Annotated in this window: 58 protein-coding genes and 2 tRNA genes (2 of these 60 only partly in view); 24 read left to right on the forward strand and 36 right to left on the reverse strand. The window is 43.3% G+C overall.

Annotation, left to right across the window (positions count from 1 at the left end; genetic code table 11):
- The 6 genes from ACRRS0_RS11415 to ttcA form a co-directional block, all read left to right on the forward strand.
- Nucleotides 1–941 carry the final stretch of a heavy metal translocating P-type ATPase gene (locus tag ACRRS0_RS11415; protein WP_432453090.1) on the forward strand. Its footprint begins 1,444 nt before the window's first position, so only the last 941 of its 2,385 coding nucleotides appear in the window; its start codon lies beyond the left edge, outside the window; it ends in the stop codon at nt 939–941.
- Nucleotides 941–1,123: a cbb3-type cytochrome oxidase assembly protein CcoS gene (gene ccoS / locus ACRRS0_RS11420; protein WP_432453089.1), complete on the forward strand. Its 183-nt coding sequence runs from the start codon at nt 941–943 to the stop codon at nt 1,121–1,123. Before ACRRS0_RS11415 ends, ccoS begins: the two co-directional genes overlap by 1 nt.
- A complete protein-coding gene (locus tag ACRRS0_RS11425) occupies nt 1,104–1,772 on the forward strand; it encodes a sulfite exporter TauE/SafE family protein (protein WP_432453087.1) in 669 nt (222 codons plus the stop codon). Before ccoS ends, ACRRS0_RS11425 begins: the two co-directional genes overlap by 20 nt.
- 68 nt (nt 1,773–1,840) lie before the next feature.
- Nucleotides 1,841–2,587, forward strand: coding sequence for an FNR family transcription factor (locus ACRRS0_RS11430; RefSeq protein ID WP_432453086.1), 747 nt, complete (start codon nt 1,841–1,843; stop codon nt 2,585–2,587).
- Between the two features lie 136 nt (nt 2,588–2,723).
- Complete coding sequence (gene uspE / locus ACRRS0_RS11435; protein WP_432453085.1) at nt 2,724–3,656, forward strand: universal stress protein UspE; 933 nt, start codon at nt 2,724–2,726, stop codon at nt 3,654–3,656.
- Between the two features lie 82 nt (nt 3,657–3,738).
- On the forward strand, nt 3,739–4,635 hold the full coding sequence (gene ttcA / locus ACRRS0_RS11440) for a tRNA 2-thiocytidine(32) synthetase TtcA (RefSeq protein ID WP_432453084.1): 897 nt from the start codon (nt 3,739–3,741) through the stop codon (nt 4,633–4,635).
- Between the two features lies 1 nt (nt 4,636).
- On the opposite strand, the gene ACRRS0_RS11445 is transcribed toward ttcA, so the two are convergent.
- The gene (locus tag ACRRS0_RS11445; RefSeq protein WP_432453083.1) at nt 4,637–5,401 is read right to left on the reverse strand and encodes a glucosaminidase domain-containing protein; all 765 of its coding nucleotides are present in this window, start codon (nt 5,399–5,401) and stop codon (nt 4,637–4,639) included.
- A gap of 11 nt (nt 5,402–5,412) precedes the next feature.
- The gene (cobB, locus tag ACRRS0_RS11450) at nt 5,413–6,114 is read right to left on the reverse strand and encodes a Sir2 family NAD+-dependent deacetylase (protein WP_432453081.1); all 702 of its coding nucleotides are present in this window, start codon (nt 6,112–6,114) and stop codon (nt 5,413–5,415) included.
- A 516-nt stretch (nt 6,115–6,630) separates the two neighbouring features.
- Here cobB and ACRRS0_RS11455 point away from each other — a divergent pair.
- From ACRRS0_RS11455 to ACRRS0_RS11470, 4 genes are all read left to right on the forward strand, one after another.
- On the forward strand, nt 6,631–7,656 hold the full coding sequence (locus tag ACRRS0_RS11455) for an amino acid ABC transporter substrate-binding protein (protein WP_432453080.1): 1,026 nt from the start codon (nt 6,631–6,633) through the stop codon (nt 7,654–7,656).
- A gap of 72 nt (nt 7,657–7,728) precedes the next feature.
- The gene (locus ACRRS0_RS11460) at nt 7,729–8,925 is read left to right on the forward strand and encodes an amino acid ABC transporter permease (RefSeq protein ID WP_432453079.1); all 1,197 of its coding nucleotides are present in this window, start codon (nt 7,729–7,731) and stop codon (nt 8,923–8,925) included.
- 1 nt (nt 8,926) lies between these two features.
- Entirely contained in the window at nt 8,927–10,018 is a 1,092-nt protein-coding gene (locus tag ACRRS0_RS11465) for an amino acid ABC transporter permease (RefSeq protein ID WP_432453078.1), read from the forward strand.
- A 14-nt stretch (nt 10,019–10,032) separates the two neighbouring features.
- Entirely contained in the window at nt 10,033–10,791 is a 759-nt protein-coding gene (locus ACRRS0_RS11470; protein WP_432453077.1) for an amino acid ABC transporter ATP-binding protein, read from the forward strand.
- 67 nt (nt 10,792–10,858) lie between these two features.
- Here ACRRS0_RS11470 and ihfA read toward each other — a convergent pair whose 3' ends face one another.
- The 7 genes from ihfA to thrS form a co-directional block, all read right to left on the reverse strand.
- A complete protein-coding gene (ihfA, locus tag ACRRS0_RS11475) occupies nt 10,859–11,152 on the reverse strand; it encodes an integration host factor subunit alpha (protein WP_432453075.1) in 294 nt (97 codons plus the stop codon).
- 2 nt (nt 11,153–11,154) lie between these two features.
- The gene (gene pheT, locus ACRRS0_RS11480; RefSeq protein ID WP_432453074.1) at nt 11,155–13,542 is read right to left on the reverse strand and encodes a phenylalanine--tRNA ligase subunit beta; all 2,388 of its coding nucleotides are present in this window, start codon (nt 13,540–13,542) and stop codon (nt 11,155–11,157) included.
- A gap of 12 nt (nt 13,543–13,554) precedes the next feature.
- Nucleotides 13,555–14,535 (reverse strand): phenylalanine--tRNA ligase subunit alpha, encoded by a 981-nt coding sequence (gene pheS, locus ACRRS0_RS11485; RefSeq protein WP_432453073.1) that lies wholly within the window; start codon nt 14,533–14,535, stop codon nt 13,555–13,557.
- A gap of 176 nt (nt 14,536–14,711) precedes the next feature.
- Nucleotides 14,712–15,065, reverse strand: coding sequence for a 50S ribosomal protein L20 (rplT, locus tag ACRRS0_RS11490; protein ID WP_432453072.1), 354 nt, complete (start codon nt 15,063–15,065; stop codon nt 14,712–14,714).
- An 18-nt stretch (nt 15,066–15,083) separates the two neighbouring features.
- Nucleotides 15,084–15,281: a 50S ribosomal protein L35 gene (rpmI, locus tag ACRRS0_RS11495; RefSeq protein ID WP_016401507.1), complete on the reverse strand. Its 198-nt coding sequence runs from the start codon at nt 15,279–15,281 to the stop codon at nt 15,084–15,086.
- Between the two features lie 99 nt (nt 15,282–15,380).
- On the reverse strand, nt 15,381–15,923 hold the full coding sequence (gene infC, locus ACRRS0_RS11500; protein ID WP_432456180.1) for a translation initiation factor IF-3: 543 nt from the start codon (nt 15,921–15,923) through the stop codon (nt 15,381–15,383).
- 3 nt (nt 15,924–15,926) lie between these two features.
- Nucleotides 15,927–17,852 (reverse strand): threonine--tRNA ligase, encoded by a 1,926-nt coding sequence (thrS, locus tag ACRRS0_RS11505; protein WP_432453071.1) that lies wholly within the window; start codon nt 17,850–17,852, stop codon nt 15,927–15,929.
- Nucleotides 17,853–18,055: 203 nt separating this feature from the next.
- Here thrS and ACRRS0_RS11510 point away from each other — a divergent pair, with 203 nt between their 5' ends.
- Nucleotides 18,056–18,259: a CPXCG motif-containing cysteine-rich protein gene (locus tag ACRRS0_RS11510; protein ID WP_432453070.1), complete on the forward strand. Its 204-nt coding sequence runs from the start codon at nt 18,056–18,058 to the stop codon at nt 18,257–18,259.
- Here ACRRS0_RS11510 and ACRRS0_RS11515 read toward each other — a convergent pair.
- Nucleotides 18,256–18,876, reverse strand: a complete 621-nt coding sequence (locus ACRRS0_RS11515; RefSeq protein ID WP_432453069.1) for a riboflavin synthase subunit alpha — start codon at nt 18,874–18,876, stop codon at nt 18,256–18,258. The genes ACRRS0_RS11510 and ACRRS0_RS11515 overlap by 4 nt on opposite strands.
- Between ACRRS0_RS11515 and ACRRS0_RS11520 the strand changes: the two genes are divergently transcribed.
- The 5 genes from ACRRS0_RS11520 (at nt 18,875) to ACRRS0_RS11540 (ending at nt 21,622) form a co-directional block, all read left to right on the forward strand.
- A complete protein-coding gene (locus ACRRS0_RS11520; RefSeq protein WP_432453068.1) occupies nt 18,875–20,272 on the forward strand; it encodes an MATE family efflux transporter in 1,398 nt (465 codons plus the stop codon). The two genes, ACRRS0_RS11515 and ACRRS0_RS11520, sit on opposite strands and share 2 nt — an antisense overlap.
- Entirely contained in the window at nt 20,269–20,721 is a 453-nt protein-coding gene (locus ACRRS0_RS11525) for a DUF3080 family protein (protein WP_432453067.1), read from the forward strand. The genes ACRRS0_RS11520 and ACRRS0_RS11525 overlap by 4 nt, the downstream gene beginning before the upstream one ends.
- Nucleotides 20,722–20,746: 25 nt before the next feature.
- On the forward strand, nt 20,747–21,283 hold the full coding sequence (locus ACRRS0_RS11530; RefSeq protein ID WP_432453066.1) for a DUF3080 family protein: 537 nt from the start codon (nt 20,747–20,749) through the stop codon (nt 21,281–21,283).
- Nucleotides 21,284–21,464: 181 nt separating this feature from the next.
- Nucleotides 21,465–21,541, forward strand: a tRNA-Val gene (locus tag ACRRS0_RS11535).
- A gap of 4 nt (nt 21,542–21,545) precedes the next feature.
- Nucleotides 21,546–21,622, forward strand: a tRNA-Val gene (locus tag ACRRS0_RS11540).
- Nucleotides 21,623–21,832: 210 nt separating this feature from the next.
- Here the strand turns inward: ACRRS0_RS11540 and ACRRS0_RS11545 are convergent.
- From ACRRS0_RS11545 to ACRRS0_RS11560, 4 genes are all read right to left on the reverse strand, one after another.
- On the reverse strand, nt 21,833–22,198 hold the full coding sequence (locus ACRRS0_RS11545; RefSeq protein ID WP_432453065.1) for a hypothetical protein: 366 nt from the start codon (nt 22,196–22,198) through the stop codon (nt 21,833–21,835).
- Between the two features lies 1 nt (nt 22,199).
- A complete protein-coding gene (locus ACRRS0_RS11550) occupies nt 22,200–23,558 on the reverse strand; it encodes a voltage-gated chloride channel family protein (RefSeq protein WP_432453064.1) in 1,359 nt (452 codons plus the stop codon).
- A 307-nt stretch (nt 23,559–23,865) separates the two neighbouring features.
- Nucleotides 23,866–25,146 carry a 4-aminobutyrate--2-oxoglutarate transaminase gene (gene gabT / locus ACRRS0_RS11555; RefSeq protein ID WP_432453062.1) on the reverse strand — a complete coding sequence of 427 codons (1,281 nt, stop codon included), beginning with the start codon at nt 25,144–25,146 and terminating at the stop codon, nt 23,866–23,868.
- A 17-nt stretch (nt 25,147–25,163) separates the two neighbouring features.
- Nucleotides 25,164–26,621 carry an NAD-dependent succinate-semialdehyde dehydrogenase gene (locus ACRRS0_RS11560; protein ID WP_432453061.1) on the reverse strand — a complete coding sequence of 486 codons (1,458 nt, stop codon included), beginning with the start codon at nt 26,619–26,621 and terminating at the stop codon, nt 25,164–25,166.
- A gap of 111 nt (nt 26,622–26,732) precedes the next feature.
- Between ACRRS0_RS11560 and ACRRS0_RS11565 the strand changes: the two genes are divergently transcribed.
- Nucleotides 26,733–27,650, forward strand: a complete 918-nt coding sequence (locus ACRRS0_RS11565) for a LysR family transcriptional regulator (RefSeq protein WP_432453060.1) — start codon at nt 26,733–26,735, stop codon at nt 27,648–27,650.
- Here the strand turns inward: ACRRS0_RS11565 and ACRRS0_RS11570 are convergent.
- Together ACRRS0_RS11570 and cobO are read right to left on the reverse strand one after the other, a co-directional pair.
- The gene (locus ACRRS0_RS11570; protein ID WP_432453059.1) at nt 27,647–28,930 is read right to left on the reverse strand and encodes a serine dehydratase subunit alpha family protein; all 1,284 of its coding nucleotides are present in this window, start codon (nt 28,928–28,930) and stop codon (nt 27,647–27,649) included. The genes ACRRS0_RS11565 and ACRRS0_RS11570 overlap by 4 nt on opposite strands.
- A gap of 188 nt (nt 28,931–29,118) precedes the next feature.
- Nucleotides 29,119–29,715, reverse strand: a complete 597-nt coding sequence (gene cobO, locus ACRRS0_RS11575; RefSeq protein WP_432453058.1) for a cob(I)yrinic acid a,c-diamide adenosyltransferase — start codon at nt 29,713–29,715, stop codon at nt 29,119–29,121.
- Between the two features lie 131 nt (nt 29,716–29,846).
- Here cobO and ACRRS0_RS11580 point away from each other — a divergent pair, with 131 nt between their 5' ends.
- Entirely contained in the window at nt 29,847–31,781 is a 1,935-nt protein-coding gene (locus tag ACRRS0_RS11580; RefSeq protein WP_432453057.1) for an exoribonuclease II, read from the forward strand.
- A 62-nt stretch (nt 31,782–31,843) separates the two neighbouring features.
- Here the strand turns inward: ACRRS0_RS11580 and prc are convergent, their stop codons facing one another.
- The 4 genes from prc to ACRRS0_RS11600 form a co-directional block, all read right to left on the reverse strand.
- Nucleotides 31,844–33,856, reverse strand: a complete 2,013-nt coding sequence (prc, locus tag ACRRS0_RS11585) for a carboxy terminal-processing peptidase (RefSeq protein WP_432453056.1) — start codon at nt 33,854–33,856, stop codon at nt 31,844–31,846.
- 27 nt (nt 33,857–33,883) lie between these two features.
- The gene (proQ, locus tag ACRRS0_RS11590; protein WP_432453055.1) at nt 33,884–34,513 is read right to left on the reverse strand and encodes an RNA chaperone ProQ; all 630 of its coding nucleotides are present in this window, start codon (nt 34,511–34,513) and stop codon (nt 33,884–33,886) included.
- Between the two features lie 81 nt (nt 34,514–34,594).
- Nucleotides 34,595–35,074, reverse strand: a complete 480-nt coding sequence (locus ACRRS0_RS11595) for a GAF domain-containing protein (protein WP_432453054.1) — start codon at nt 35,072–35,074, stop codon at nt 34,595–34,597.
- Between the two features lie 3 nt (nt 35,075–35,077).
- Complete coding sequence (locus ACRRS0_RS11600; protein ID WP_432453053.1) at nt 35,078–35,341, reverse strand: YebG family protein; 264 nt, start codon at nt 35,339–35,341, stop codon at nt 35,078–35,080.
- Between the two features lie 203 nt (nt 35,342–35,544).
- Here ACRRS0_RS11600 and ACRRS0_RS11605 point away from each other — a divergent pair, with 203 nt between their 5' ends.
- The 4 genes from ACRRS0_RS11605 to rsmF are packed head-to-tail and all read left to right on the forward strand — an operon-like array spanning nt 35,545 to nt 40,710.
- A complete protein-coding gene (locus tag ACRRS0_RS11605; RefSeq protein ID WP_432453051.1) occupies nt 35,545–36,078 on the forward strand; it encodes a paraquat-inducible protein A in 534 nt (177 codons plus the stop codon).
- Nucleotides 36,062–36,664 (forward strand): paraquat-inducible protein A, encoded by a 603-nt coding sequence (locus tag ACRRS0_RS11610; RefSeq protein WP_432453050.1) that lies wholly within the window; start codon nt 36,062–36,064, stop codon nt 36,662–36,664. The genes ACRRS0_RS11605 and ACRRS0_RS11610 overlap by 17 nt, the downstream gene beginning before the upstream one ends.
- Entirely contained in the window at nt 36,657–39,266 is a 2,610-nt protein-coding gene (locus ACRRS0_RS11615; RefSeq protein ID WP_432453049.1) for an MlaD family protein, read from the forward strand. Before ACRRS0_RS11610 ends, ACRRS0_RS11615 begins: the two co-directional genes overlap by 8 nt.
- A 16-nt stretch (nt 39,267–39,282) precedes the next feature.
- The gene (rsmF, locus tag ACRRS0_RS11620; RefSeq protein WP_432453047.1) at nt 39,283–40,710 is read left to right on the forward strand and encodes a 16S rRNA (cytosine(1407)-C(5))-methyltransferase RsmF; all 1,428 of its coding nucleotides are present in this window, start codon (nt 39,283–39,285) and stop codon (nt 40,708–40,710) included.
- A 272-nt stretch (nt 40,711–40,982) separates the two neighbouring features.
- Here rsmF and ACRRS0_RS11625 read toward each other — a convergent pair whose 3' ends face one another.
- The 13 genes from ACRRS0_RS11625 to yceD form a co-directional block, all read right to left on the reverse strand.
- On the reverse strand, nt 40,983–41,762 hold the full coding sequence (locus ACRRS0_RS11625; protein WP_432453046.1) for a TatD family hydrolase: 780 nt from the start codon (nt 41,760–41,762) through the stop codon (nt 40,983–40,985).
- Nucleotides 41,756–42,691: a DNA polymerase III subunit gene (locus tag ACRRS0_RS11630; protein ID WP_432453045.1), complete on the reverse strand. Its 936-nt coding sequence runs from the start codon at nt 42,689–42,691 to the stop codon at nt 41,756–41,758. The genes ACRRS0_RS11625 and ACRRS0_RS11630 overlap by 7 nt, the downstream gene beginning before the upstream one ends.
- A 13-nt stretch (nt 42,692–42,704) precedes the next feature.
- Complete coding sequence (tmk, locus tag ACRRS0_RS11635; RefSeq protein ID WP_432453044.1) at nt 42,705–43,337, reverse strand: dTMP kinase; 633 nt, start codon at nt 43,335–43,337, stop codon at nt 42,705–42,707.
- The gene (gene mltG / locus ACRRS0_RS11640; RefSeq protein WP_432453043.1) at nt 43,338–44,327 is read right to left on the reverse strand and encodes an endolytic transglycosylase MltG; all 990 of its coding nucleotides are present in this window, start codon (nt 44,325–44,327) and stop codon (nt 43,338–43,340) included.
- Nucleotides 44,320–45,102 (reverse strand): aminodeoxychorismate lyase, encoded by a 783-nt coding sequence (pabC, locus tag ACRRS0_RS11645; RefSeq protein ID WP_432456179.1) that lies wholly within the window; start codon nt 45,100–45,102, stop codon nt 44,320–44,322. The genes mltG and pabC overlap by 8 nt, the downstream gene beginning before the upstream one ends.
- 80 nt (nt 45,103–45,182) lie before the next feature.
- The gene (gene fabF / locus ACRRS0_RS11650) at nt 45,183–46,427 is read right to left on the reverse strand and encodes a beta-ketoacyl-ACP synthase II (RefSeq protein WP_432453042.1); all 1,245 of its coding nucleotides are present in this window, start codon (nt 46,425–46,427) and stop codon (nt 45,183–45,185) included.
- Nucleotides 46,428–46,502: 75 nt separating this feature from the next.
- Nucleotides 46,503–46,739 carry an acyl carrier protein gene (gene acpP, locus ACRRS0_RS11655; protein ID WP_016403339.1) on the reverse strand — a complete coding sequence of 79 codons (237 nt, stop codon included), beginning with the start codon at nt 46,737–46,739 and terminating at the stop codon, nt 46,503–46,505.
- Between the two features lie 164 nt (nt 46,740–46,903).
- The gene (fabG, locus tag ACRRS0_RS11660; RefSeq protein ID WP_432453041.1) at nt 46,904–47,638 is read right to left on the reverse strand and encodes a 3-oxoacyl-ACP reductase FabG; all 735 of its coding nucleotides are present in this window, start codon (nt 47,636–47,638) and stop codon (nt 46,904–46,906) included.
- A gap of 12 nt (nt 47,639–47,650) precedes the next feature.
- On the reverse strand, nt 47,651–48,580 hold the full coding sequence (gene fabD / locus ACRRS0_RS11665) for an ACP S-malonyltransferase (protein WP_432453039.1): 930 nt from the start codon (nt 48,578–48,580) through the stop codon (nt 47,651–47,653).
- A gap of 15 nt (nt 48,581–48,595) precedes the next feature.
- Nucleotides 48,596–49,555, reverse strand: coding sequence for a beta-ketoacyl-ACP synthase III (locus tag ACRRS0_RS11670; RefSeq protein ID WP_432453037.1), 960 nt, complete (start codon nt 49,553–49,555; stop codon nt 48,596–48,598).
- A 7-nt stretch (nt 49,556–49,562) separates the two neighbouring features.
- Nucleotides 49,563–50,588 (reverse strand): phosphate acyltransferase PlsX, encoded by a 1,026-nt coding sequence (plsX, locus tag ACRRS0_RS11675; protein ID WP_432453036.1) that lies wholly within the window; start codon nt 50,586–50,588, stop codon nt 49,563–49,565.
- A gap of 11 nt (nt 50,589–50,599) precedes the next feature.
- The gene (gene rpmF, locus ACRRS0_RS11680) at nt 50,600–50,773 is read right to left on the reverse strand and encodes a 50S ribosomal protein L32 (RefSeq protein WP_432453035.1); all 174 of its coding nucleotides are present in this window, start codon (nt 50,771–50,773) and stop codon (nt 50,600–50,602) included.
- Between the two features lie 12 nt (nt 50,774–50,785).
- Entirely contained in the window at nt 50,786–51,316 is a 531-nt protein-coding gene (gene yceD / locus ACRRS0_RS11685; protein WP_432453034.1) for a 23S rRNA accumulation protein YceD, read from the reverse strand.
- Nucleotides 51,317–51,446: 130 nt separating this feature from the next.
- Here yceD and ACRRS0_RS11690 point away from each other — a divergent pair, with 130 nt between their 5' ends.
- Nucleotides 51,447–52,031, forward strand: a complete 585-nt coding sequence (locus ACRRS0_RS11690) for a Maf family protein (RefSeq protein WP_432453033.1) — start codon at nt 51,447–51,449, stop codon at nt 52,029–52,031.
- 50 nt (nt 52,032–52,081) lie between these two features.
- On the opposite strand, the gene rluC is transcribed toward ACRRS0_RS11690, so the two are convergent.
- The gene (rluC, locus tag ACRRS0_RS11695) at nt 52,082–53,032 is read right to left on the reverse strand and encodes a 23S rRNA pseudouridine(955/2504/2580) synthase RluC (RefSeq protein ID WP_432453032.1); all 951 of its coding nucleotides are present in this window, start codon (nt 53,030–53,032) and stop codon (nt 52,082–52,084) included.
- Nucleotides 53,033–53,446: 414 nt separating this feature from the next.
- Between rluC and rne the strand changes: the two genes are divergently transcribed.
- Nucleotides 53,447–56,695 carry a ribonuclease E gene (gene rne, locus ACRRS0_RS11700; RefSeq protein WP_432453031.1) on the forward strand — a complete coding sequence of 1,083 codons (3,249 nt, stop codon included), beginning with the start codon at nt 53,447–53,449 and terminating at the stop codon, nt 56,693–56,695.
- 76 nt (nt 56,696–56,771) lie between these two features.
- Here the strand turns inward: rne and ACRRS0_RS11705 are convergent, their stop codons facing one another.
- On the reverse strand, nt 56,772–57,203 hold the full coding sequence (locus ACRRS0_RS11705) for a low molecular weight protein-tyrosine-phosphatase (protein WP_432456178.1): 432 nt from the start codon (nt 57,201–57,203) through the stop codon (nt 56,772–56,774).
- Between the two features lie 110 nt (nt 57,204–57,313).
- A protein-coding gene (locus ACRRS0_RS11710; protein ID WP_432453030.1) for an AsmA family protein crosses the window boundary here: on the reverse strand, nt 57,314–57,463 show its 3' portion. Its footprint extends 1,731 nt past the window's final position; the window shows 150 of its 1,881 coding nt (coding positions 1,732–1,881); the start codon falls outside the window, past its right edge; its stop codon occupies nt 57,314–57,316.

Below are 57,463 nucleotides of genomic sequence, written 5' to 3' on the forward strand. Positions count from 1 at the left end.
CGACGCATCAGTTGTCAAAGAATGGTCTATTGGTCAAGCGAGGACACGTATTAGAAACTTTAGCCAAACTGACCACCGTCGTCTCAGATAAAACTGGGACTCTGACCGAAGGCAATTTAACCATCTCTCAAGTTATTTGTGAGCCTAGTTTTACAAAACTGCAGGTGTTGAACTTCGCTGGTGCTTTAGAAAGACAAAGCTCTCACCCAATTGCCCAAGCTTTTGCACATTTCAACGATTTGAATGCTACTCAACTTATACACCATACAGGCTTGGGATTAGAAGGAAGCATTGAGGGTCGCCATTTCACGCTTGGCAAAGCGTCTTTCTGCAAGCAAAGGTCCATTCATCAACCCGGAATGTTAGAGTTAGTTTTGTGCTGTGACAATCAGCTTGCGGCACGCATTTATTTGTCCGACGTAATAAAGGCAGATGCTAAACTATTTTCAGAAGGTCTTCGTAAACGAGGCATTAGCTTAACCATGTTAACTGGTGATGACTCAGGACAAGTTGCGTTTGTAGCAGAGCAACTTGCCATCGATGATGTGATGAGCGGTGCCCTGCCTCAAGATAAGTTGAAATTGGTGCAGCAAAAATGTATGCATTATCCCCACTTACTGATGTTGGGCGATGGCGTGAATGATGGCCCCGTGTTAGCTGCGTCACCGCTATCGATTGCCATGGGTTTGGGGACGGATGTTGCAAAATCTAGTGCCGATGCAGTTCTACTGGGCAGTAAGCTGTGCACTTTATTAACGGCAATTGACCTTGCCAAGCGAACAAAAACAATTATTACTCAAAACCTCGCTTGGGCGCTGGGATATAATGCTCTTATCTTGCCTTTAGCCGCCGCTGGTTGGGTGACGCCATACATGGCCGCTATTGGGATGTCTTTATCTTCGCTGGCAGTTTTAACTAACTCCTTAAGGCTAAATAAATAATGTCTATCATTTTTGTATTAATTCCTATCGCCTTAATTTTTATAGCAGCAGGGATCGGCGCTTTTTTTTGGGCGGTTAAAAGTGAGCAGTTTGAAGATTTGGATCGTCAGGGCGTAAATATATTGTTTGATGAAAAAAGCTCTGACAAGAGCAAGAAACAGCATGACAACGATGCAATCTGATTACTTGGCTGCTTTTATTACCGGCTTACTTGGAGCAAGCCACTGTGTTGCGATGTGTGGTGGTATCGCTTGTATACTCGGTAGCCGAGTGAGCGACAATAGCTCAAAATTTTTGCTTAGCCTAGGTTTTAACTTTGGGCGAATTATAAGTTATTCAATAGCAGGCGCCTTTGTTGCTGGTTCTTTTCAGGCTATAAGTCTGGTTCATTCTTCATTCCAGTTACTTTTCTTATTGCAATGGCTCGCTGCCATTATGTTGATCCTACTGGGGATCCATCTCACCCGTTGGTTTTCTGTACTTTCGCCGATTGAAGCCTTAGGCCGGGGATTGTGGGGTAAAATTCAACCAACAGCGAGTAAGGTAATGGCGATTAAACATCCTTTGGCCAGCTTACCTTTGGGCATGTTATGGGGATGGCTACCTTGTGGTTTGGTTTATTCCAATTTGACTTTAAGTGCTAGCCAGGCAAATTGGTTTAATGGGGCGATTGTGATGTTCTGTTTTGGTTTAGGAACCTTCAGTGTGATGTTGCTCGCCGTGATGTTGGGCCAAAAACTCACTCGAATATTAGCCAACCGCTATCTACAGATTTGTTCCGGCTTAATGGTATTTAGTTTAGGACTATATCAAGTTGTTACATTGTTGTAGCAATAACTATAGAAAATGACTTACAGAAAGAGTAGAATTGCCTCGAACTCCAGTAGCATAGTTTGAGTATGAGCATTAACCCAAAAGCCAATCAAAGAATCCAAACCGGTGGATGTGAGATCCATTGCCAAGATTGTAGTATTGCACAATTGTGTATCCCGTTTTCATTAAATGAAACTGAGCTCGATCGCTTAGACAGCATTATTGAAAGAAAAAAACCAATTCAAAAAGGCGAAGAAATTTTTGCTGCTGGTGACAAATTGAAAAGCTTGTATGCTATTCGCTCGGGCACAATTAAGTCTTATACAATCACCGAGCAAGGCGACGAACAAATCACCGGTTTTCATCTAGCGGGAGATTTAGTAGGTTTTGATGCCATTAATAATCAAGTCCATCCCAGTTTCGCTCAAGCCCTTGAAACATCAATGGTTTGTGAAATACCATTTGATACCATGGATGAACTTTCTGCAAGCATGCCCAAATTGCGTCGGCAAATGATGCGTTTAATGAGCAACGAAATTGTCGCTGATCAAGAAATGATTTTGTTGCTTAGTAAAAAGAATGCAGAAGAGCGTTTAGCTGCTTTTATTTATGGCTTATCACAACGTTTTTCAGAACGTGGTTTTTCTCCGCGCGAATTTCGTTTAACCATGACTCGAGGCGATATCGGAAACTACTTGGGCTTAACTGTAGAGACTATTTCTCGACTCCTAGGTCGTTTCCAAAAAGCGGACATGATCGCTGTAAAGGGTAAATATATTTCAATTACCGATCGTGACGCGCTTCGTCATTTGGCCGGCACGAAACCAAGCTAAGCTATTAAAAACACTGACCTGATTTATATCAATCAACTGCATAATAATGAGGTCAGTGTTAACCACCTCTAATATATTTTCAACAATATGAGCTAAAGTTAAGTAGCTATTCCAGACAAATTCTAGGAGCTGCTTTATGATTAAGTATCGTAATATATTGGTGGTAATTGATCCCCTACACGACTCTCAAGCGGCATTGTCTCGTGCTGTTTTCTTAGCAAACAAAGAAGATAAAGCCAAGATCAAAGCGCTACTCACTATCTATGATTTCTCTTATGAGATGACTTCAATGCTCTCGATTGAAGAACGTGAAGCGATGCGTTCTGGGGTGATCGAAGAGCGTAACGTTTGGCTTCAAGATATCGTGGCTAATACCCAGACTCATGGTATTGAAGTTGAAACCAAAGTGATATGGAACAATCGCCTGTACGAAAGCGTGATTCAAGAGGTGTTAGATTTTGGTCACGATTTAGTGGTTAAAGCGACTCATCCGCACCCAACTTTACAGTCAATTATTTTCACGCCAAATGATTGGCATATTTTACGAAAATGCCCCACTCCAGTATTAATGGTGAAAGAACATCAATGGCCCACCAAAGGTAAAATTTTGGCGGCGATTCATGCTGGTTCTGAAAACGAAGATCATCATAAACTTAATCTCAATATCGCCAACGAAACTAAAGATCTGTGTCATCTATTAGATGCTTCAGCTCATGTCGTAACGGCCTATCCTTCAGCACCAGTGAATATCGCTATAGAGTTACCCGATTTTGATCCTTTAAAATACAACCAAAATGTGAAAGAGTTTCACGAAAAAGCCTTGGCTGATTTTGTAAAACAAAACTTTGAACATGAAGTGAAAACACACCTTGAAGAAGGCTTACCAGATGATGTTATTCCAGAAGTCGCTAACAATATTGATGCTGAAATTGTTATTTTGGGTACTTCTGGTCGAAGTGGATTTAGCGCAGCTTTGATCGGCAACACCGCTGAGCACGTAATTGATCAATTAGATTGTGATCTTTTGGCACTTAAACCAGATAATTTTGTGAGTCCATTTCAAAAATAACGCCAAATAAGGCGTCGTTTAAATAGTTGCGTCGTGTTAGCGGGGATATATAATAGCCCCGCTTTTTCATTGGGAACACGACATGTCATTTACAGCAAAACAACAGTACAACCATAACAAACTACAAAAACGGATCCGTCGTCATGTTGGACAAGCGATTGCCGATTACAACATGATAGAAGCGGGAGACAAAGTGATGGTTTGTCTATCTGGTGGTAAAGACAGTTACGCCATGTTAGATATTTTGCTGAACCTTCGGGCCCATGCTCCGATCGATTTTGATGTGATTGCGGTGAATTTAGACCAAAAGCAACCGGGATTTCCAGAACATATCTTGCCAGAATATCTTTCAAGTTTAGGTATTGAATATAAAATCGTTGAAGAAGATACCTACTCCATCGTAAAAGACAAAATACCTGAAGGAAAGACAACATGTTCCTTATGTTCACGCTTACGTCGTGGCATTTTATACCGTACTGCAACTGAACTAGGCGCGTCAAAAATCGCCTTAGGCCATCATCGCGACGACATCTTAGAAACCCTTTTTCTAAATATGTTTCATGGCGGGAAGCTTAAAACAATGCCGCCCAAATTAGTGAGTGATGATGGTAAACATGTGGTCATTAGACCGATGGCTTATTGCAAAGAAAGTGATATGCAACGTTATGCGGAATTAAAAAACTTTCCAATTATTCCATGTAATTTATGCGGATCTCAGGAAAATTTGCAGCGCCAAGCGATAAAACAGATGCTCAATGATTGGGAAAAGAGGTTCCCTGGACGAGTAGAATCTATGTTTAGATCGGTGCAAAATATCGTCCCTTCTCATCTACTTGACCATCAACAATTTGATTTTAAATCGATTGACCGTAATAGTGGCATTATTGATGGAGGGGATATTGGATTTGATCAGCCTGAGCTGGACACCAGTCCAGCAGTCCAACCATCTTCAAGTCTTGTTCAGATCGTCGAATTGTAATCTAGCTTGAAGTGACAGCGATAGAAGATGGCCATAATTTTTGATTAATTTGTATCATCTTCTTTAGTTCTTCGACATAAGCTTCGCCACGTTCCGAGTAATTTGTAAGGTGTGAAGCAAGATCGATGGCATTAAGCGCACCGGTTTGTCGCGCTTGCTGTCGATACTGCTGAAAATCCGAATAGGCAGGGTTACTGTTGAGGTTCAACATATATGCGCTCACCGATTGATACACCGAAGTAAATTTTCGGACCTCATGGCTGGCTCCACTAACCCGGCTTAATGGAACCAAACCGCAGCCTTTTGTATAACACCACTGACCAAACAGATTATTACCTTCTCGAGCAAATCGAGACGTTCCCCAAGCCGATTCATTTGCTGCCTGCGCCAAAACCAAAGCAGACGGGATCACATCAACCTTCATTAATAGTTGCTGTAAAACACGATTGATATCAGAATCAAACGCTACCCGATATGTTTTGGCCAGTTGCTCAACACGCTTAAGTTTAGTCTTATTTAATTTGTGGTTTGAAGCAGACTCTTGATACCCAATTAGTTGTTGGCGAAGCTCTCGTAATTGTTGGTTGTTGACATCAACTAATGGCAAAATAAAATCAGTAAAAGCCTGCTTTTTCTCTGTAACATCACTTATTGATTGGAAATTAGGCAATTTAGCCTTAGCGAAGGCGGAAGGATCTTGTTGCGGTGTTTTGTCACAGCCAACTAAGGCGCACAGTAACAACGCCGTTAATATTTTATTTTTCAAGCAGTTTCTCTTTAAGGTGATAATTGCCCCAAAAACTGAGGTACCAAGTCGCTAGCGGGACCATAATAGCGTTCAGCGAATTCACTCTGCATTTCCGATGGGGCCAAGTTTAATTCTATAGTTCTTGCATCGTGACTAGCCGCTTCATGAACGAAGCCTCCTGCTGGAAAAACGTGTCCAGAGGTACCAATCGCAATAAATATATCACAATGGCTAAGTCGGTGGTAAATCTTGTCAAGGCCGATGGGCATTTCTCCAAACCACACGACATGAGGCCTAAGTCGTGCTGGGAACTGACAGCAAGTACACAATGCATTTTTACCAAGATCCCCTTTCCATTCGGTGGTTTGATTGGAGACTGGGCAACGAGCCTTTAATAACTCGCCATGCATATGTAAAACATTTTTGCTGCCTGCTCGTTCGTGCAGGTCATCGATGTTCTGAGTAATCAGCAGCAATTCTATATTTTCTTGTTGCTCTAATTCCGCCAACGCAAAGTGAGCCGCGTTGGGGTGAACTATTTTATTCTGCAATTGCTGACGGCGTAAGTTATAAAACTGATCAACAAAGTCCGGATCTCGAATGTAAGCTTCAGGTGTTGCAACATCTTCTACTCGATGTTTCTCCCATAAACCGTCGGCATCGCGAAACGTTTGGATCCCCGATTCAGCAGATACTCCGGCACCAGTCAACACCACGATATTTTTTCTCATATTCATCTTCTATTAATCCGAGAACCAAATAATAATTCATAAATATATAATATCGCCGCGCCCTTCCCCATCAGACTTAAGTTGTAATGTGACATAGGATGGTGAAAAGTTACCAAGCCTTAACATAATTTGTAGTATTATTCTCGACAGTCCTTTAAATATCTAGTTACTCTAACTAAGTTAAGAAAGCAATTGTGCTTTATGCAACATTTCTCGCTTTTAGCAAGTTAGTAACAGTTAAATCAGAGTATTAAAGGGACTTGTGCTAAAATTGACTTAGCGCAAATAAAATATGGATTTTTGAGCAAAATATGTAGGTGAGACTATATTCATTTATAGTGAATAATTTTTCGCTTATGGTCACTTATTCGGCATAAGCATCGAATTTCAGTGTTACAATTTTGTTGACAGCGAATATTTGAATGTTTATGTTGTTATTGGCTCTGGATATATCTCTTTTAAATCTTGAGATTTGTACATACATAAACAAATGACAAACTGTACAGGGAAGAAAACATGTTAAAAAACACACATATTAAAGCCGCTGTGGCAGCTGTTGCTTTAGCATTCGCTGCTAATGCGAGTGCTGCTGATAGCATATTAGACAGTGTTAAAAGTAAAGGATTTTTGCAGTGTGGTGTAAGCACCGGCTTACCTGGATTCTCTAATCCAGATGCAACTGGTAATTGGCAAGGCTTGGATGTAGACGTTTGTCGTGCAGTTGCTGCCGCAGTACTAGGCGACGCATCTAAAGTGAAGTACACACCTTTAACTGCGAAAGAACGTTTTACTGCGCTTCAATCCGGCGAAATCGATATCCTTTCACGAAACACAACTTGGACTCTGACTCGTGATAGTTCTCTAGGTCTTAACTTTGCTGGTGTGAACTACTATGATGGTCAAGGCTTCATGGTCAGTAAGCAACTAGGTGTATCAAGTGCGAAAGAGCTTGATGGCGCCGCGGTTTGTATCCAATCTGGTACAACGACTGAATTGAACTTAGCGGATTACTTCCGCGAGCATGGCATGAAATACACTCCTGTTGTATTTGATACTTCTGACCAAACCGTTAAAGGGTTTGAAGCTGGCCGCTGTGACGTATTAACTTCTGACCAATCACAATTATATGCATTACGTATTAAATTAGCTAAACCTGATAGCGCAATGGTACTACCTGAGATCATTTCTAAAGAGCCTTTAGGCCCAGTGGTTCGTCAAGGTGATGACCAATGGTTGAATATTGTTAAGTGGTCATTATTTGCAATGGTCAATGCCGAAGAGTATGGATTAACTTCAACCAACGCTGATGACATGCTGAAATCAACTAATCCTAACGTTCGTCGTATCTTAGGACTAGAAGGTCCAAAAGGTAAAGGCTTGGGTTTAGATGACAAATGGGGTTATAACATCGTCAAGCAAGTAGGTAGCTACGGTGAGTCATTTGAAAGAAACGTAGGTTCAGGTTCTCCATTAGGCATCGCTCGTGGCGTGAACGCGCTATGGAGCAAAGGTGGTTTCCAATACGCGCCGCCAATTCGTTAATATCATCGTAATAACTTAGAGCAGGCCTAGCCTGCTCTCTTTTCATTTAACTTCCACACTAGGTTGATTTATATGGCTGCTCATCCTTCTACCAAGGATAACTCAGCAAACAGTCTTCGTAAGATCTGGTTTGATCCCAACGTAAGAGCGCTAGTTTTCCAAATTATTGTTGTAATTGGTGTAATCGGATTTTTTTATTACATTATTAGCAATGCTCTTTTTAATTTAGAGCAACGTGGTATTACAACCGGTTTTGGTTTTCTAAACCAAACCGCTGGTTTTGGTATTATTCAAACCCTAATTGAATACGACGAAAGCCACTCTTTTGGTGATACTTTCATTGTTGGTTTGCTCAATACTATTCTTATTTCAGTTCTCGGGATAATTTTTGCAACGATATTGGGCTTTATTATGGGGGTCGCTCGACTTTCGAATAATTGGCTCATCGCAAAAGTTGCGACTGTTTATATTGAGACACTACGTAACATTCCTTTATTACTTCAGATCTTTTTTTGGTATTTTGCGGTTTTACGTGCATTACCAAGTCCGAAACAGAGTATTAACGTCGGCGACGCTCTATTTTTAAATGTCCGTGGTTTATATTTACCCTCGCCAATAATGGAAGCTGGATCCAATGTTGTTGTCATCAGCTTCATGATTGCTGTGATTGGATGTTTCTTGATGGCCCGATGGGCTAAAAAGCGTCAGGTGTTAACCGGACAACCCTTTCCTACCCTATTGGTATCTTTAGCCGTTATCGTATTGGTTCCTTTAGTGGTTTTCTTTGCGATGGGGGCCCCCATAGGCTTGGATTACCCCGCATTAAAAGGTTTTAACTTCCGCGGTGGGATGGTCGTGATTCCTGAGCTGGCGGCCTTATTAGTGGCACTTACATTTTACACAGCTACTTTTATCGCAGAGATCGTTCGCTCCGGTATATCAGCGGTCAGCAAAGGGCAAAGTGAGGCAGCAGAGTCTTTGGGGCTCACTAGAACTCAGGCGCTTAAGTTGGTTATTATCCCGCAAGCCATGCGGGTGATTATCCCACCCTTAACCAGTCAATATCTAAACTTAGCCAAGAACTCCTCTTTGGCAACGGCAATTGGTTATCCGGATTTAGTATCGGTTTTTATGGGAACGACTCTCAACCAAACAGGTCAAGCGATTGAAGTAATTGCGTTAACGATGGCAGTATATTTAACCATCAGTATTACCACGTCTTTTCTCATGAATCTGTACAATAAAAAAATGGCTTTAGTGGAGCGTTAATATGTCAGAACATCAATTTAAACCTGATCTTGCTCCACCAAATATGAGTGTTGGATTTATCGGTTGGTTCAAGAAAAATCTATTCTCTTCTTGGGGTAATACGATATTAACCTTGCTTATTGCTTACATCATCATACCGCCGATTATATCCGCATTTCAGTGGGTGGTTATCGATGCGGATTGGATAGGTAATAGTCGTGAAGCTTGTACCAGTGATGGCGCGTGCTGGGTATTCGTAGCAGATCGCTTTTCACAGTTAATCTACGGTTTTTATCCGCATGCCGAACGCTGGCGGGTAAATATTGTTTTCGTTAGCTTTTTACTATTAATCGCCGCATTGGTTTATGAAAAAACGCCACATAAGCCTAAAATTGCTATTTTTACTTTAGTGATTTATCCGGTGATCGTGTTTTTCTTACTTATCGGTGATTCATTTGGTTTACCTAAAGTAGAAACCCATCAATGGGGTGGCTTAATGCTAACTTTAGTATTAGCCATTACTGGTATCGTTGCTGCGTTACCCTTTGGTATTTTGCTGGCCTTGGGGCGTCGATCTCATATGCCGATTGTTCGTAGCTTTTGCACCATCTATATCGAGTTTTGGCGAGCCGTTCCGTTAATTACTGTGCTGTTCATGGCTTCGGTTATGTTGCCGCTATTTGTTGGTTCAGAAGTTGACTTCAACAAGTTGTTAAGAGCAATTATCGGTATTATTTTGTTCCAATCTGCTTATATGGCAGAGGTTATTCGTGGTGGCTTACAAGCAATTCCGAAAGGTCAGTATGAAGCGGGAGAAGCACTTTGCTTAACTTATTGGCAGTCAATGGGCTTGGTGATTTTGCCGCAAGCGCTAAAAATTACAATTCCTTCGATTGTGAATACCTTTATTTCCTTATTCAAAGACACTAGCTTAGTGTTAATTGTTGGTTTATTCGATTTACTAGCCATTGGGCAGTCAGCATTAGCCGATCCGGCTTGGTTAGGCTTCTCAAGCGAAATGTATGTATTTATAGCGTTTGTATTTTGGGTGTTCTGTTTCAGTATGTCTAGGTATTCAATTTACCTTGAGAAGAAACTACACACAGGACATTAATAAGGAAGTTTGAAATGAATTCAAATCAAAATAGCCCTGAAGTGGTCATTCAATTAAAGGGAATGAACAAATGGTACGGGGAGTTTCACGTATTAAAGGACTTAGATCTTACCGTCACTAAAGGCGAAAAGATCGTTATTTGTGGTCCTTCTGGTTCAGGTAAATCAACGATGATCCGTTGTATTAACCGCTTAGAAGAACATCAGAAAGGCGACATCATCGTCAATGGTACTGAACTATTGAGCGATCTGAAAAGCATCGAAATGGTACGTAGCGATGTTGGTATGTGTTTCCAGCACTTTAATCTGTTCCCTCACCTAACGGTATTACAAAATTGCTGTTTAGCGCCAATTTGGGTAAAGAAAATACCAAAAGCTGAAGCTGAAGCCACTGCCATGAAGTACTTAGAAAGGGTCAAGATCCCCGAGCAAGCCGACAAATTTCCAGGACAATTGTCCGGAGGCCAACAGCAGCGTGTAGCAATTGCCAGAAGCTTATGTATGAATCCATCGATTATGCTGTTTGATGAACCCACCTCAGCGCTTGATCCAGAAATGGTCCGAGAAGTGCTCGATGTGATGGTGGAATTGGCAGATGAAGGTATGACCATGTTGTGTGTAACGCATGAAATGGGTTTTGCAAAGCAAGTTGCAGACCGAGTTATCTTTATGGATCGGGGGGAGATTATTGAAGAAAACGAACCAGTTCAATTTTTCGAAAACCCGCAATCCGATAGAACCAAGTTATTCTTGAGCCAAATTTTAAATCACTAACTATCGTTAGAATCATTTGGATAAAAAAAGGAAGCCATCTGGCTTCCTTTTTTATTACGGTTAAAATCTATTTCGGTTCAGCGTTCTCTACCCGGCTCTTGAGCTTTTGCCCAGGGCGAAAGGTGACTACTCGACGCGCAGAAATGGGGATATCTTCACCAGTTTTGGGGTTACGACCAGGGCGTTGATTTTTCTCCCTAAGATCAAAGTTCCCAAAACCTGAAATTTTGACTTGCTCCCCATTTTCCAAAGCGACCCGTATTTCTTCAAAAAATGCTTCTACAACTTCTTTAGACTCTCTTTTGCTAAAGCCTAAGTTTTCAAATAAATTTTCTGCCAGGTCAGCTTTAGTTAATGCCATAACTAGTCCCTCAAGGATGCGTCAAACTCGGTACGTAACGCCTCTACAATAATATCAACTGTAGCGGCAATCTCTTTTTCTTCAAGGGTACGGCCCTGCTCCTGCAAAGTTAAGCTAATCGCTATACTCTGCATATTGTCTGCAATACCTTTCCCTTTGTATACATCGAATAAGTTTACGCCAACTAATTGATTTCCGCCAACTTTCTTAATGCAATTTAATAAATCACCTGCTTGAACGTTTTGCGATACCAATAAAGCTAAGTCTCGGCGGTTTGCTGGAAACTTCGAAACGGGCTTTGCTTCGGGCAAACGGCGTAAGCTTACAGCGTTCATTTCAAGCTCAAACAAGAATACTTTTCCGCTGAGACCAAAGGCTTTTAGATGTTGTGGATGAAGCGCTCCTACATAACCAATCACCTCCCCTTGATAGATTACTTTTGCCGATTGTCCTGGATGCAATGCGGGGTGACTTCCCACAGCAAAGCTAAAGGCATCGTCGTTAGCGCTTAATTGTAATAAGGCTTGTACATCGCCTTTGATATCGAAAAAATCCAGTTCACGATCACTGACATTCCAAGCTTCTTGGTTTGCATTACCACAGATAACCCCAGCGATCATCGGTGTTTGCTTCACTCCATTCTCGCTATTTTCATCTGGTACAAAGCGTAAGCCAGACTCAAAAACTCTTACCCTCGTCTGTTGACGTTTCTGGTTGTAGGATAGGGTATCAAGTAATCCTGTCCATAAACTTAAACGCATTGCTGACATCTCAACCGAAATTGGATGCGGCAAAATCATAGCCTGCTGTTCTGGGTGAAGTAGTTGTTGTCGTTTAGGGTCAACAAAGCTATAAGTAATTGCTTCTTGGTAACCACGCGCACAAAGTAACTGTCGTAACTTAGCGCTGGGTAAGATGTTTTCTTGGTGTTGAGCGGTCGTTAATGAGGCTTTAGGCGACAGATTCGGGATATTGTTATATCCATAAATACGTGCGACTTCCTCGATCAGATCTTCCTCAATATCCATATCAAAACGGTAGCTTGGTGCTAAGGCTTGCCAACCCTGCTCAGTTACTTCCACTGTCATACCTAAGCGGGTTAAAATGTCGGTCACATTAGACTTTTCAAATGGATAACCAATCACTTTCTCTAAACGAGCATGACGTAAGGTGATATTGGATGACGTTGGCAGTTGCTTTAAGTCTCCGGATTCAAGTACAGGACCGACTTGTCCCCCACATATTTCAACTAACAGTTGGGTGGCTCGTTCCATCGCTTGGTTTTGTAATTCAAAATCAACGCCGCGTTCGTAGCGATGAGAAGAATCAGTGTGCAAACCATATTGACGGGCACGCCCAGTGATCGCTAGTTTGCTGAAAAAGGCACATTCCAAGAAGATATCTTGGCTAGCGTTAGTGACACCAGTGGCTAAACCACCAAAGATACCCGCCATGGCGATAGGCCCACTTTGGTCACAGATTGCCAGTGTATTTTCTTGTAACTCAACTTCATTACCATCTAGAAGCACTAGTTTTTCGTTTGCTTTGGCTAAGCGAACTTCAATACTCCCCTGCAGTTTCGCAAGATCGAAGGCGTGCATCGGCTGGCCTTGTTCAAGCAATACGTAGTTGGTGACATCAACAACAGGGTCAATTGAACGAACGCCACTACGGCGTAAACGCTCTTGCATCCATAACGGTGTAGTCGCTTGCACATTCACACCTTTAATGACCCGACCTAAGTAGCGAGGGCACTCTTGGGTTGCAAGCACATTGACAGCAAACGTATCGTCAATAGTCACCGCAGCATCAACCCATTGAGGTGTGACTACATCAATTTGATTTAACACGCCAACTTCACGAGCTAAGCCGCGTAGGCTAAGACAATCAGCACGATTGGGGGTTAAATCAACTTCAATCGCTACATCATCTAACTGTAGGTAGTCGCGTAAATCGGTGCCAATTGGCGCATCACTTGGCAGTTCCATGATGCCATCAGACTCATCACTAATGCCTAACTCACTATAGGCACATAACATACCGTGAGAAGCTTGGCCGCGAAGCTTAGCCTTTTTAATTTTAAAGTCGCCAGGCAGCACAGCACCAACCATCGCCACGGCTACTTTTAAGCCTTGGCGGCAATTAGGCGCACCACAAACGATATCGAGTAATTCGTTTTGGCCGACATTTATTTTGGTTACCCGTAGTTTGTCCGCATCTGGATGTTGGCCACATTCGACAACTTCACCAATCACAACACCACTAAATTCGGCAGCGACGGGCTCAATACCGTCAACTTCTAGCCCTGCCATAGTAATTTGTTCTGCTAGTTGTTCTCGGGTAATTGCAGGGTTAACCCACTCTCTTAGCCAGGATTCACTAAATTTCATATCAATTAACCCTTAATTGAATTGTTTTAAGAAGCGTAAGTCATTTTCGAAAAATGAACGCAAATCGTTAACGCCGTAACGCAACATGGTTAAGCGCTCCACCCCTATCCCAAAGGCAAAACCTGTGTATTCCTCAGGGTCAATATTTACCGAGCGAAGTACATTCGGATGTACCATGCCGCAACCTAGAATTTCCAACCAACCATTTTTTCCGAGTACATCAACTTCTGCGGAAGTTTCGGTAAAAGGAAAGTAAGATGGTCGGAAGCGCACTTGTAGGTCGTCTTCAAAGAAGTTTTGTAAGAAATCGTATAAAACGCCTTTTAGTTCGGTAAAGTTAACATTTTTGTCAACCATTAAGCCTTCGACCTGATGAAACATCGGTGTATGTGTCTGATCGTAATCATTTCGATACACCCGACCTGGAGAAATTATGCGTATTGGCGGCTTCTCTGTCTCCATCGTGCGAATTTGCACCCCAGAAGTTTGAGTTCGCAATACTAAATTAGGATTAAAGTAAAAGGTATCATGGTCGGCGCGAGCGGGATGATGCTCGGGGATATTTAGGGCATCAAAGTTATGGAAGCCATCTTCAATTTCTGGCCCTGATTTGACTTGAAAACCGAGTTCACCAAAGAAGGTCTGAATACGTTCAATGGTACGTGTCACGGGGTGTAAGCCCCCCAGCTCATCGGTGCGACCCGGTAAGGTTACATCGACGGTTTCCGAAGCGAGCTTGGCATTAAGCTCTTGTTGTACCAAGGCTTCGCGTTTTTCATTTAACGCATCTTGGATAAGCTGTTTGGCTTGGTTAATAAGTTGCCCCGCCTGCGGACGTTCTTCTGGCGATAATTTGCCAAGTCCTTGCAGTTGTTTGGTCATTAACCCTTTTTTACCTAAGTATTCCACGCGAACAGCGTCAAGTTCATTCATCGCTGAAGCTGCATCAATGTGAGTCTTAGCCTGATTGATTAGCGCATCAAGATCTAGCATGATTTCCTCATATTCCCCCAAGGGAAAGGCTGATTTTTTAGTTTTAAATAAGACCGGAAATAGTACTTTAATGAACCGCTTATAGCTAGACTTGTTCCCGGAAAAAGGCTGGATGTTAGTGATTTTTATATATAAAAAAAGGGAGCCTAGGCTCCCATTTCAAACATTAGCGACGCTTATAAAGCAGCTTTTGCTTTTTCTACCAACACTGTGAAGGCTGCTTTATCAAAAACAGCAATATCAGCTAGGATCTTACGATCGATTTCGATAGATGCTTTTTTAAGTCCGTTAATCAAACGGCTGTAAGACAAACCATTTTGACGAGACGCAGCATTAATTCGTGCAATCCATAATTGACGGAATTGACGTTTACGCTGACGACGGTCACGGTAAGCATATTGACCTGCTTTAGTTACCGCTTGGAAGGCTACGCGATAAACACGTGAACGTGCTCCGTAGTAACCTTTGGCTTGCTTTAAGACTTTCTTATGACGTGCACGTGCTTGTACACCGCGTTTAACTCTGGCCATTCTTAACTTCCTCTAAACTTATGCGTACGGCAACATGCGAACAATTGATGCAACATCAGATGCAGCAATCATACCCTTCGGACGAAGGTGACGTTTAACCTTAGTACGGCGCTTAGTCAGGATGTGACGAAGACCAGCTTGTTTGTATTTAAAACCACCAGAAGCAGTTTTCTTAAAGCGCTTCGCAGCACCTTTGTTTGATTTCATTTTTGGCATTTACATGCACTCCGCATTGCAATATGAACAACATATAGTTAAAGGCGAACAAAAACAGCTTACTTATAAAGTAAGCTGCTTGTTACTTGTGAGCCTCAACTACTTCTTTTTAGGGCCTAACACCATCACAGCTTGGCGACCTTCCATTTTTGGAAAAGCTTCCACAACTGCAATCTCTTCTAAATCCGCTTTAATACGGTTTAGTAGATCAAAGCCTAAGCTTTGGTGTGCCATTTCACGACCACGGAAACGTAGTGTTACTTTAGCTTTGTTACCCTCACTTAGAAAACGAATCAGGTTGCGTAGTTTTACCTGATAGTCGCCTTCATCAGTTCCAGGTCGGAATTTAATTTCCTTAACCTGAACCTGTATTTGCTTTTTCTTCTGCTCTTTAACAGATTTACTCTTTTCGTAAATGAACTTACCGTAGTCCATGACCCGACAAACAGGTGGTTCAGCATTCGGACTAATTTCAACTAAATCTACGCCTGATTCTTCGGCGGTGTTTAGCGCTTCATCCAAACTCACAATGCCAATGGCTTCGCCATCTAAGCCCGTAAGGCGTACTTCTTGTGCTTGAATTTCTTCATTTATCTTGTGTGCTCTTGCAGCTTGTTGCTGACCACGTCTTCCGGTTTTTATAATTTATACCTCAATACAATTATTATCACGATTGGCAATTTCTTGTTTTATCTGTTGAATAAAATCATCAACAGCAAATTTACCAAGATCATCACCCTTACGAGTTCTAACCGCAACCTCATTGCTGGCGACTTCTTGATCACCGACGACTAGCAAGTATGGTATACGCTTTAGAGTATGTTCGCGGATTTTAAAGCCTATCTTCTCATTTCTCAAGTCCGCAATGGCTCTAATACCCTGTTTATTTAATTTTTTTACAACTTTATGGACAAAATCAGCCTGTTTGTCAGTAATATTCATCACCACGACCTGTCTTGGCGCTAACCAAGTTGGGAAGAAGCCCGAATACTCTTCGGTTAAAATGCCAATAAAGCGCTCTAAAGATCCTAAAATGGCGCGGTGAATCATCACCGGCACATGGCGTTCGTTATCTTCTCCAACAAAAGAAGCGGATAAGCGACCCGGCATAGAGAAATCTAGCTGTACAGTACCACATTGCCACGCTCTGTCTAAGCAATCATGCAATGTAAATTCAATTTTAGGTCCGTAGAAAGCTCCTTCTCCTGGTAAATAGGAGAATTCAATCCCTTTCGAGCTCAATGCATCGGCCAAAGCTTTTTCCGATTTATCCCATGTTTCGTCATCACCAACGCGTTGTTCTGGGCGAGTTGACAGTTTTACTTCAATTTCTTCAAAACCAAAGGTTTTATAAGTCTCGTAAACCATGTCGATACATGAAGACACTTCATCTTGAATTTGATCTTCTGTACAGAAAATGTGCGCATCATCTTGGGTGAAGCCACGAACGCGCATCAAGCCATGCAGAGAACCAGATGGCTCGTTTCGGTGACACGAACCAAATTCAGCCATCCGCAATGGTAAATCGCGGTAGGACTTTAATCCTTGGTTGAAAATTTGAATATGCCCCGGACAGTTCATCGGCTTCACCGCATATTCGCGGTTTTCCGACTGGGTGGTAAACATCGCATCGGCATACTTATCCCAGTGGCCCGACTTTTCCCACATGCTGCGGTCCATGATTTGAGGCGCTTTAACTTCCTGGTATTGGTATTTAGTGAGCTGCTCACGCACATAGCTTTCCAGCTGACGGAAGATTGTCCAACCAGAATCATGCCAGAACACCATGCCGGGTGCTTCTTCTTGCATGTGGTATAAATCTAATTGTTTACCGATTTTACGATGGTCTCGCTTCGCCGCTTCTTCCAAACGTTTTAAGTAAGCTGCCAATTGTTTTTTATCTGCCCAAGCGGTGCCGTAGACCCGTTGCAGCATTTTATTTTTGCTATCACCACGCCAATAAGCACCCGCAACCTTCATCAGTTTAAAATGCTGACAAAATTTCATGTTTGGAACATGTGGCCCACGGCACATATCAACATATTCTTCATGATGGTATAAACCCGGTGTGGCGGCGCTATCGATGCCCTCGATAATCTCCAGTTTATAGGGTTCTTCACGTTCGACGAACACTGCTTTTGCATCGGCTAAGGGGACGGTCTTTTTAATGACATCGTAATTGGTTTTTGCTAAAGCCTTCATTCGTTTCTCAAGATTATCGATATCTTCTTGAGTGAGTGAATGATCTAAATCGACGTCATAATAAAAGCCGTTATCAATCGTCGGCCCAATCGCCATTTTGGTGTTCGGCCAAAGCTGCTTGATCGCGTGACCTAAAAGGTGCGCACAAGAGTGGCGAATGATCTCTAAACCATCCTCATCTTTCGCGGTAATAATCGCAACTTTTGCATCATGGTGAATCAACTCGCAGGCATCGACTCGGTTTCCATCTACTCGGCCAGCGATACAGGCTTTGGCCAAACCAGGGCCAATATCTGCGGCGATGTCCATAGTAGATACAGCATTTTCGAATTGACGTTGACTACCGTCGGGGAGAGTTATAACTGGCATATTTATCCTTGCTTTTACAGTGGTGATGCCTACTAAACATCACGTGTCTCGTCGATAAAATAAGTGCATTGAGGCACTAAAAAGAGAGCAATATTAATGCGCTGGGCGAATAACTTCAATAGCGGAAGTTTTATTGACCGAATTGCTCGTTGTTCATAGCGGTTTGCGCCATACTTAAATCGTGGACATATGGAGTGATTGCCATGAAAAACTATGTTGAAAAAATGATTAGCTGTCCAAACTGTGGTCACCATACCCCATTAGTGTTAGATGCGAGCAATGGTGACCAAGATTATTATGAAGATTGCCGCGTTTGTTGTTATACCATCCACTGTAGACTGTCAGTTGATGAACAAAACAGCAAAATTGTCGCTTATATCGACGCCGACGACGAGCAAATTTTTTAGTTTAGCCAGCGTTTAATATCACCGTTGCTCATGAGATGCTTCAGGGTATCAATCACCGTCTGAGTGCTACTGTCTATCTCGATATTCACCAGGTCATTAACTTTTTTATCACCAAGCGTGGTGGTTCTTAAAGTTTCAGGTATGAGGTGTAGCCAGAATCCTGATTCACTTAACTGCCCGACCGTTAGGCTTGCCCCGTCTACGCAGATAAATCCTTTGTAGATGACGTAATCTTGCCACTGCTTATCGAGCGCGAGGTGTATGGCTAGGTTGTTCTCACTGCTTCGTTTTTCTTGGATGCGTGCGGTTGTATGGATATGACCCGAGACGAGATGACCACCAATTTCGTCCCCCACCTTTGCCGCCCGTTCAATATTCACAAAATCTCCTTCGTGAATCAGCTCTAAATTTGTTAAACTCAGCGTTTCTTGAATCAAGTCAAATTGAACGCCCTGCTCGCTGATAGCAACAACGGTTAAACAAGTGCCATTAATTGCTACACTAGCGCCAATACTTAAGCCCTCGGTCTCTCCTAAATCGACCCAAAGTTGCATAAGCCCGGGTGATCTTTTAACGCTGATTATTTTTTTCTTACTCTGAACTATTCCGGTGAACATGAAGTATTTTATCCTCGGTTTTAAGCAACGCTTTGCTAAAGAATGTTTTGCTATTTTAAGACTTGCGGGGCCAATTGTCGTGGCCCAATTAACAATTACTGGTATGGGGTTTGTTGATACGTTGATGGCTGGTTCGGTGAGTCCAACCGATTTAGCAGCGGTTGCCGTTGCGTCCAGCTTCTTTAACCCAGTGATCTTATTGTTGCAAGGGATCCTCATGGCAGTCACGCCCTTAGTCGCTTATCAAGTGGGTGCAAAACAAGCGCATCGAGGGGGCATGATATTTCAGCAAGCGGTGGTTATCTCCTTAGGCTTAACCGTTATTGGATGGCTGATCCTTTGGTTTGCACCGAGCGTATTTAAATTGATGGATGTCGATCCTAAGCTCGTGGGTTTAACCCAACAATATCTGTTATTTGTGAGTTTTGGGCTACCTGCTTTTGCCGTCTATCAAGTGCTTAGAGGGGTGAACGAAGCCTGTTCGAATATAAAAGCCATCATGGTTATTGGAATTTTGGGACTATTGGTAAACATCCCGGTTAATTATATTTTTATTAACGGTTTATTGGGTTTACCTAAATTAGGCGGAGCGGGTTGCGGTGTCGCCACTGCAATTGTTAACTGGTTTATGGTTATTGCCATGATCATTTATGTGTTTAGAAGTCAGACCCTCGAGAAACTTCATTTATTTGAAGCTAAGCTCACCATTGACTGGCCAACCATCTCGAGAATTTTTAAATTGGGCTTGCCTATAGGCTGTGCGATATTTTTTGAAGTGACCTTGTTTTCAATGATTGCATTATTACTATCGCCTTTGGGTGCAGATATTGTGGCTGCTCATCAAATTGCGCTTAACTTTACCTCAATGGTGTTTATGTTGCCCTTAAGTATCGCGATTGCGCTAACCATTCGTGTCGGCAACTACATGGGCGAGAAATCTTATGATAAGGCGCAAATTAGTGCCTATAGCGGCATTATATTGTCGGTAATAGCAACCGTATTTATCGCATCTGCTACCATTTTGTTCAGACTCGAAATTATTAGTTGGTATACCGATAACGCAACCGTTGCAGCGATTGCTGCACCGCTATTTTTACTTGCTGCGACTTATCAGCTATCAGACTCATTGCAAGTATGCTGTGCAGGTGCCTTAAGAGGTTATCAAGACACTCGCTTTATCTTGTTGGTGACTCTTATTAGCTTCTGGCCAATTGGCTTAGGTATTGGTTCGTTGTTAACCTTTACCAATACCTTTACCGAGCACCCAATGGGTGTACAAGGTTTTTGGATTGCGATTGTGATTGCCTTAACGGCATGTGCGATAGGCCTACTTGCTCGCTTGGTTTGGGCATCGAATAATCCAGGGCGACTCTATCTCATCAATAAGGAAGCATGAGCCTTAGGCAATGCTTAAAAATACTAGCAGCTACTTTATTGCTGCTAGCAGCCATTGCATTGGTTCACGATGGGTTGCTCCCCCGCAGCGACAAGTTATTTAATGATTACCGACAACGTTTACAACGGGTACTCAATATTAAGATTGGCGTTGTGAACCCACATCAACTTGGGCAAGGCACCATTATATGGCGAAATTACCATCTCACTGAGCCAGACTTAAGGCTTTCCTTTGTGGATAGCTTTAAGTTGAATCGCTGCGGTTTGCAACAGACCGTTTTCCAGAAAAACTCCAGTTTAGGCAAACAAGCCAGTGCTGTGTATAAATTGATTTGGCATTCTCAAATTATATTTGGTTTAGCTCGTTGTTCAAATAACGCGGATATCGACCCTAAGTTTTCTTTAGTTCTAAATCGCCTGCTGAGCCGAAAGCTGCAAGCTGCAAGCTAGCGCGATTTATTGGCATAATTTCTTAGTGGATGAGATAAGCCTAAGGCAATTATGGACTCGGCGAGATCGTTTATCCCAGACGCCTAGCGGAGCCTATCGCAAATTAGCTGAGCGAATCAAGCACCTGGCGAGTTACCAAACGGTATTGCAAAATGGGGCTGCGCTAGATGAAGCCGCTTTACTTTTACAGCTAAAACAACTTGATCAAAGCCCTAGCATATTCAGCTTATTTAGCGAATTAAATCGGGCCACCATTTGGTTAAAATCTATTTCCGAATCCTTAAAGCATGCTGAATTTCGCTGTGTTTCTTCGAATCAACAACAATACAAGATCTTAGATAATGTGCTAAATAAGGTGTACATGGCGAAAGTACAGCGCTATCTAGCCGAACTCGACCAAAGTGCAAGTGTGGTGAATATTGCCCTCGCCCAACTGTATCATGCTCCCTCCTTCACAACACTAATCAGCAAGACGCAATTGATTCAGCAAAGGTTTCATCAAGCAAATAGACAACACGTTATTCAATGGCAGGAAATTATTGCGAGTTGCACTGCAACTTGAAGCGGAAGCGAAGACCTTGTTGAGTTGAATTGACGAGTAGAACGAAAAATCAGCAAAAAAGCGTCCCTTGCCTTTTGGTTGATTAATGATTAAGCATACAGTTCGCATATTCGCGAACAGCAGTTGACGGACGCATTAACTTGCAGTACCTTTCACGCCGTAGTTTGTTCACAAGCACAATACAACCGTAGCTCAGTTGGTTAGAGCACCACCTTGACATGGTGGGGGTCGGTGGTTCGAATCCACTCGGTTGTACCAAAATATTCGCGTAGCTCAGTTGGTTAGAGCGCTACCTTGACATGGTAGAGGTCGGTGGTTCAAATCCACTCGCGAATACCATCTGACTCCCCCCAGTCAGATAATTTAGATTTCCCGTAGTGATTATTTAGCCTTGGAATTTGCCTGTATGTATATGGTGGATTAAAACCTCGCTAAGTTATTTGTTTGGCTTTTATAGTGCACGCCCCATGAGTAAGCTAAAACCTTTATCGCATATAAGCCAATCACCTCTCCGGATTTGTGTTGATAAGAAGCAGCGGCTTTACTTGATTAATCAGGAAAGATCACCTTGTTCCAAGCGGGAAATGGAATATTATTCGGATTCAGTCGCCATGGTAAGGCTCTGGTTTTTTGCTTGATGATCTTACAGTAGAGGCTCAAATCGATGGTTCGATAGCCTTTGGCTAATTTAAAATGTTCCTGTTTTGCCTCCAGTTCCATCCATACGGTATCTCGCCCTGCGACTAACTGACAACGGATAGGCTGGTCAACATTAGAAGTTATGGTCACTTTAAGTTGGTCGTTTTGTAACATGGTCGTCATCGACCCAGGATAGGCAAAACTGATGTTTGGCCAAATGAGGGCAACACTAAAAGCAGTCGCCCAGCACAGTCGAACCACGGTTGAGTGCCACATCTTATTCCCCCCGTTTTTTAAACCATTTCGCCAAATAGTTACCGGTATTTCTCAACTCTCCTAGCGTTTTGGCATGGGCGTTAAAGTTGGCAGATTTGGGCACCGCTATCCGTTGTGAAGAATAGATCCCCGTATGCCCACTAAAATAGTAGGCAACAAAACAGGCGACCGCAAAATACATCAAGTGTTCTGAGCCAAATAACTCGACCCCCATGATGGTACAAGCTAAAGGCGTATTGGTGGCTGCGGCAAATACCGCAATAAATCCAATCGCGGCGAACAAATCAATTGGAGCCCCCATTAGCCAAGCAAGCGTATTGCCTAAGGTCGCACCAATGAAAAATAGTGGTGTAACTTCGCCACCCTTAAAGCCGGCAGCAAGGGTGATAGCGGTAAGCAATAATTTTAACATCCAGCTGTACCATTCAGCGCCACCTGGACTAAAAGCGCTAATGATGCTGACTCCGCCTTCGCGATAGCTATTCACGCCCAAGCCAACATAATCTTGATTACCTATCAGAGTCACTAAAACAATCACAATAATGCCTCCCATCACAGCGATGAGATAAGGGTTTTTAAAGACAAATTTAAAAATGTCTTTAAACATAAACACCATTTCGCCAAACAAATATCCGACCAAACCAAAGGCCATTGAGGCAACCACAACTTTCGCTAATAACAGCAGATCAATATGAACTATATGATGAAATAACATCACCTGTTCTAAAAAATCGACTTTATATTGAGTGTGTGGTGTGCCCCAGGCGGTACAAACCAAGTCAGCTAAAATTGCGGCAAATAGTGCTGGGATAACGGAGTCGAAGCGGATCCGACCCACTGCCAATACTTCTAGAGCAAAGATAGTGGCGGCTAAAGGAGTACTAAATAAAGCAGAAAAACCGGCAGCGACACCGGCAGCGAGAAAGACTTGATAGTCTCGCCCTTGTAACTTAAATAATCGACCATAAGCCGCACTGCAAGCGCCACCAATTTGTATTGCGGTGCCCTCGCGTCCGGCAGAGCCACCAAACAGGTGGGTGACGACCGTAGAAAGTAAAACTAAGGGGGCCATCCGCGCAGGGATCCCAGCACCTGGTTGATGAATTTCATCGATAATGAGATTGTTTCCCGATTCCGAATTTTTACCAAACCGTCGGTAGATAAATACCACCACTAAGCCAGCAATTGGCAAAAAGTATAATAAGTAGGGCTGGTCGGCTCTAGTTCGGCTCGCAAAGTCCAACAGCCACAAAAACAAGGCATTCAGAGACCCAACTACTAAAGCCATTGGAATTAACAATAATAGCCAACGACATAATACAAATAAGGTACTGGGGCTATTTTGAACGGGGTTTGGCATGTAGCTTCCTTAAAACTCTAGCTGCTATGGGTGTGGCGTGGTTCATTTTGGGTTAGAGATAACGTATTTTAATCGCGGCGTGTGGTGCAGCTTAGCATTCTAAGTAAATACCTCGCAATCATCCCGTGAGTTAAGCAAGCGAATAAGCTCACTCTAGGCGACTATTGTGATGAAAATAACCAAGACTTAACGCTGCTTTAACTCATTCTCTACAGCATTGCGATAGGATTTATCAACCCTAAAAAAAGCGAACCAAATGGTTCGCTTAATGAGAATGACTGGCAGCAGTATATAATGCTGAGATGCGCTACTCGGCAGCGGCTTGAAACAACTGGGTAAACTTAGCCATGCCCTCGTCAACAATTTCGTCTTCAATGGTAAGCGCAGGTAAGAAACGAAGCACATTTCCGTAGTAACCACATGCAAGCAAGATCAAACCAAACTCGGCTGCTTTAGCAATGAGCTTTTGTGTCAGACTGGTGTTGGCCAACTCTGGATCGCCATCACAGATCAGTTCTAAAGCGATCATCGCCCCAGAGATACGAATTTCACCAATTAACTGAGGATAGTCAGCTTTCAATTGCATCAAGTGTTCATTAAAACGCAGACCAATCATTTGCGCACGACTAACTAGCTGTTGTTGTTCAATTTGTTCCAGAACCGCCAAGCCTGCTGCACAAGCAACGGGAGAACCACCATAAGTCCCGCCTAAACCGCCAGGTAAAGGTGCATCCATGATATGGCTCTTACCAACCACTGCAGAAAGCGGGAAACCGCCAGCAATGCCCTTGGCCATGGTGATGAGATCCGGTTCAATGCCGCTATCTTCACAACAGAACATCTTACCGGTACGACCAAAGCCAGTTTGAATTTCATCCAAAATTAAGACGATGCCATGCTCATCACAAAGCGCTCTTAATGATTGCAATAAAGCATGAGGCGCAGGATAGAAACCTCCCTCGCCTTGTATTGGTTCGATAATGATAGCCGCCACGTCTTGTGGGCCAATATCTACCTTAAACAGATTTTCCAGCGCTTTTAAAGTGTCTTCGGTGGTCACTCCATGGGCAGCCATCGGAAAAGGCACATGATAGATATCGCCAGCGAAAGGACCAAATAGATGTTTATATGGCGTAATTTTACCGGTCAGCGCCATTGTGAGATTGGTTCTTCCGTGGAAACCGCCGTTAAAGGCAATCACGCCACGACGTCCGGTAGATGCCCGAGCAATTTTGACTGCATTTTCTACTGCTTCAGCACCAGTGGTGACAAAAATCGCTTTTTTCTCACTCTCGCCAGGAGCAATTTCGACTAACTTTTCGGCTAAGGCGACAGCACTTTCATAGGGATTCACCATCACGCAAGTATGACTGAACCTATCCAGTTGTTGTTTCACTGCAGCGACTACAGCCGGATTCGAATGACCGGTATTACATACCGCGATCCCGGTGGCAAAATCAATGTAGCGATTGCCTTCTACATCCCAGACTTCGGCGTTAAGTGCCTTATCGACAAACACTGGATAGGCGTTACCTTGACCCCGAGCGAATACCGCTTGTTTTCTTTGTTGTAGTAATTGATTAGACATTGCTGAGTTCCTCTAAACTAGGCGTTTAAGCCACCTAAACACAAATATTTAATTTCCATGTAATCGTCTAAGCCGTAATGCGAGCCTTCGCGTCCGTTACCGGACTGTTTAACCCCCCCAAAAGGAGCCGCAGCATTAGAAATAATCCCCTCATTGACGCCGACCATGCCATATTCAAGCGCTTCGCCAACACGCCAAACGCGACCAATATCTCGTGTATAAAAATACGCCGCTAAACCATATTCGGTATCATTAGCCAGTGCGATTGCTTGTGCTTCATCTTCAAACATAATTAAGGGCGCGACTGGGCCGAAAATTTCATTCGCGGCAATCGGCATGTCATTACTAACATGAGTCATAATTGTTGGACTATAAAATTGTTTTCCGGCTGGATGCTCTTCACCGCCACACAGGATCTTGGCACCAACCGCAACCGAGTCCGTCACCAGTTTGTGTACTTCTTGTTTCGCTTGTTCACTGATCATTGGACCGATGACAGCTGCTTCACTCAAGCCATCAGCAACCTTCAGTTGACTTAAAGCCTGGGCCAATTTCTCGCTAAAGGCCTGATAAACACCTTTTTGTACCAAGAATCGATTGGCGCACACACAGGTTTGCCCTGCATTACGGTATTTTGACGCAAGAGCACCTTGAATAGCAGCATCTAAATCTGCGTCATCAAATACAATGAAGGGGGCATTACCTCCTAGTTCCATCGATACTTTTTTCACCGTACTGGCACATTGTGCGATCAGTTGTTTACCCACCGCGGTTGAACCAGTAAAGGTGAATTTGGCAACATCTGGACTTTCGGTTAGCACCCGCCCCATACCGCGCGCATCTTCACCAACCACCACGTTAAATACACCTTTGGGGATACCTGCTCGGTCGGCTAATTCGGCCATAGCCAGCGCTGATAAAGGCGTGAGTTGGGCAGGACGAACCACAAAGGTACAACCCGCCGCCAGTGCCGCAGCCGCCTTACGAGCAATCATTGCATTTGGAAAGTTCCATGGAGTGACCGCCGCCACAACTCCAACCGCCTGTTTGATCACGACAATCCGTTTATCTGAGGCGGGACCGGGTATCACGTCTCCATAACAACGTTTACCTTCTTCGGCGAACCAATCAATGTACGAAGCGCCATAGGCTATTTCACCTTTGGCTTCGGCCAAAGGTTTACCCTGTTCAAGGGTTAAAATAGCGGCAAGATCGTCTTGATGCTCCAACATCAGCTGATACCAGCTACGTAATAGTTTTGCTCGCTCAGCAGCTGCCATATTAGACCAAGCTTTAAAGGCAGCCTTGGCGGCAGCAATCGCACTCTCCACGCCTTGAATTCCAGCATCGTCTACTTGAGCTATTGCTTGTTGATTGGCCGGGTTATATACAGAAAACTGCTGTTCGCTAGCCATCCATTGGCCGTTAATGTAAGACTGATGACGAACTAATTGTTGGTCGATGATTCTATCCATGGCTCTGGCCTCATGTACGAAGTTGAAATAACAATTTAGCGTTATTGAATACCAAGTAAAAACAATGTTAAATATCAAACAATAAAACTAAAGTTTGAATTAGATAAAACTATGCTCGATCCAAATAATGGCAAACAACTCAGCGAATACGATTTACGTCTATTGCGGGTATTTAAAGCGGTAGTTGAACACGGCGGATTTGCTGCCGCAGAAAATGCCTTAGGTATTACCCGTTCCACCATTAGTGTCCACATGTCTAGCTTAGAGAGCCGCATGAATATGCGGCTCTGCGTACGAGGCCGCAGTGGTTTTGCTTTAACCGAGCGTGGGCAAACGGTTTATCAGGCTTGCTTAAGGTTATTTTCAAGTATTAGTGAATTTAGTGCCCTCGTCGACAACCTTGGCAAAGCACTCACCGGTGAGCTAATTATACTGTACTCCGATCTCCTTGATCGCTTGAGTATTCAAAAAATTGGAAAAGCTATTGCCTTAATTAAGCAGCAGGCGCCTAGCTTATGTATCTGCCTGAACATGGATACGGTCGCTAATATTGAAGCTGCCCTTATCAATAATAGGGCTCACATTGGCTTTTATCCGGCTTATCGAAGTATTGATGGGCTGACGAGCCAAGTAGTCTTTAGTGAATCCTTATATTTATGCGCAAGCGAACAATCGGAATTATATGCGATGAATGATGGTAATATTGATAACGAAGAACTCTCCAAGCATGCCGCCATCCATCCCGGCATCGAGCTAAACCCAATGGGAAGAGCGCAGCTACAAGCCTTAAATTTTGGTGCAAAAGGCTATCAGTTTGATAGCCGTGTGGCCTTGATCCTCTCAGGTGCTTATATTGGTTATCTGCCTTTGAGTGAGCTGAAGGGTTATTTAGAAACAGAATTGATACGGCTGATAAAACCAGCGGAATATAGCTACCCTTTCGAACTGAGCTTAGTGCATAAACAAAATCCTAACGATAAAGAGAAGGTTCAGTTGGCTATGGATAAACTCAGTTTGGTATTCAACTAAAATTGTTTATGTTGCATGGTTGCAATAATTGCTTCGTCGGTGGGCAACATTGCGGTTTTGGACAAGAACCCCAGTTGTTGAATACTATCATCAGCGGAATCAAATACGATCCCCTGTTGCGCACTCACCGTATTTCCCGAGACAGCCAAAATAGCTGATTTAACTGCACTCCCCGCGCCCGTCGAGACTTTCATTGCACAACCAGCCTTCGCACCATCACAAAATACACCCGAGATGTCCCCTACCATGGCATTAATTGCCCGATGAATTGCGGCAAGGTCTCCGCCCAACAACCAAGTTAATCCTGCCGCTGCGCCCATAGATGCAGTGGTAGCGGCACATAAAGCCGACAGTTTGTTTTGTTTGGATTTAACGTAGATAGCAACGAGGTGGCTTAGCATCAGCGCTCGGGTAAATTGCTCGTCACTGAGTTGGCGTAATTCGGCAAAAGCAATAATAGGCATGGTCGCTGCTATTCCTTGATTACCGCTACCGGAGTTACTCATCGCAGCATGTGGTGCGCCCCCCATGCGAGCATCTGACGCAGCGGCTCCCAAACGCATGGCTCGCCCCATTAAATCATCGCTCAATAAGCCCTGAGTAATTTGTTGCTGTAAACTTGCTCCTAAGGCTAGCCCATACTCTCCGGTCATCCCAATGCTGGCCAACGCTCGATTTAATTCCGCGGCACGTTTTATAAATATGATTTGATTAAGCGGGACCTGAGTTACAAATGTATAGATCTCAGACAGCGTTAATAATGGCAAAGGTGGTACCGCCAAATGCTCACCACAAGCATTGTCCGTCACTTGCGGGCTCCGCTGACCGTTTACTTCGATATATTCAAAATGAGTATGTGATTGCGCAATACACACTTCAACCAAAGACTCACCAAGACCAGCTTGGACAACGGTATACAATACATCTGGATGAGAAATCATCTCAATCTTGACACGTTTTTGCACGAGCATCTGGTTCGCTTCAGCTAAGTCGGCACTGGAGATATCAGCCAGTACCTCCAAACCCTTATCGGCATTCCCTGTACAAGCTCCTGCCGCAGCAGCAATGGCAAGACCAGCTTTACCTGTGCCTGGAACCATAACACCCATCCCATTTTTATAGAGATTGGGCGTGACTTTAACTTTAAGGTGATCTGGTGTGGCACCAAGAATTTGTCTTGCTTTCGCGCTGGCCAAAGCGACTGTAACTGGCTCGGTGCAACCCAAAGCGGGTACAACTTGAGACTGAACGAGGTTTATGTAAGCTTGCCACTGGTGCATAAAGCTATCCAACTGATTAACTGATAAACCATGTTAACCTCGACTCACTAGAAAAAACTGGCTGATTTAGCTAATAAAAGAGAACGATTGAGAAATAAATTCTCAATCTAACTCAACTTATAGTATTTAAATTTATATTTTGATGAGTGCTCAATATCATTTCGCGCAAATAATTGATGATTGAATATCTACCAGTCAATCCCTTTACGTGCTTTGATGCCATTTTCGAAGGCATGTTTCTGACTTTTTACTTCTGATATGGTGTCGGCAATTTCCAAGAGTTTTCGATGACAAGCTCGTCCAGTCACAACAACTGTTTGTTCTCTTGGACGCTGCGCAATAGCTTCAACAACCTCATCAACATCCAAGTAGTCGTAGCTCAACATATAGGTGAGCTCATCCAGCAAAACCAGGTAAATGGACGGATCTGTCAGCCACTGTTTACAACGCTGCCATACTTCCTCGGCCGCTTGGCGATCTAAGTCGCGATTTTGCGTTTCCCAAGTGAAACCAGTCGCCATCGTCGCAAATTCTACACCATGTTGACTCAGCAACTCGCGCTCACCGCAGTCCCAACCGCCTTTAATAAATTGAGCGACTACCGCCTTAAAACCATGGCCCACAGCGCGGGTGACATTGCCAAATCCGCCAGTGGATTTTCCCTTGCCGTTTCCGGTAATCACCAGTAGTAAGCCACGTTCTATTTGCGCTTGTTCAACTTTAGCATCAACGTTTTCCTTTATTTTTTGTTGGCGCTGTTGGTGTTTTTGCTTGTCTTTACTCATCTACAATCCATTTAGTTGACATCGTATTAGTAAGTGTAACTCGCGGGAAAGCCAACAAACCAGTACTGTTTCTCTAGAATAGCTAGAAACCTTTGGGTATAGTGCCTGCACAATGTATGACGGATCCCTTTATGCTTAAAGATAACCCTCTATTAGCCCAGCTGAAACAGCAAATTAGAGAGACCATTCCCACGGTTGAAGGCGTGGTGAAAGCCACCGATAAGAATTTTGGTTTTCTACAAACCGATAATAAAAAAAGTTATTTTATTTCGCCTCCTTCGATGAAGCAGCTGATTCATGGTGACCGAATCAAGGCCGCAATCCGTGAAAATAATGGCAAAGAAGCCGCTGAGCCAGAAACTTTAGTGGAAGCAGCACTAGACAGCTTTGTTGCACGGATCAAGTTTGTTGATAATCGCACTAAGGTGATCGTTGACCATCCACTGATTAATCAAGCCTTGAGTGCAAGGGTGAAGAAAGGTAGTGATTTCACCATCAAGCAAGGAGACTGGGTAATCGCTCGTTTGTTGAAACACGCACTGAGAGATAAGCAGTTTCAAGTCGAGATCATTGAATTTATTGCCGATAGTGATGACAATTTTGCGCGCTGGAAAGCAACCACGCTAAAACATGGTTTAGTTTGGGATCAACCTGATCTTACAGAGCCACTTGAACTCATTGATCCTCAAGAGGCACGCCGTAACGTAGTCGATGAGCTATTTTTCACCATTGATGGTGAAAGTACCAAGGATATGGACGACGCGATTGCGATTCAGCGTCACGATAATGGCTGGTGTCTTAAGGTAGCTATCGCAGACCCCAGTGCATATTTCAATCCAGAGAGTGAGTTGGAAGCCGCTGCAGCAAAGCGTGCTTTTACGTTGTATTTGCCTGCTCGTACTGTGCCGATGATGCCAAATCAATTAGCCAACGAAAAATGCTCATTGCACGCGGACCAGCAGCGGCCCGCTTTAATCTGTGAAATGAATATTAGCTTGGACGGTGAATTACTTGATGATGCCACGTTTTATCTGGCGACTGTGGAATCTAAATATCGTCTTAACTACCAACAAGTTTCCGATTTTATAGATAATGAAACCGGAACGTTTGATGGTTTAGAAGATTTGCAGCAAGCACTAAGCCAGCTTCATCAACTTAGCGAACAACGTTATCATTGGCGCGCTGCACATCGTTCAGTATTTGGTGATCAGGCTGATTATGAATTTGTTCTGGACCATAAAGGGCAAGTCATCGATATCCTTCGTCAATCACGGCGCAGTGCTAATCGAATGGTGGAAGAAGCGATGGTGGCTGCCAACATATGTGGTGGACGATTGCTTGATGAACGACTCGGTCACGGGGTGTTTACCTGCCATTCTGGTTTTAAAGTTGAAAAACTAGAAGGCCTGGTTGAACTACTGAAAAAGTTTGAGTTTAGCGTCGACAGTACACGATTGGATGACTTGGATTATTTCTGTGAATTACGTAGAAAGATTAGTCAATCGGGGAATAAGACTTTAGATCAATTAGTAAAGCGTCACTTCAACTTCAGTGTTTACAGTGCGCAGTGTCAAGCCCACTTTGGCTTAGGTGAAGCCAAATACGCGACCTGGACGTCACCAATTCGAAAATACAGTGATTTGCTGAATCATCGATTGATTAAAGCAGCAATTAGAGGTGACCAAGTTGACTCACCTTTAACCGAGGCCCTCACTGAACATTTAAGCGATTGTCGCAAAAAACAGAAATTTGCAGAAAGAGAAATGGCCAACTATCTCTACTGTGAATATTTCAGTGAACAAGCTGCCACAACCAGCTTAGATGCAGAAATTACGAATGTGAATCGAGGGGGCTTAAATGTTCGCTTACTTGATAGTGGAGCCACTGCGTTTATTGCTAAGGGGAAATTAGCTAAATCAGCTGAAGAGCTAAAAATAGATAATGAAATGGGCTCCATCTCAAGTGATAGCTACCATTATAAAATTGGCGATATTATTCAGGTCAAAATTATAGAAGTTAAAAAGCTGCAACAATCCATATTGGCTAGCCCTGTATTCTCTGATTAAGCGCTTGTCATCAACACAAAAGCCAGCGTAAAAGCTGGCTTTTTTTTAGGTGGATTACATATTTAACTGTTCTTGCTGAGCGCCAAATAGTCTAAAGAAATTTCTGCAGCTTCATCTAAAAAAGCGTCATCAATTTCAAAATCCTTTGGTGCATCATCTAAACTTTTAACTGGCTTTTTACCCAAACGAGTCAAGCGCTCATTTAATCGAACTAACTGCTTCTGTTCTTTGTCATCGCGTTGGGCGACTCGAGTTTTCTCGTTGAGACTAATCTCAACCATATCCTTATCTTTTCGAAAATCGGCAATATCATTAATAATATACTGAAACTCAGGATCATGACTGATTCTCGCTAAATGCTTCTTCTCAAGGGTCGCAATATACGGATGAATATTACTTAATACTTTATATTCCGCAGGTTTGATCTTATCCCAAGGTAAGGCATTTTTCTCTAAGCTTTCTCCGGTTTCTTCCGGCAACAATGCCACCGGGTAAGCAATGTCAGGGATCACACCTCGATGTTGAGTACTGCCGCCATTAATTCGATAAAACTTAGCAATTGTATATTGTACATGGCCAAGTTCGTTTTCATATAAATCATAAATACGGCCTAAACCACGATGCTGTTGCACAGTACCTTTACCATAGCTTTGTTCGCCCACAATAATTGCTCGGCCGTAATCTTGCAGTGCTGCAGCAAAAATCTCAGACGCTGACGCGCTATAACGATCGATTAAAATAACCATTGGGCCATCGTAATTCACATGGTTACTGGTATCGCTATTGACACTAATTCGTCCCAATTGGTCTCGAACTTGAACCACCGGACCTTGCGGGATAAATAAACCAGTTAACGCAGTGGCTTCGGTCAACGCGCCTCCGCCATTACCACGAAGATCAACCACTAAAGAGCTAATATTTTGCTCTGCTAGTTTAGCCAGTTCTTTGCTCGCGTCCTTGCTCAGATTAACGTAAAAACTAGGGACATTCAGTACCCCTACTTTCTTTCCTTCAATCTCTAATACTTCACTTTTAGCGGCGCGATCTTCCAGACGAACTTTATCGCGAACGATGCCAACAATTTTAGTTTTACCGTCGACCTTGCCATGAGAAGATAATATTTCTAAGCGAACCGTAGTTCCTTTAGGTCCTTTGATAAGATCGACAACATCATCTAAACGCCAACCGATAATATCAACAAATTCGCCTTCGCCTTGTGCTACACCAACAATTTTATCGTCTGGCCCTAATTGGTTACTCAGCGCCGCAGGGCCTCCGGGAACCAAACTACGAATAATGGTGTATTCATCTTCGCCCTGCAGTACTGCCCCAATCCCTTCTAAAGATAAGTTCATCTCCATTTGAAAGCGTTCGGCGGTACGGGGAGAAAGATAACTAGTGTGAGGTTCGATACTGCGAGAATAAGCATTCATTGCAGTTTGAAAAACATCTTCACTCGAGGTTTGTACCAGACGTTTAATCGCGCTGTTATAACGTTTTGCTAAAATTTCAACGATTTTATCGTGGTCACGCCCCGCCAATTTAAGGCTTAGTGCATCGTACTTAACTTTTAATCGCCATAGCTCCTTGACTTCAGCTTGATCTTTTGGCCAATCTGCCTTGCTACGGTCAAATTGAAACTGTTCGTCTTTACTAAAATCCATTTGCTCGTCAATCACCTGCAACGAATATACTAATTGCTGATAACGACGTTTTAGCGACAAGTCAAAAATAGAATAAAGCGGTTCCAAACGGCCAGCTGGAATATCTTGGTCTAAAACATAACGATAACGTTCAAAACGAGCAATATCTTCTTTTAGAAACAAGCTACGATTGTAATCAAGTTGTTGGATGTATTTATCGAAAATCTCACTCGATAATTCATCGTCAAAGGGAATACTACGGTAATGCGAGCGAGAGTAGAGCGCACTTATCCTTTTAGCCGCTGTAGCATGTTGACTTTGCTGACTTAATGTCGGTAAAGCTTCTTCGCTTAAATTAGCCGTTTGAGCTAACAAAAATGTTGAATAACAGAGTGTTAAAAAAAACAGCCAAAGACGGCTCGAATATTTCATAGGCACCTATCTCACTACTAAATTAATTTATGCAACGATATGCTCAGCTTTCACTTTTACTAACATACCGCTTTTAAGCGTGACCGCAATGCCATCTTTACTGACTTCGGAAATCTGCCCAGGCATAGGAGTCTGACCAACTAATACCCTCACTTCTTTGCCTGCAACCAAATCTTTACTATCAATTTTCTCGATTGGTTTTTTCTCTACCGCAGGTTTACTAACACTGGCTTTGGGTTTCTCGTTGCGTTTTACATCAGCTTTTGCCTTACGCTCAGCCAATTTAGCTTTGTTAGCTTTTTCTGCTTGCGCCTTTTTGTGAGCAAAGGCTTTATCTTTACTCTCTTTTAAGGTTTTTTGTGCATGTTCAACATGCTCTTGCTCAATCTCTGCACCTTCAACGCCGTCTAGGTCAACTCGTTTGGAGCCCACCTTCACGCCATGTAAGTAACGCCAACTTGAAGTGTATTGACGTAAAGCTGAGCGCAATACGGTATTACTGATTTTTTCATCTTCTTTAAGACGTTCAGCTAAATCCTGAAAAATACCAATTTTAAGTGGCTTAGCTTCACCTTCCGTCGAAAAACAAAGCGGAAATTGAGTCGCTAAATATTGAATAACTTCTTTACTATTTTTCAGTTTATTAGTTTGTTCCATGATGACCTTTCTTATACATCTTTACTGGTACAGCGATAGGGCTGATTTCGGCTATTATAGTGAGGGTATATTGAAAAGCCATTAAAAATGCACTTCTGATAAGTTATTTTCTAGCTCTTTAACTAAATACTCGATACCAATTTGATCAGAATCGTCGAATCGTGAAAGCTGTGGGCTATCGATATCAATCACTCCTATCAGTCGACCATTTAGATGAAACGGGACCACGATTTCCGACGCGCTTGCGCCATCACAAGCAATATGGCCGGGAAACTGGTGGACGTCGGGAACACAGATAGAGCTTTGTTTGGCGAAGGCTTCTCCGCAGACACCTTTGCCCACAACAATGGAGCTACAAGCTGGTTTGCCTTGAAAAGGACCTAACAACAATGTGTCGTTGCTTTGATTAATGAGATAGCAGCCGACCCAATTAATATGCTCTAACTCCATCCATAACAAGGCCGAAAAATTAGCCAAATTAGAAATATAGGGTAAATCTCTATCAAGCAAGGCTGAAATTTGCTTGGCGAGGGTTAGATACCTGCTAGAAACTTGCTGCAAGCGCTATTCCTCTTCTGCTTCAATCATTGATTCCGAAAACTCTTGGCCTTTTAATAACTGTTGCACCGCATTGCGTTGCAAAGACAAGAAGTAACCTAGGTTTTCAGCTTGCGCCTCACTCATTTTAGGATCGGCATGTTTCACTAATAAAGTAAGCTGATCGGCGACATCTAACATCTTGTCGTAACTGTCGGCTTGTTTTTTTGAGCTAAAAGTCATTTTTTCTACACCGTTACGTTCGACGACATATTTAATAATTACAGCCACGGCTGCCTCCATCTACTGTTTTTATGTACAGGTTATTATGCATCATCAATCACAAAACTACTAGAGAGAAAAATTATGCAGTATTCTGTAGCTTAGTTGAGCTAATATACATAACTATGAATTCTTTAGAAATATCAAAGCTGTCCATTTGCCCTAGCTGTGACTTGTTGCTCGAAAAGCAGCAACAATGTAAGGCTGGCCAAGTGACCACTTGTCCCCGCTGTGACCAGGTGTTATTTCGTGGTTCTTCGCTTCGTTTTTCAAGTCAACTAGCGCTTTCTTTAGCCTGTTTAGTCATGGTTATTCTCGCCAATACCTACCCGCTACTCAGCTTCACAGTATTAGGGATCCCTAACTCAGCAAACATACTGCGTGGCACGGTATTATTGCTGGAACATGGGCATTATTTAGTCGGCTTTTGTGTTTTTCTTGCCAGTTTTATTGCGCCAATCTTACTTTTTAGTTTAGTTTCTTACACGTCTTTTAGCCTCGCAATCGCTTGGAAATCGCCCGGTTTGGCTACCGCGCTGCACTTTCAAGACGACTTAATTGATTGGAGCATGATCGAAGTGTATATCGTCAGCTTTTTAGTGGCCTTAGTTAAACTGGTTGATTTTGCAGATATCCACCTAGGTTACGGGCTATGGTGTATTTGTACCACCTTGTTTTTGTCCACTTATTTGGTTCAACGCTATCGAGCGGCTGATTATTGGGATCGTTATGTTCACATCAGCTAAACAACTCGGTTTAAAGTTATGCAGGCATTGCGAATTAACGATGCCAGTTGAACAGGCGACTTGTCCACGTTGTCATATGCCAGTGCATAGTCGATTACCGAATAGTTTACAGCGCTGTTGGGCTTTCGTTATCACCGCTACCATCGGTCTATTCCCTGCGAATTTATTACCGATTACGGTGCTGACTACTCGGGGGGCTCCGCAATACGAAACCATTATGTCGGGAGTCGCTTCATTGATTAAAGATGACATGGTCGGAATTGCCATTGTGGTTTTTGTCGCCAGTATTGTTGTTCCGGTCATGAAACTCATCGGCTTAGCGGTCATATTATTAAGCTTACATTTCCGTTTTAACTTAACTAACAAGCAACGTATTGTTATTTATCGGATCATCGACATTATAGGTAAGTGGTCAATGTTAGATTTATTTGTATTGTCGATTATGATCGCGGTATTTGAGCGTAATAATTTGGTTGGCGTGGAAGCGGGTGCAGGGGCAACTGCCTTTGGTGCAGTGGTGCTATTGACCTTATTTGCTGCGAAGTCTTTCGATACCAGACTCATTTGGGATAAAGAAATTGAATAAAATTAGTACCGCAGAGTATAAAAAAGAACGAATTATTTCTCCCATTTGGCTGCTACCCATTTTGGCTGTATTACTCGGCGGATGGTTACTATTTAAGGCCTGGTCAGAAGCGGGGATAAAAATTGATATTGTTTTCGAAAGCGCCCAAGGCATCACAACAGGTCAAACCCAAGTATTTTACCAAGGGCTCGATATCGGTGTGGTTAAGTCAGTCAAACTGGGTCCTAAACTTCAGGGCGTGGTGGTAAAAGTTGAAATCAAACGCGAAGCAGAAAGTCTTCTTACTAGCGATGCCCAGTTCTGGTTAGTTCGTCCAAAAGCATCAATCACCGAAATTAGCGGTTTAGATGCCTTAGTATCCGGAAACTACATCGAACTAAATCCAGGAACTGGAGAACTTGCCGAACAGTTTGTCGCGCTAAATGAGCCTCCCAATATAGTGCGTGGGGAAGGTTTAAACTTAAAACTAAGTGCCGCTGATTTAGGTTCTTTAAATATCGGCTCCGGTATCTACTATAAAAAGATCAAGGTTGGGGATGTACAGCGATTTCAGCTTAAAAATGACCTACAAGTTGAATTTGACATCTTGATTAAGCCGCAATTTGCACATTTAGTGAAGACTAATTCGCACTTTTGGAATGTAAGTGGTTTTAAAGCCGATATCTCTCTGGACGGGATGCAAATTAGCAGTGAAGGTTTAGCCAGTGTTATTACGGGCGGGATCAGTTTTGATAGCCCCCCAGATTCTCCTGTCGCAGTCAAGGGTCACCAATTTAAACTTTTTAATAACTTGCAAGAGGCCCATCGCGGCAAAGTCATTGAAATTACCATGGCAAAACAATATGGCCTGATTGCGCAACGTAGTAAATTGCTCTATCGCGGCGCTGTCGTCGGTTTCATTACTGAGATAAACACTAACAGTAGCCAAGATGATTTTGTGGCCAAAGCTCTAGTTGAACCCAAGTACGAAGGGCTGTTTAACCAGAGCACACAACTGGTACTAATTAAACCGAACATCAGTCTTAAGGGGTTCAAAAATATTGATGCTTTGATCGGTGCAAAACAAATTGAAGTCTATAGCGACCCCTCCCCTCAAGAACTACAAAATAGCTTTCGATTATCGCAAACCGTAAAACCACCTTTAGGCAGTAAGTCGTTACGCTTACTAAGCGATAACGTGCGCGATCTTACCATTGGTAGTCCTGTTATCTATCAAGGCCTGAGCATTGGTCAATTAAGTAATATACGTTTAGTTAAGCGTCATTTTGAGATAGATGCCTTTATTGAGCCTGATTATGTATCACTGGTTTCAAAAAATAGTCGTTTCTACTTACAGAGTCCCTTAGCTCTGCGAGCTGACATCAATGGTATTAGTGTGGAAAGTAGTGGCTTAAGTGGTTTTTTAAACACGCCGATTGTCTTAATGCCGGGAACAAGCACCACCGCTTCGACCCAAAAACAATTCACTCTCTACCCAAACCAACAAGCTGCGAAACTTTCTAAAGAGAAATCGCAACCGGCGCTTAAGTTACGTTTAATGACTGAAGAATTGGGCTCACTTGGAGAAGGCTCGCCGGTTCTATACCACAAATTACCGATAGGAAAAGTGAGCCATTATCAATTGGCCGCGAATGGCGAGTTACAAATTGATCTTATCATTGAAGGGCAATATAGACACCTTATCACCAACCACAGCCGTTTTTGGCACGCATCAGGCATCGAAATTCAAGCCAGCCTTGATGGGCTATCAGTGAATAGTGAGTCGCTCAAAAGCCTAATGATTGGCGGAATAAGTGTTGACCAGTTTGATCAATTAGCCAAAGAAACCCAGAGAATAGTCCACAAAGATAAGCAATCTGCGACCAAACGACAACTGACCATCAAGCTGCATAGTCAAGATGCTCAAGGTTTACGCCGGCATATGCCAATAAAATACCAAGGCCAGCAAATTGGAAGAATCGTCGATTTAAGCTTTGACGATTCGCTCAGCGGATTAACCGCAACAGCTGAACTTGATTATCCTTATTATCGTAATTTTGCTCGAACTGGTAGCCTCTATTGGCAAGAGAGTGCACAGCTCAGCCTTTCTTCTGTTAAAAACTTAGACACGCTAGTAAAAGGTGACTTTATCAGTGCCTTACCTGGCAAAGGTCAGCCTAGGCTAGAATTTAGTTTACATAAACAGCAACCCAATACCGATCGTAAGGCCTTGATTGTGTGGCTTAGTGCTAGCCACTTTGGTTCTTTGAAAGTTGGTAGCCCAGTGTTATATAAGCAATACCAGGTGGGTAAAGTCGATGCAGCTAAGTTAAGCCTTGATGGTTCTAAAATCATGGCTAGACTGAAGATAAACTCTAAATATCGTCACTTAGTGAGAGCCAATAGCCTTTTTTGGAATGCATCCGGTATCGATGTGAAACTGGGTTTAAGTGGCGCAGACATTCGAGTGGATTCAATGGAAACACTACTCAGTGGGGGGATTGCTTTTGCAACTCCAGATAAACTGCCCTTAGCGAAAGCAGCCGCAAACGAAGATAAGTTTGAATTGCAGTCCACTTATGATGAAAAATGGCTACAATGGAGCCCATCAATTCAACCTTAACTGAAATCTATTTATTTTGTCGAAAACGATTAACTTTCCCAGCCAGTTCATTTCGCGTATTGAACAAGATCTACCTAACGATTTGAGTTTGGCAAGCTTTAAAGACATATGCCAACAACCTTTGCGCAAGAGTATTCGAGTCAATACTTTAAAAATATCGGTCTCGGCATTTATCAGCCTTGCAGACCAACTTGATTGGCAATTGCAGCCTATTCCTTGGTGTGAACAAGGCTTTTGGATCGATCGTGCAGAAGACAGTGTTTCTTTAGGTAATACTGCTGAACATATGGCCGGGCTATTTTATATCCAAGAAGCAAGCTCGATGTTGCCAGTGAGTGCTTTGTTTAATTTTTACCAAGGACAAGACGACAGCCTCATTTTGGATGCCGCCGCCGCCCCAGGGTCAAAAACCACTCAAATTGCCGCTCAGCTCAACGGTTGTGGCGTCATCATTGCCAATGAGTTTTCAGCTAGTCGAATTAAAGTGCTTAGTGCAAACTTATTACGCTGTGGTGTAAATAACGCTGCTATCACTCACTTTAGCGCGGAAGTATTTGGCCAGTGGATGCCTGAAAAATTTGATGCCATTTTATTGGATGCACCATGCTCTGGTGAAGGCACCTTAAGAAAAGATCCCTTAGCCTTAGAAAACTGGAGTGAACAGCACCTGAGCGAGATCTCCGCCTTACAATTTAAGCTCTTGGAAAGTGCTCTGTTTGCTTTGAAGCCTGAAGGCTTATTGGTATATTCCACCTGCACCCTCAATCGACAAGAAAACCAGCAAGTTATCTCCCGCTTGATGTCTGAATATCCGAAGCAGTTAGCCCCACTTCAACTTGCCGATTTATTTCCCGGTGCTGAGCGAGCCTTAACCGAGGAAGGTTACTTGCATATATGGCCGCAATATTTCGATAGTGAAGGCTTCTTTGTTGCAGCCCTGCGTAAAACAACGCATGGATTGTCAGCAGAGAAAATACAAAAAAATATTAAGGGTTTTACTTACCATAAAGCCAATACCAAACAATGCCAAGCGATTAAACGGCACTTTACGGATGGTTTTGCTTTAAGTCTGCCAGAATCCTATAGCGTATTTATAAAGGGCGACAGCTATTGGTTAATCCCCGATACGTTCTTAGCCATAAAGGATGAAATGCGTTTTGAACGAGTTGGTCTAAAGCTTGCCGAATCATTCAAGCAAGGTTTTCGAACCAGCCATGATGCGATCACCAGCTTAGGCGCTTTGATCGGGAAAAATACGGTCACACTTGATGAACAGCAAGCACATCACTTTTATCAGGGAAAAGATATCGCCTACCCAAATAGTAATCGTGGTGAAGTAGCCTTAATTTATAAAGACCAAGTGATTGGTTTAGGAAAGTGGATCCGCAACAAAATTAAGAATGCTTACCCGCGAGAATTGGTCAAAGACAAAGGCCTATATTGAGTTTGCAAAGTCAGTGTTGACAGCTAGACTTATACCAATCTGATTCATCATATGAGTAACTTATTGCGCACAATAAATCTGCCGATAACGAGGCATGAAGTGAAGTCACTAGTGACTCTAACTACAAGATACATAACCCCGTTAGCAGTGATTTGGGCCAACAAAAATGAACAGATAATTAGTTAGATTGGAATTAAATGATTATTAGCGCAAGGCTCTTTAAAGAGCCCTTCCCCTACTCTCCACTCAAGGATTAGAGTGGAGATGTCTTTTTAAGGTTTAGCTAAACTAAATAACTCAAAGAAATTATGACTGGTCTGTTCTGCGACTTGCTCAAAACTGATGCCTTTGATATTCGCTAAACACTCCGCTACCACCCGGGTATAGGCTGGTTGGTTCTCTTCACCGCGATGTGGGATCGGCGCTAAGTAAGGACTATCCGTTTCAACGAGAATACGTTCGAGGGGGATCTGCTTAAAGGTCTTTTGTAATTCTTTTGCTGAATTAAAACTAATAATGCCAGACGCTGATATATAAAAACCCATTTCGATGGCCGCGAGAGCCATCTCTAAACTTTCGGTAAAACAGTGTAATACACCGCCACATTGCTCTGCCCGATGCTCAGCCAATAAACGTAGGGTATCGTCTCGAGCATCACGAGTATGCACAATTAAAGGTTTGTTGTATTCAACCGCTAATTGGATCTGCTCAATAAATACAGTCTGCTGTAACTCTTTATGTTCTTTTGCATAAAAATAGTCTAAGCCAGTTTCACCCACAGCAACCACTTTAGCTTGCTGAAGATATTGAGCGAGTAAAGCTTTATCGAAGGCTTGCTCTTGAACATACAATGGATGCATACCACAAGAGGCAAATACATTATCGAATTGTTCGACTTTTTCCATCATCGCCGGAAACTTATCCGGCGAAATAGCAACCGCCAAACAATAATCGACCCCCGCTTGTTTCGCTTTACTTAAAGCATCGGCGACATTGTTATGTTTGCCTGGGTAATCTAATCGGTCTAAGTGGCAATGAGAGTCAACTAACACGAAACGGGTTCCTTAAATCGATTGAATAATGGGTAGAGCTGCTGGCCAAGATTTAAACTTGGAAATGATTCTAGCTGTTTCACCAACAATAACCAATCTTGGTAGGCTTTGTTTAAGGTTGAAGCTGATAACTGCTTGACTGGTAATTGTGGGAACAATGCTTGATTAAGTAATCCTCCACGAATACTGCTGCTTAAAGCCAGCGTATGGCCTAACCATGATAGTTGTGCCGGTTGTTTTTGTATTATATCGCCGAGTTTATGTGTTTGACCATGAACCATCTGCTGGTACTGCGTTAAAAACAGCTGTAAATCTTTCAGTGATTGCTGGCGATAAAACTCAGCCATGATTAACGGCGCACCATTACAAAAACGGTGTATCAGCAGAAAATTTTCATCGAGTCTTATTTTTTGTTTCACCAGCCAAGTTTTGACTAACTCAAGTGGTGGAGTTGGAAGGTTAAATGATTGGCAACGACTGCGAATGGTTGGCATCGCTTTAAACGGTAAGTGGTTAATGAGTATGAAAAAGGTGCCATCAACAGGTTCTTCAAGTGTTTTCAATAAGGCATTATTAGAAGCATCGTTGAGTAAGCTAATATCGTGAATAATAGCAACCTTATGTGGCCCGAGGTGACTAGTTTGGCCCGCCCAAGCGCTAAGCGCTCGAATATCATCAAGCTTTGGCTTGTCTTGATTCACCTGATACAAGCCACCATGATTATTCGCCTCAAATACCTGACAGCTATGACAAGCATTACAAGCTTGGTGAGTCTGTTCAGTACATAACAGTGTTTTCGCAAGAAATTGTGCCATTTGCTGCTTGCCCAGGCCTTTCTCTCCTCTTAATAGTATGGATTGAGGAAAGTGCTGTTGTTGTAGCTGTGAAGCTAACTGCTTCCAAATTGGGCCTAACCAGGGCAAACTCATAAATGACTCTCGCTTAGATATTATCTACATATTGGATAAGTATCGCCGTAATGGACGCGGCGACTTGCTCCATGTTTTGGCTGGCATCGATAAGCATGATGCTCTCTTTTTCTGCAACTTGCTGTAGATAAACTTCTCGAGTACGTTCAAAGAAGCTCAAATCTTGCTGCTCGATACGATCGAGCTCCCCGCGCTGGCGGGCTCGACTCAAACCTAAACTCGGCTCAATATCTAAGTACAAGGTGAGATCAGGTTCAAAATCACCAATTGCAATCTGCTTAATCGCTTTTAGCTTGGCCATTCCCAGCTCTCGCCCGCCACCTTGATAGGCGAGTGAACTTAAGTCATGGCGATCACCGATAACCCAGGTACCGTTCGCTAAAGCGGGACGGATCAGCGTTTCTACCAATTGCGCGCGCGCGGCATACATCAGCAACAATTCCGTACTATCACATACATGTTCGTTTGCCATCCCCTGCTTCACAATGTCTCGTAGGGCTTCAGCAATTGGCGTTCCACCGGGCTCTCGGGTGCTAATAAATGGGATATCACGGTGATTCAGGACCGTTTTAATCGCGCTAACTGCGCTGCTTTTACCTGCGCCTTCCAAGCCTTCTATTACAATAAATTTTCCAGGAGTCATCATCTACTTCTTTAAAATGTATTTACGTACAGCACGATTGTGCTCTGCTAGCGATTTTGAAAAATAATGTTCACCACGACCCTTCGCGACAAAATATAAATATTGGGTGTGTTCAGGGTTTAAGGCTGCAGCGATAGCGTCTTCACTCGCCATCGCTATCGGTGTGGGCGGTAAGGCTTTAATTACATAAGTATTATATTCGGTAGCCTCACGTAGATCTTTACGACGAATATTACCATCGTAACGGTCCCCCATGCCATAAATAACCGTAGGATCGGTTTGTAAACGCATGCCTTTATTTAGACGGTTAATAAATACCGATGCAATTCGCGGACGCTCGAATTTTGCGCCCGTTTCCTTTTCAATAATAGAGGCTAAAATAAGCGCGTCATAGGGTTTGGCTAAAGGTAAATTTTTATCCCGTAGCTGCCAATGAGCAAGCAGTGTTTTGTCTAAAGCTAAATAGGCTCGTTTAACAATTTCTTCCGCAGAAGTGCCGTGGACGTAAAAATAGGTTTCCGGTAACAACAAACCTTCTAACTTGCTCCGTTCACTGCCCAACCAAGAGGCTAGTTCTTGCTCAGTTTTCGAACTCGATTTGATGCCTTCGGCTTGGTTTAACTTTTGCCAAAATTGTTTAAAGGTTTCCCCTTCAATCAAACTTACTTTCAGCTGCACCACATTACCGCTCGTTAACAACTGACTAAGCGTCGCATAGCTAAGCTGTTTAGCCAGTTGGTAGTGACCAACTTTTATCTTCCCAAATTGTGGATTGAGCTTAATCCAAAACCTTAACCACCAATTGTCTTGCTCGGCATCAGTAAATGCCAAGTTAGCCATCTTATAAAAATTATCGCCTGGCTCAACAGCAAGCAATGCCACTTGGCTGCTCCTCTCTTGGTTCCATTGTTGTTCCAGAAAATGTTTGAAACTTATAAAGCCAATGCTTACCAACATGGCTAACAGCATGACGCTAATAAAAAATTTACGCAAAACGAATTACCAACTGTTGAAACCAACGACAAGCATGATGCTCTGTGAATACTCGCTCATTGAACTGTTTTATAGGTGCAAACTGGAGCACGGCATTGCTAATAAAAATTTCATCTGCTGCTGCGAGTTCATCAAGTTGAAATTGGCCTACCTGCCATTTGTAAGGCGAATGATGACAGTGGTCCATCAGAAACTGACGCTGGATCCCTGCGACACCAGCCGTCTTGAGATCAGGACTATATAGCGTATTTCCTTTTAACCAGAATAAATTAGAAGATACACATTCAATCATGTGATCAAAAATATCCAGACAAATCAAATCATCAAACTTAGATTGATCCGCTTCCTTACGTAACATCACTTGCTCTAAACGATTGAGCGTCTTTATGGAAGAAAAGCTACAGCCAGCTGCCAAGCGTTGGCCGGCCACCCCTAAACTTAAGCCATCTTGTTGCCAACATGTATAATGCTCGGGGTAAGCAGACATCGAAATAAGCAGCGTCGGTTCAACTTTGTCTGGAATTGCATACCCTCGCCCACCGACACCTCGGGAAATCAATATTTTTGCAACCGCATGTGGATGCTCAATTCGACTTAATAGTTCTATGTACAGACTATCTAAATCAAGTTGTGGAAATCCCAATTGTTGTTGCGCGGCTACCAGTCTCTGGCAATGGTAATCCCATAACACAGGTTTGCCTTGAGCAATTAACACCGTGGTGAAAAAACCATCTCCATAGTTTAAACCACGATCATGACTATTAACGTTAACCACTTTCAATTGTGATGCCCCTAAACATAAAAAAGCCTGATATGAACATCAGGCTTTCAATTTTTCATAGTATCGAAGTGAGTTTAATCGTCAACTTTCTTAAATACTAACGAACCGTTGGTGCCACCAAAACCAAAAGAATTGGATAAAGCGTAATCGATTTTAGCTTCGCGTGCTTGACCAACCACATAATCTAAATCACAACCTTCACTTGGGTTTTCCAAGTTGATGGTTGGCGGAGCGATTTGATCACGGATTGCTAATACAGAAATAATCGCTTCAACAGCGCCTGCGGCACCTAATAGATGACCGGTCATCGATTTAGTAGAGCTAACCAATACAGTTTTAGCATGTTCACCAAATACCGTTTTCACCGCTTGAGTTTCTGCGATATCACCTGCCGGAGTCGAGGTACCGTGGGCATTAATGTAATCAATATCCGCAGCATCAATGCCGGCATCTTTAATCGCTGCTGCCATCGAACGTGCAGCACCATCACCGTCAGCTGGTGGAGATGTCATATGGTAAGCGTCACCACTCATCCCAAAACCAACGAGCTCTGCATAAATCTTAGCGCCACGAGCTTTTGCCGCTTCATATTCTTCAAGCACAATCACGCCAGCGCCATCGCCTAATACAAAACCATCGCGATCCTGATCCCAAGGCCGACTCGCCTTTGATGGATCATCGTTGCGAGTGGATAGCGCTTTGGCAGCACCAAAACCGCCCATACCTAAATGAGTTGATGCTTTTTCAGCACCGCCAGCCACCATCGTATCAGCATCGCCATAGGCGATCATTCTGGCAGCCAAACCAATAGCATGAGCGCCTGTGGTACAGGCTGTTGTAACCGCAATGTTCGGTCCTTTAAGGCCTTTCATAATAGAAAGATGCCCAGCTACCATATTGATAATGGTTGATGGAACAAAAAACGGACTAATTTTACGCGGTCCATTTTTTAAATAATGTTCGTGATTTTGCTCAATTAAGCCTAATCCGCCAATGCCCGAACCAATTGATACACCAATCCGGTCAGCGTTTTCTTCGGAGACTTCAATACCCGAATCTTCGAAAGCCATGATGCCAGCAGCGACACCATATTGAATAAACGCGTCCATTTTACGAGCATCTTTCTTACTCATGAACTGTTCTACATTGAAGTCTTTAACGAGACCAGCAAAACGGGTGGGAAATGCGGATATATCGAAATGCTCAATTGGCCCAATACCACTTTGGCCTGCTTTGAGTGCCTGCCAAGTTAATTCAGCGGTATTACCTACTGGTGATAACGCACCAATACCAGTAACAACGACTCTACGCTTAGTCACTGAAATGCCTCCAAGGGGGGATTTACTTATCTTAGGGGGATGCAAAATGGGCGACCTATGTCGCCCACTTTTTAACTAATCTTGATTATTTAGAACGTAATCAATTGCAGCTTGTACAGTAGTTATTTTTTCAGCTTCTTCATCAGGAATCTCAGTATCAAATTCTTCTTCCAAAGCCATAACCAATTCTACTGTATCTAAAGAATCAGCACCTAGGTCATCAACAAAAGACGCTTCGTTTTTAACTTCGTCTTCACTTACACCAAGTTGCTCAATGATGATTTTTTTAACACGTTCTTCAATTGCACTCATGACAATATTTTTCCTTAGTAATACGCTTCTGCGTTGTTGCGATAGTGTATTCAAACCGAGATACTTTGCAAGCCTAACCGTAGTGGTCTAACCACATTTTTCGTAGTTATTTTTATGAAAAACTTGCGATCTATCAATTTTTTGCGTTTTTTTTAAGCCATTGCTTAAACCATGTACATTCCGCCGTTCACATGAATGGTTTCACCGGTAATATAAGCAGCATCGTCGCTGGCCAAAAATGCAACCGTCTTTGCAATCTCTTCAGCATCACCTAAACGGCCCATAGGCACTTGCGACAAGATAGCACCACGTTGATTCTCGTCAAGTGCCCGAGTCATATCTGTTTCAATAAAACCAGGAGCAATCGCATTTACGGTGATCCCTCTAGAGGCAACTTCGCGCGCTAAAGAACGGGTGAAACCAAGTACACCGGCTTTCGCAGCCGCATAATTTGCCTGACCCGCATTCCCCATCGTGCCAACAACGGAGCCGATGCTGATAATACGCCCATGGCGTTTTTTCATCATCGAGCGTAATACCGCTTTACTTAAACGAAAGATAGAGCTGAGATTAGTATTGATTATGTCTTCCCATTCGTCATCTTTCATTCGCATCAACAGGTTATCGCGAGTAATCCCAGCATTATTGATCAAAATATCGATATCACCATATTTTGCTTTAATATCGATAAACAACTGCTGAATAGATTCGCTGGAGGTTACATCCAAAGCGAGCCCTGTACCATGCTCTCCGAGGTAGTCACCGATTGACTCCGCCCCTTTCTGCGATGTTGCGGTACCAATAACGATAGCGCCTTTGGCAACCAACGTTTCGGCGATTGCGCGACCAATTCCACGACTGGCTCCCGTTACTAGTGCTACTTTACCTTGTAAAGTCATCAATATTCCTCGTTACTTATCTAATGCAGACTTAATCGATGTCAAATCATTAATAGTCGCTGCTACCAATGGTTTATGAATTCGTTTTACCAATCCAGTCAATACTTTGCCCGGACCACACTCATATACAGTTTCAATGCCTTTGGCTGCCATGGCTTCGATGGTTTCAGTCCAACGTACCGGGCTATAAAGCTGCTTAATTAACGCTAATTTAATCGCTTTGGCATCTTTCTCAATGGCAACATCAACGTTATTAATCACGTCGAATTTGGGCTCAGAGAATTGAATCCCTTCAATATAGCCTGCTAGTTCATCGGCTGCAGGCTGCATTAACGCGCAGTGAGACGGTACGCTTACCGGCAATGGCAAGGCTCTTTTTGCACCCGCTTCTTTACATAATACGTTGGCTCGCTCGACTGCTTCTTTGTGCCCGGCGATAACCACTTGACCCGGAGAGTTAAAATTAACCGCTGTCACCACTTGGTCTTGCGCAGCTTTCTCGCAAGCATCAATAATGTCTTGATTACCTAAACCAATGATTGCAGACATGGCACCAACCCCAGCAGGAACAGCTTGTTGCATCAACTGGCCACGGTATTCAACCAACTTCAGTGCATCAGCAAAATCTAATACACCGGCGCAAGTTAAGGCTGAATACTCGCCTAAGCTGTGTCCAGCTAATAAGCTTGGCATTGTGCCACCAAGTTCCTGCCAAAGTCGCCATAGGGCGACTGATGTGGCTAATAATGCAGGTTGAGTACGACTGGTAACATTCAAATCTTCGACAGGCCCATTCGCAATAAGTTCGGCTAAATCATAGCCTAGAACTTCAGATGCTTGTTTTAAGGTATCCACTACCACAGAATACTCGTTCGCCAATTCAGCCAACATGCCCACACTTTGTGAACCTTGGCCTGGAAATACGAATGCTAAATTATTCATCTTCTATCCTAATTGTTAAAATCTAACTAGGGCACTGCCCCATGCAAAACCGCCACCAAAGGCCTCTAATAATACAAGGTGCCCGCGTTGAATGCGACCATCGGTTACCGCTTCATCTAAAGCAATCGGCACTGATGCCGCCGAAGTATTACCATGTCGGTCCAAAGTCAACACAACTTTCTCTATCGGCATAGCGAGCTTTTTGGCTGTGGCTTTAATAATTCTAAAGTTAGCTTGGTGAGGAACTAACCAATCTAATGCTGATTTTTCGACTCCGTTTGCCTGCAATGTATCGGTCACAATTTCACTGAGGCGAGTCACGGCAACTTTAAATACTTCATTACCACTCATGCTCATATATGATTCCATGGTAGAGCCTGACATACCACGGCGTGGATGAGGTAATTTAAGCAATTCACCAAATCGACCATCAGCATGAATATGAGTAGACAAAATTCCGGGTTCTTCGCTTGCTCCCAATAGAACTGCGCCAGCACCATCGCCGAAAAGAATAATGGTGGAACGATCATCGGGATCACACATATGAGACAACTTGTCTGCGCCGATAACTAACGCGGTTTTAACAAGACCACTCTTAATATATTGGTCCGCAACACTCAGTGCATAGGTAAAACCTGCGCAAGCTGCGGCGATATCAAAAGCGGGAACCCCGGGTAACTCCAATTTAGCTTGCACTTCACAGGCCGCAGCGGGAAATGCATTTTCGCTTGAAGTCGTGGCAAGGATGATTAAGCCAATGTTGCTTTTGTCAATAGCTGCACGCTCAATTGCCAACTGTGCTGCATAAAATCCCATGTCTGCAACAGACTCATCGTTACCCGCAATTCGACGCTCTTTAATCCCTGTACGATCAGTGATCCACTGATCGCTCGTCTCTACCATGCGCTCAAGATCAGAGTTGGTTCTCACGTTAATTGGTAGGTAACTACCGGTAGATAAAATTTTTGAGTACATAAATGATTTAATGCTTATCAATTAATAATGATTCAAGTTTGTCGGTAATACGGCTAGGAACTTGTTGCTGTATTTCGGCAACCGCTTGATGAATAGCTTGAAGAAATGCTTGTTCATCGGCATGACCATGACTTTTAATCACAATACCGCGCAATCCTAACAGACTGGCGCCATTATACTGGTCGGGGTTCAGTTGTTTTAACTGAGTTTTAAAACTCGGAAGAAATAGTTTGAGTACAAAACGCGCAAACCAATTTACATCAAATTGGTTTTTTAATTTTGACAGTATCAGCTGAGAGACACCTTCCGCTGTTTTTAGTGCAACATTACCAACAAAACCATCGCACACGATCACGTCAGCCTTACCACTAAATAACTGATTACCTTCGACAAAGCCGATATAATTTATTGCGTTTAAGTTTTCAAGAAGTTGGGCCGTTTGTTTTACGACATCGTTACCCTTAATTTGTTCCTCACCAATATTTAGTAATGCAACCCGTGGACGAGTCATTCCCCAGACACTCTCGGCCAAAGCAGAACCCATTAGGGCAAATTGCATTAAAACATCGGAGTCACAACTCGAATTCGCACCCAAATCCAATAATAAACTGCCTCGCCCATTTTCCTCGGGTAAATGACTGACCAATGCAGGGCGTTCGATCCCCGGAAGCAGCTTTAGCACAACCTTGGCCATCGCCATTAAAGCACCAGTATTACCGGCACTGATGCAAGCATCAGCTTGGCGCTGATGAACTAGGTCTAAGGCAAGGCGCATCGATGAATGTCGACGGGAACGAAGTGCGATTAACGGTTTATCATTCGCACTCACTACCTGTGAGGTATGAATAAAATTGAATCGAGGGTGAAGATTGATTTTGTGGCTAACGAGCAAAGTCTCAACCACCTGCTTGTCGCCAGTTAAGATAATATTAAGATGAGGGTAATAGTTAAGTGCCTGCGCAACGGCAGGCACTGTAACATGGGGGCCAACATCGCCCCCCATTGCATCAACTGCAATTGTAATTTTTTGCAAAATGCAAAAATTTACTTGTTGATTACCTTGTTACCGCGGTAGAAACCGTCAGCAGTAACATGGTGACGACGGTGAAGTTCACCTGAAGTTGCGTCAGTTGTTAATGCAACATTGTTTTCAATTGCGTCGTGTGAACGGCGCATGCCACGTCTTGAACGTGTAACTTTACTTTTCTGAACAGCCATTGACCCAGTCTCCTAGTCTTTCTTTTTTAAACTTTCTAACACTGCAAATGGATTCGGTTTCGATTCTTCCTCTACTTCCTCAATCTCGCCAAATACTTGTTCGCTTTCTTTCACTAAACAATCGCTTAATGAATGTCTAGGAATAATCGGTAACGCCAATAATAGCTCGTCTTCGATCAACTCTTGCACAACAAAGTAGTTATCGTCATTAAGTTGTAGTGGTTCGTAATCTTCAGTTAACGCTTCCACTTGCGATTCATCGCAGACTGGCGAATAGGTAAACTCAACATCAATGGCGTAACTAAACGCTTCACCACAACGTTGGCATTCCAACTCCACCTCAGTTAACGCTCTGCCTTGAACGACAACCAACCCAAGAGGGTCAGTTTCAAAGCGTAACCAGACGTCTACATCACTATTCACTTTCAAGCTTGCTTCGCTTAGACGGGGCAAACGCTTAACCTCAAGAGTACCTTGATAGTCTAACTTTCGCTTAGCCGCCCTAAACGGGTCAATCTCTACTGGTAATTTCACTTTCTGCATAAGGCGCGCATAATATAGTTACAGTTAGCGATAGTCAAAACAAATTCTGCTTTTTTCATGGCTTTAAAGCATCGCCATTGCTGAAGATTGTGTTTAAAATCATCGTTCTCTCATTTTTGGTTAAAAAACGATGAAAAATCGCCTAGTTCTTGCCTCGAGCTCCCCGTTCAGAAAACAGTTACTTCAGAAAATCGTTCCTGAGTTTAGCACTTTCAATCCCGATATAGATGAGACACCATTCGCAAATGAAACAGCCGAGCACTTGGTTAAGCGCCTAGCTGAACAAAAAGCGATAGCTGGTGAGTCTCAATTTCAGCAACATTTGATTATAGGCTCCGACCAAGTTTGCTGTATTAACCACAAGATTGTCGGCAAACCAGGGGATCACCAAACTGCAATTAAGCAACTCACTGAAGCCAGCGGTCAAACAATTACCTTTTATACCGGCATGGCTTTATATAATAGTGAAAATAAACAAATGAATAGCTTGGTTGAACCCTTTGAAGTTAAATTCAGAGATTTAAGCATTGAGCTCATCGAACGATATCTTCAGCTCGAACAACCTTATAATTGTGCGGGCAGCTTTAAAAGCGAAGGTACGGGTATTGTATTGTTCAAACACCTACGCGGAGATGATCCAAATAGCTTAATCGGATTACCGTTAATTAAGCTATGTGCTTTACTTGAGGCTCAGGGCTTCACATTGCTGGTTTAGCAATAGATGGCAGGCAAAAGCCAAAGGGAGGCTCACCTCCCTCACTTCACCTAAATCGGCTTTAAACAATCGCAAACCGCTTGTAACTTAGGATCTAATGGCGCAGTCAACTGCATTTGCTGTTGAGTGCCTGGATGTTCAAAGCGGATCTGCCAAGCATGCAGAAATAGACGATGTAAGCCGATATCGGCAACTTCGGCGATGAGTTTCTTATCCGTATACTTATCGTCACCAGCAATACTATGCCCTGCATATTGGCTATGTACACGGATTTGATGAGTTCGTCCGGTGACCGGGCTGGCTTTCATCAAGGTCATATCGGTGTAACGTCGTTCTATTTTGTAGCGAGTAAGAGATTGTTTCCCTTCCATTGGGTCAACCACCACAACACGTTCGCCAGAAGCCAAGGCATTCTTTCGCAGTGGCGCGTCTACCGATTTAGTTCCTTTAGGCCACTGACCATGAACTAAAGTGAGATAGTCCTTCTGAACAAGCTTCTCTCTTAACTGTCGATGCATTTCTCGCAACGCGCTACGTTTCTTCGCGACAACCAGTAATCCCGATGTATCACGGTCGATGCGATGCACCAATTCCAGATAGCGGCAATCTTGGCGCAATGAGCGCAGTGCTTCAATCACACCAAAACTTAATCCGCTGCCACCGTGTACTGCCATCCCAGAGGGTTTATTCAAAACTAACAAATAATCATCTTCATAGATAATTTGTTGTTCGAGTTGAGTCACTTGATTAAGTTTATTTGAAGGTAAACTATTCGGCTCCGCGACCCTAATCGGCGGGATCCTGACCAAGTCTTCAGTTAGTAACTTATATTCGGGCTTTACCCGCTTTTTGTTAACCCTAACCTCTCCTTTGCGTAAAATACGGTAAATACGACTTTTAGGAACCCCTTTTAGCCGCTTTAGGAGGAAGTTATCTATTCTTTGTCCAGCCTCGTCGTCACTTACCGTGACCATCTGAACCGCTTTATTTTCGGTATTCATAGCAAAAAGTGTAACATGTTCATAAATAATTTGATGGAAAAATATAGCTTTGCTATATTTAACAGGCTTAAAGTGCCCGTTTTTAAACATTTTCCTAATTTGGCACCAACTTCAAGCTGTTATTTTTTGTAAAAAACGCAAAGCTTGATAGTAAGAATTTTCATAGCAACCTGATAGGCAATCAAAAATACTTGCCTTAAATCAACGCTATATAGAATAGATTTTTCAGTTCTGCAAGACTTTTTTGCGGCACTTATTATTTATAAAAGCGCCAAAATGCGCCCTAAGGATTAGAGTAGCTAACCGAGAGGTTACCTAATCGCTCTAACAAAAAACACAGGGTCTGGCCATTTAAGGCAGGTTAATTGCTGCTTGTGAGGTTGTTTTAATCAAACAAACCCCAAGGCAATATAAATGAAAAGAATGTTAATTAATGCAATGCAGCTAGAAGAGATGCGCGTTGCATTGGTCGATGGCCAGCGGCTATACGACTTAGACATAGAAAGTCCTGGTCACGAACAGAAAAAAGCGAATATCTACAAAGGTAAAATTACTCGCGTAGAGCCTAGTTTAGAAGCTGCATTTGTTGACTATGGCGCAGAACGTCATGGCTTCCTTCCCATGAAGGAAATAGCTAAAGAATACTTCCCCGAAGGCTATGTTTATCAAGGCCGCCCCAGTATTAAGGAAGTGATCAAGGAAGGCCAAGAGGTCATCGTTCAAATCGATAAAGAAGAACGTGGCAACAAAGGCGCGGCCTTGACCACTTTTATAAGTTTGGCGGGTAGCTATCTGGTTTTAATGCCAAATAATCCGCGTGCCGGAGGCATATCTCGTCGTATCGAAGGTGATGAGCGAACCCAATTAAAAGAATCGATGAACGGATTAGAGCTACCTAAAGGTATGGGCTTAATCGTTCGTACTGCAGGTGTTGGTAAGTCAGCTGAAGAATTACAGTGGGACCTAAAAGTTCTACTTAATCATTGGGGTGCAATTATTGATGCATCCAAGTCAAAACAAGCCCCATTTTTAATTCACCAAGAAAGTAACGTGATTGTTCGGGCTATTCGTGATTACCTTCGTCGCGATGTTGGTGAGATCTTAATTGATAACAAAACTATCTTTGAACAAGCGAAAAAACATATCGACTTGGTTCGCCCCGACTTCGTTAATCGCGTGAAACGCTACGAAGGCGAAGTACCAATGTTCAATCATTATCAGATCGAATCACAAATTGAGTCTGCATTTCAGCGTGAAGTTCGCCTTCCTTCTGGCGGTTCCATTGTAATTGACCCGACCGAAGCCTTAACTTCTATTGATATTAACTCGGCCCGAGCGACAAAAGGCGGAGATATTGAAGAAACAGCCTTACAAACCAACTTAGAAGCTGCAGATGAAATAGCTCGTCAACTTCGTTTGCGTGACCTTGGTGGCTTGGTGGTTATCGACTTCATCGATATGACACCTGTTAGAAATCAGCGAGAAGTCGAAAATCGCTTCCGTGACGCCATCCGTCAAGATCGTGCGCGAGTGCAAATTGGTCGAATTTCTCGCTTTGGTTTATTGGAAATGTCTCGACAACGCTTACGCCCTTCTTTGGGGGAATCTAGCACCCACATTTGTCCTCGTTGTAGTGGTCAAGGTACTATTCGAGATAATGAATCTTTGGCGCTTTCGATCCTCCGTTTATTTGAAGAAGAAGCGTTAAAAGAAAACACCTCTGAAGTACACGCTCAAGTCCCAGTGCCAGTCGCCGCTTATTTATTGAATGAGAAACGGGTCGCGATTAACAAACTAGAAAAACGTCATGATGTTCGCTTGATTATTATCCCAAATCAGCACATGGAAACACCACATTATGATGTGACTCGGGTTCGTAGTGGCGAAGAGACTCAAGAAACCAGTTATCAATTGACCGCTGAAAATCCATCTCCGGTATATCAACCAAACCAAGTAGCCAAGGAAAAAACTGAGGCAGAACAACCCGTTTTACAAGGCTTTTCTGCTCCAGCGGCCCCTGCCCCGACTGCAGCGCCTAAGCCTTTAGCTAAGAGCCCTAAAGCTGAAGTCCAACAAACCAGCGGACCTTCTCTGGGCGCCCGTATCGTTGCTTTTATTTCTGGCCTATTTAAAACCGAAGAAGCACCGGCTGCTAAACCAGCGCCACGCAGTCAGTCGAATGAGAAGGACAAGCGTAATCCTCGACGCAATAATCCTCGAAATGATAAGCGTAATGGCAAAACCCAAGAGCGAACAGAACGCAGCCGCGGCGAAAACAGCAGCAACAACCGTCGCCGTAAAGAACCGCGGAATAATAAAGGTGGACGCAACAACGCACTAAACGATGAAGCAAAAGCAAGCGTAAACACTTCGAATACTGCCGTTGCAGAAAAATCGCAAGTATCTAAAGCGCCAAAAGAAGCGGCTGCACCAAAAGAGCAACGCGTAAAAGAACGTAGAGAACGTCGTAATTTGCGTAAAAAAGTGCGTATGACAACTGAAGTATCCGAAGAACTCAGCCAAAATGCATCGGTTGCAGAAAAGGTTAGTCAAGAGATTACACCAAAAGCAAAGGCAAAGGCAAAAGCGGCGGAATCGACTTCACTTGAAAATGCGCTAAACGCAACTGAGACTGAACAAGCAGAAGTCGTTAAACCTAAACGCCGTCGTCGTTCTTCAAGCAATGCTGGGCGTAAACGCTTTAATGACTTACCAAAAGCGGAAACTAACGCAGAAGCCGTCGATTCACGTTACCCAGAAGCAGAAGCACCTGCAGAAACAGTGAAAGCCGAAGCACCTGTAGAAACAGGGAAAGCCGAAGCACCTGCAGAAACAGCGAAAGCTAAAGCACCTGCAGAAACAGCGAAAGCTGAAGCACCTGTAGCAGCAGCGAAAGCTAAAGCACCTGTAGCAGCAGCGAAAGCTGAAGCACCTGCAGAAACAGCGAAAGCTGAAGCACCTGCAGAAACAGCGAAAGCTGAAGCGCCTGCAGAAACAGCGAAAGCTGAAGCACCTGCAGAAACAGCGAAAGCTGAAGCACCTGCAGAAACAGCGAAAGCTGAAGCACCTGTAGCAGCGAAAGCCGAAGCACCTGCAGAAACAGCGAAAGCTGAAGCGCCTGTGGCAACAGCGAAAGCTGAAGCACCTGCAGCAGCGAAAGCTGAAGCACCTGCAGCAGCAGCGAAAGCCGAAGCACCTGCAGAAACAGCGAAAGCCGAAGCACCTGCAGCAGCAGCAGCGAAAGCTGAAGCACCTGCAGCAGCAGCGGAAGCTGAAGCACCTGCAGAAACAGCGAAAGCAGAAGCACCTGTGGAAACAGTGAAAGCTGAAGCACCTGCAGACACAGCGAAAGCTGAAGCACCTGCAGACACAGCGAAAGCTGAAGCGCCTGTGGAAACAGTGAAAGCCGAAGCACCGGCAAAAGCGATTGTTAAAGCGAAACGTAGTAATCGCGGGAAACTAAAGCCTAGCCCTGTCGACACCAAGGGCAGCGCTTCTGCTGCTATGGCAAAACCTGCAGCTCCGGTAGTAAGGTCAGCCCCTGTGCAGGAAGAAGTGAAAAAACCTTATGTTCGTAAGCCGATTAAAACTGGGACGCGACGCATATCAAGCAGCAGTTCAACCAGTTCGTCACAAAGCCCAATGACGAAGCCGAATAAATAGTTTTAAACGGTATAACAAAAAGGCCAGCATATGCTGGCCTTTTTTAATACATCTATTTTTATAGATTCGTTGGTCTTTAAAGTTTTAGTCTGGTAATGAGGCCATCGCTAGCTTGCTCTATTAGTCCCAAAACTTGTTTAAACCCTTGTACGCTGCCGTAATATGGGTCTGGTACTTCTTCGATATCCAGACCACCAGAGGGCAACAACAGCGCTAACTTGTGGCTATAATGACTAGGGCAATGTTGTTGCAAGTAACTAAGATTTTTTTTATCCGATGCAAGAATCAAATCAAATTTCGTAAAATCTTTATCAGCAACCTTACGCGAACGGATCCCTTTAAAGTTATAGCCTTTCTCCTCTGCAACTCTCATCGCTCTAGGATCTGGCTTATCACCACGGTGGTAATCGGTGGTGCCAGCCGAATCAACTTTAACCTTCAACGCTTGCTGTTTAAATTTCTCTCTGAGTACCGCTTCTGCGGTTGTCGAGCGACAAATATTGCCCATACAAACAACAAGAATCGATTTGACACCATTTAATTTATCCACTCAGTTCCCTTTACTCGCACCATCAGACCATTATAAAAGTTCTATTCCATTGGTAATAATGTATGCCTCTATTTAAAGAAGCTACCTAAACTATCCAATAATTTTTTATTACCTTCTTTTCCACCTAAGGCTTTATTCAACTCTTTATTCAGTGCTTCCTTCGCTTGGCCTTCAAGTAATTTCTTCATATCTAACTGCACTTTTGGTTGCGTCCAAGA

Source organism: Agarivorans sp. QJM3NY_29, from assembly GCF_050870835.2.
In the GTDB taxonomy this organism is placed as follows: domain Bacteria; phylum Pseudomonadota; class Gammaproteobacteria; order Enterobacterales; family Celerinatantimonadaceae; genus Agarivorans.

Excerpts from the sequence above, each read along its gene's own strand:
- fabG (WP_432453041.1), bottom strand. The coding sequence starts at position 47,638 with ATGACTTTACAAGGTAAAGTAGCACTAGTAACGGGAGCCAGTCGTGGA.
- ACRRS0_RS11515 (WP_432453069.1), bottom strand. The coding sequence starts at position 18,876 with ATGTTCACCGGAATAGTTCAGAGTAAGAAAAAAATAATCAGCGTTAAA.
- rpmI (WP_016401507.1), bottom strand. The coding sequence starts at position 15,281 with ATGCCAAAAATGAAATCAAACAAAGGTGCTGCGAAGCGCTTTAAGAAA.
- prc (WP_432453056.1), bottom strand. The coding sequence starts at position 33,856 with ATGAAATATTCGAGCCGTCTTTGGCTGTTTTTTTTAACACTCTGTTAT.
- ACRRS0_RS11560 (WP_432453061.1), bottom strand. The coding sequence starts at position 26,621 with ATGGATAGAATCATCGACCAACAATTAGTTCGTCATCAGTCTTACATT.
- rpmF (WP_432453035.1), bottom strand. The coding sequence starts at position 50,773 with ATGGCTGTTCAGAAAAGTAAAGTTACACGTTCAAGACGTGGCATGCGC.
- ttcA (WP_432453084.1), top strand. The coding sequence starts at position 3,739 with ATGTCATTTACAGCAAAACAACAGTACAACCATAACAAACTACAAAAA.
- acpP (WP_016403339.1), bottom strand. The coding sequence starts at position 46,739 with ATGAGTGCAATTGAAGAACGTGTTAAAAAAATCATCATTGAGCAACTT.
- cobO (WP_432453058.1), bottom strand. The coding sequence starts at position 29,715 with ATGAGTAAAGACAAGCAAAAACACCAACAGCGCCAACAAAAAATAAAG.
- ACRRS0_RS11565 (WP_432453060.1), top strand. The coding sequence starts at position 26,733 with ATGCTCGATCCAAATAATGGCAAACAACTCAGCGAATACGATTTACGT.
- ACRRS0_RS11580 (WP_432453057.1), top strand. The coding sequence starts at position 29,847 with ATGCTTAAAGATAACCCTCTATTAGCCCAGCTGAAACAGCAAATTAGA.
- pheT (WP_432453074.1), bottom strand. The coding sequence starts at position 13,542 with ATGAAATTTAGTGAATCCTGGCTAAGAGAGTGGGTTAACCCTGCAATT.
- ACRRS0_RS11430 (WP_432453086.1), top strand. The coding sequence starts at position 1,841 with ATGAGCATTAACCCAAAAGCCAATCAAAGAATCCAAACCGGTGGATGT.
- ACRRS0_RS11510 (WP_432453070.1), top strand. The coding sequence starts at position 18,056 with ATGAAAAACTATGTTGAAAAAATGATTAGCTGTCCAAACTGTGGTCAC.
- ACRRS0_RS11610 (WP_432453050.1), top strand. The coding sequence starts at position 36,062 with ATGTTCACATCAGCTAAACAACTCGGTTTAAAGTTATGCAGGCATTGC.
- ccoS (WP_432453089.1), top strand. The coding sequence starts at position 941 with ATGTCTATCATTTTTGTATTAATTCCTATCGCCTTAATTTTTATAGCA.
- ACRRS0_RS11465 (WP_432453078.1), top strand. The coding sequence starts at position 8,927 with ATGTCAGAACATCAATTTAAACCTGATCTTGCTCCACCAAATATGAGT.
- ihfA (WP_432453075.1), bottom strand. The coding sequence starts at position 11,152 with ATGGCATTAACTAAAGCTGACCTGGCAGAAAATTTATTTGAAAACTTA.
- rluC (WP_432453032.1), bottom strand. The coding sequence starts at position 53,032 with ATGAATACCGAAAATAAAGCGGTTCAGATGGTCACGGTAAGTGACGAC.
- ACRRS0_RS11570 (WP_432453059.1), bottom strand. The coding sequence starts at position 28,930 with ATGCACCAGTGGCAAGCTTACATAAACCTCGTTCAGTCTCAAGTTGTA.
- ACRRS0_RS11550 (WP_432453064.1), bottom strand. The coding sequence starts at position 23,558 with ATGCCAAACCCCGTTCAAAATAGCCCCAGTACCTTATTTGTATTATGT.
- ACRRS0_RS11545 (WP_432453065.1), bottom strand. The coding sequence starts at position 22,198 with ATGTGGCACTCAACCGTGGTTCGACTGTGCTGGGCGACTGCTTTTAGT.
- ACRRS0_RS11470 (WP_432453077.1), top strand. The coding sequence starts at position 10,033 with ATGAATTCAAATCAAAATAGCCCTGAAGTGGTCATTCAATTAAAGGGA.
- ACRRS0_RS11425 (WP_432453087.1), top strand. The coding sequence starts at position 1,104 with ATGACAACGATGCAATCTGATTACTTGGCTGCTTTTATTACCGGCTTA.
- fabD (WP_432453039.1), bottom strand. The coding sequence starts at position 48,580 with ATGAATAATTTAGCATTCGTATTTCCAGGCCAAGGTTCACAAAGTGTG.
- gabT (WP_432453062.1), bottom strand. The coding sequence starts at position 25,146 with ATGTCTAATCAATTACTACAACAAAGAAAACAAGCGGTATTCGCTCGG.
- ACRRS0_RS11630 (WP_432453045.1), bottom strand. The coding sequence starts at position 42,691 with ATGAGTTTGCCCTGGTTAGGCCCAATTTGGAAGCAGTTAGCTTCACAG.
- tmk (WP_432453044.1), bottom strand. The coding sequence starts at position 43,337 with ATGATGACTCCTGGAAAATTTATTGTAATAGAAGGCTTGGAAGGCGCA.
- ACRRS0_RS11460 (WP_432453079.1), top strand. The coding sequence starts at position 7,729 with ATGGCTGCTCATCCTTCTACCAAGGATAACTCAGCAAACAGTCTTCGT.
- thrS (WP_432453071.1), bottom strand. The coding sequence starts at position 17,852 with ATGCCAGTTATAACTCTCCCCGACGGTAGTCAACGTCAATTCGAAAAT.
- ACRRS0_RS11455 (WP_432453080.1), top strand. The coding sequence starts at position 6,631 with ATGTTAAAAAACACACATATTAAAGCCGCTGTGGCAGCTGTTGCTTTA.
- uspE (WP_432453085.1), top strand. The coding sequence starts at position 2,724 with ATGATTAAGTATCGTAATATATTGGTGGTAATTGATCCCCTACACGAC.
- ACRRS0_RS11705 (WP_432456178.1), bottom strand. The coding sequence starts at position 57,203 with ATGGGCAATATTTGTCGCTCGACAACCGCAGAAGCGGTACTCAGAGAG.
- pheS (WP_432453073.1), bottom strand. The coding sequence starts at position 14,535 with ATGCTAGATCTTGATGCGCTAATCAATCAGGCTAAGACTCACATTGAT.
- proQ (WP_432453055.1), bottom strand. The coding sequence starts at position 34,513 with ATGGAACAAACTAATAAACTGAAAAATAGTAAAGAAGTTATTCAATAT.
- cobB (WP_432453081.1), bottom strand. The coding sequence starts at position 6,114 with ATGAGAAAAAATATCGTGGTGTTGACTGGTGCCGGAGTATCTGCTGAA.
- ACRRS0_RS11520 (WP_432453068.1), top strand. The coding sequence starts at position 18,875 with ATGAAGTATTTTATCCTCGGTTTTAAGCAACGCTTTGCTAAAGAATGT.
- ACRRS0_RS11690 (WP_432453033.1), top strand. The coding sequence starts at position 51,447 with ATGAAAAATCGCCTAGTTCTTGCCTCGAGCTCCCCGTTCAGAAAACAG.
- rne (WP_432453031.1), top strand. The coding sequence starts at position 53,447 with ATGAAAAGAATGTTAATTAATGCAATGCAGCTAGAAGAGATGCGCGTT.
- ACRRS0_RS11525 (WP_432453067.1), top strand. The coding sequence starts at position 20,269 with ATGAGCCTTAGGCAATGCTTAAAAATACTAGCAGCTACTTTATTGCTG.
- yceD (WP_432453034.1), bottom strand. The coding sequence starts at position 51,316 with ATGCAGAAAGTGAAATTACCAGTAGAGATTGACCCGTTTAGGGCGGCT.
- rplT (WP_432453072.1), bottom strand. The coding sequence starts at position 15,065 with ATGGCCAGAGTTAAACGCGGTGTACAAGCACGTGCACGTCATAAGAAA.
- ACRRS0_RS11670 (WP_432453037.1), bottom strand. The coding sequence starts at position 49,555 with ATGTACTCAAAAATTTTATCTACCGGTAGTTACCTACCAATTAACGTG.